Here is a 57671-nt window from a genome sequence, read left to right as displayed (position 1 = left end):
CTCTGTTGGTCAGGCCCTCCGTGACCAGCATCGCCACCTCGTGTTCGCGGCGGGTCAGCGAGCCGACGAGGTCCGTGGGGTGCGGCTGGTGTTCGGGCGGTTCGATCAGGGCCAGCGCCAGTGCGACCGCCTCGTCCGGGGTGCAGCGGCCGCCCTGTTGCCAGGCCGTGTCGAAGGCGCTGGGGCCCATCCGTTCGCTGACCTGGCCGAGGAGCGCACCGCTGACCGCCCCCGGCTGGCCCACCAGGGTGTCGCCGACCCGGCGGCGGAGCGCGTCCGCCGCGCCGAGCAGGCGTGCCGCCCGCTCCCAGACCGCCGCTGTGCGCCCGTACTTGTGGGTGAGGATCTCGGCCAGCACCGTCAAGCCCCGTGCCACTTCCGGCAGATCGCCCCGGTCGTGCAGCAACAGCAGTGCCCGGCAGGCCAGTTGTTCGGCCCGGTTGTAGTCGCCCTGGGCGCCCGTGAGGCCCGCGAGGGTGAGTTTGGCGCGGGCCGCCGAGCGGGCGTCCTCGGCCCGCTCGAAGAGCCGTACCGCCTCTGTCGCGTGCCGCGCCGCCGACGCCGTGTCGCCCCGGTCCCTGCGCACCTCCGCCAGGCGGGCCAGGACCGCCCCCCGGGACCACTGGCCGCCGCCCCGCGGGTCGAGGTCGGCGAGCGCCAGGGTCAACAGGTTCTCGGCGGCGGGCAGATTCCGTTCGATCTGGGCGAGCCTGGCCAGGTGCTGGCGTACGGTCGTGATCCCGGGGATGTCGGCCAGTTCGGTGTACACCGCCAGGCACTCGTCCAGCCAGGGCTTGGCCGCGGCCGGGTCGTCCGTCAGGAGCAGTGCCTCGCCGAGTGCTTCCAGCGCGGCGAGCCGTACGCGACAGCGCTCGATGCCGAGGTCCACCGCGCCGGACAGCCAGTACGTGGCGCTCTCGACCTCGCCGCGCAGCAGCCAGTACGGCTGGGAAGCGGCGGCCAGTGTCGCCACCGCCTCGCCGTTGCCCGCCTCCGACAAGAACTCCAGTGCCGCCAGCACCTCTTGGTGCCAGTGGTCGAACTGCTCCAGCGCCACGGTCTGCCCAGGCCCCTCCAACTGCCTTCGGATGCTGTGCAGTTGGCGCATGAAGAAGACCGCGTGGTCCGCCCGGACCGGTCCCAGAGCGCCCCGCCGCCTGAGGTGTTCCAGGGCCTGCGCCCTGGACCCGCGGAGCATCCAGAACCGGATGCTGCCGTCCCGCTGCTCCTCGGTCAGCAGCGCGCTGTGGTCGACCATCTCCTCCAGCGCCTGGCGGGTGACTTCCAGCGGGAGTTCGAAGACCCCGGCGGCCTCGGCGACACCGAAGCTCTCGGTGAACACCCCCAGCCGTACAAGGAGTTCGACGGAGGCCGGCGGAAGCCCCAGGGTGTCCACCCCGGCCGCCGGGCCGCCATCCGCCGCTTCGGCGCCGGGGCCGGCTCCCGCGCCCGGGTCCGTCAGCGTGCCGGGCGACCGGCTCAGTTCGTCCAGCAGGGCACGCGGCGAACTCACCTTCAGCCGCGCCGCGGCCAGTTCGATCGACAGCGGCAGCCCGTCGAGCATCTGACAGAGCCTGGCGACGGTCTCACGGTTCTCCTGCGTGAGCCGGAACCCGGGCCGTACCGCCTTCGTACGGTCCACCAGGAGCCGTACGGAGTCGACCTGCCCGAGGCGGCCCAGATCGGCCGTGTCGTGCGCCGTCGGTACCGCCAGCGGGACGAGCGGGACCCGGTGCTCCCCGTACATCCCGAGCACCTGCGTGCCGACGGTCAGCAGACAGAGCCGCCGGGCCGCCGCCGCGACCGCCTCCCACAGCGCGCAGATACCGCGCGGCGGGCGGTTGCCGCAGTCGAGTACGAGCAGGAAGTCCCGCCCGCGGAGGTACTCGCGCAGCAGATCGAGCGGTGAGTTCACGCCATCGGCGTCACCGCCGTCACCGCCGCCGTCACCGCCGTTCCCGGCCGCGCCGGTGTCCGCGCCGGCGTCCGCGTCGGCGTTGGCGTACACGTCGTCCGAGGCGGTACCGGCGAGGGCCGGCCCCGGCGTCAGACCGAGCGCCTCCGCGACCGCGCGGGCGAGCCCGCCGTCGGGGTCGTCCGCAGCCAGCTGGAGGGTGTCCAGCTCCACGTAACGCCCGCCGTCGGCGAAGTCTCCGGAGATCTCGTCGAAAAGCGCGTCGGCCAGCCGGCTCTTGCCCACGCCGACCGGGCCGGTGAGCGTGAGTATCTGCCCGTTCGGCGCGGTGGCGCGGGCCTTCAGGTCGGCCAGCTCCGCGTCCCTGCCGACCCGTGAGGTGAGCGCGTAGCGCGCCCGCTGGTGAGTGGTGGCCTGGGGCGTGGGCTGGCCCGTCGGCTGGTTCGTCGGCCGGGTGGTGGTGGGTTGGGCGACGGGGCTCGCGGGAACTCTGCCCGGCCGCGTGGTCTCGACGATACGGATCTTTCCTTCTGTTCCTTCGTTGCTCTGGGCGCGCATTCCAGCCCCCGTGGCTCATCTTGTTCGCACGACTGACTCGTTATTTCTCTCCCCCGGAAATCTCACAGGGCCCGTCCAACGGCCGGTCAAGGAGCGTTCAGCGGGCGCTCATTGACGGGTCATCGGACGGATGCCCGACCGTCCCCACACCCGCTCCGAGCACGCGAAAGGCCGCCCGGCCCGCCGAATGATCGGCGAGTGGGCGGCCCTGTGGCGGATGGCGCCTATGTGCGGGCGTGATCGTGTACGTGCGTGGCCGAGCGCAGCCGCCGCGAAAGGATCCGCTCCGCGGCCAACTCCCCCGCCTGCACGGCGGCTTCGCTCGTCGGGCGCTGGAAGACCCAGTCCCCCGCGAACTCGACCGCCCGCGTGGGCCGGTCCAGGAAGGCGCCCTGAAGACGCAGGGCGTCCGGGGTCGCCTCGGGGGCGGCGTACGGGAAGCGGTGCACGTACGCCCTGCTCAGCGCCGTACGCAGCTCGGGCACGTACCTCGTGGCCCGCCCCAGCAGCGCCTCCACGACCTCCTCGTCCGGCCGGTCCATCAACTCGTCGGTGGCGCGGGCCGCCGACAACATGCTGACCAGTCCCTTTCCACGCGGCGCCCGGTTGGCGGCCTTGAAGTGCTCGAAGGTCAGACCGGCCAGGTAACCGTCCTCCTTCTCCGGGATGAGCAGCGCGTAGACCTTCTTCGTTCCGCGCGACTGACGGACCGCCAGGGGACGGTCGACCAGACAGGTCACACGGATCATCCGGGAGTACGACGTGGCGTGCAGGAAGGGGAGTTCGCCCGCGGGCGCCGACGGGTAGAGCTTTCCGGCCACCGGCGCGGGCACCGCGAGTACGGCCTCACGGGCCGTCACCACCGCGCCGTCGGTGAAGACGAGCCGTACGCCGCCGTCGTGGATCTCGGTGACCTCCCGGACCGCTCGGCCGGTGTGCACGGTCAGCCCTTCCGCGACCTTCCTGGCGAGGGAGTCCATCCCGTCCCGGTACGTACGCCAGCCGTGCAGCCCGCGGGTGGCGACCATGGTGGCGACCAGCGGCGCGACGCACGACCGCCGGGTGTCCCAGGCCCAGCCGGTGCTCGCCGCCGGCTGGAGCAGATAGTCGTGCAGGTCCGGGTGTCTGCCGTCGGCGAACTCGGCGACCGTACGCAGCCCCAGCGGGCTCTCTCCCGGCCGCCGGGTGCTGACCTTGCCGAGCGAGGGCAGCAGTCCGCCCAGCATCCCGGTCATGGCCACCCGGCCGCCGGGCGACAGTCCGGCGCCGGTGAGGGTGCCCACCCAGTGCCCGCTGCCCGCGTGCGCCTTGCCGTCGCGCCAGACACCGGCGAGGCTGCCGACCTTGAGCACCCCGCCGTCCCGGTCGAGACCGACGTCCTTGATCAGCCGCCAGGTGGCCGGGTAGCCGTGCGAGGCGAGGGTCTCGGTGCCGCTCTCCACCAGCCAGCCGTCCTCCTTGTGCGCGCGCATCCGGCCGCCGACGTCGCTGTCGGCCTCGAACACCTCGGGCGCGCGGCCGGCTTCCTTCAGCCGGTACGCGGCGGTGAGACCGGCGATCCCGCCACCGATGACGGCCACATCGACGTGCGTGCTCGTCTCTCTCATGCTGGTGCACTCCTCTCTCGACGCTCTGGCTCTGGTCCGGACACGGGGGGCTCCTGTTCGCCGGGGCGGGGGCGCGCTGGGCGGGGGCGCGCTGGGCGGGGGCGCGTTCGGCCTGGGGCCCTCGGCCCGGGGGCACGGGGGCCCTGGCAGGCGCGAAGCCCGGACGCCGTCGGCCCGACAACGCTCCGAGCCGGGACGCCCTGCGCGGGGGCGCGTTCGGCCTGCCGCTCCCCCGGCCTGGCACCCCTAGGTCCAGCGGCCCGTGCCGTACGTCTCCTCTCCCAGCAGCCGCTCGCGCAGTTCGACCCGGCGCACCTTGCCCGTACTCGTACGCGGGATCTCCGCCAGCGGCAGCACGCGCGGCGCCCCGAGCGCCGGCAGGTCCGCGGTCGCGCGCGCCCACTCCGCCTCGTCCAGCGAGCCGTCCCGGGTGCAGACCACCGGCAGCGGGAGCTGCCCCGGGATACCGATCACGGCGGCCTCCAGCAGCTGCGGCAGCCGGTCGGCCAGTACGTCCTCCAGCTCGATGCAGCTCATTCCGGGGATCACGTCCACCTCACGGTCCAGCAGCCGGAAGGCGCCCGCGGCGGTGCGTACGCCGTAGTCGCCGGTGTTCCACCACTTGCCGCGCGCCTTGTCCTGCCAGCGCCGCTGCTCGCCGAGGTAGCCGATGCAGCGCCCGTCGGTGCGGGTGAGCAGTACGCCCGGCTTGCCGTTGGGGACCGGCTTCATCGTCGCCGGGTCCACCACCTTCATCCCGGTGAAGCCGGGGATCGGGCGGCCCACGTCCCGCGTCGTGGGGTGCCGGTCGCCCTTGGCGGCGAGCGCCCTGCGGGTGAGCAGCCGGAAGGTCATGGGACCGGTCTCGGACTGGCCCCAGCCCTGGAGCCAGGCCGGGAAGCGCCGCTCGCTGGCGTGCAGGAAGCGGCGGACGGTGGGCGGGTGGATGGCGTCGAAGGTGCTCACGTAGAGCCGTACCCTCCCGTACAACTCCGGCCGCCTTCCGGCCAGTTCCTGCCAGCCGATGTACGTGGCGGGCAGCGCCTCCAGGTAGGTCGGCCGCCGCCCCGCGAACATCCGCTCCGCGGTGGCCGGACGCGCGTCGGCGAGCACCAACGCGTCCTTGGGCTCCAGCCTCAGCGTGCCGGTGCTCCAGGTGATCATCCGCATGTGGTTGAAGGGGGTGGCGGTGGCCACCGTGTCGGAGCGCTTCATGGCCACGATCGGGAAGCGCAGCGACTCGGTGCGGCCGAGGTGGCCGAGCACGGTGTCGACGGAGTGCACGACGAGCTTCGGGACGCCGGTGGTGCCGGAGGTGTGGGTGGCGACCATCGGTTCGTAGCCGGCCGTACGGTACGCGCCCGGGGTGCGCGCCCCGCGCAGGTCGTCCAGCGCGACGGTGCCGGGGGGCGCGGCGGGTGAGGTGCCGGGCGGCGCGGCGCCGACGGTCACCGTGCGCGGGACGAGGGACTTCAGGTCCACCCCCTGCTCGGCCGCGCGGCCGAGGATGTCGGCGGTGGTGACCAGCAACTGCGCGTCGGCGCGCTTGAGTACGGTGCCCAGCGTCTGCGCCGGGAGGCTGCCCGCGATCAGCACGGGCAGGCCGCCGAAGCGGGCGGTCGCGCAGGCGAGGATCAGATAGTCCCAGTGGTTGTCCTTGGCGATGGCGACCCGGTCGCCGGCCCGTGCCCCCGCCGCGTACAGCAGGCCGGAGGTCTCCTGCACCAGCTCGGCGAGACCCGCCACACTGAAGTCGGTGCCGGCGCCGGGGGCGATGTCGAAGGGACGGCTGAGATGGAAGGCGGTACTGCGGCCCGCGAGCGCGTGTTCGTCGAAGAGCAGGCCGAGTCCGGTCGGTTTGTTCCTGTTTCCCATGTCTGTGTGTCCTGTCCGGAGTTCGGGCCGCCGGCTCGGGCGCCGCGGCCGTCGCCCCTCAGCTCGCGAAGTGGATGAGGTTGGCCAGGACGATCCCGGCGACGCCCGTCCGGAACGCCACCACTCCTCGCCTGCGTGCCAGCAGTGCGTCGCCGTTGCGGCTGAAGGAGATGAACTGGCGCAGCCGCAGCGCCATTTCGGGCAGCAGGGCGGCGAAGAACCACCACGGTGCCCAGCCGACGGCCGACGCTCCGACGGTCAGCAGCAGATCGACGGCGGAGAGCGCGCCGATGAAGAGCAGATTGCCGCGCGCGGACGCGTGCACCGCGACGGTGCTGCGGCCGACGGCCGCGTCGCCGCTGATGTCCTTGGTGTTGGAGTAGCAGGAGACAAGGATCTGCCAGAGCCCGAACAGCACGGCCTGTACGAGGACGAGGGCGGGCAGCTGCCCGGTCACGAAGCCGTACGGCGCGACGACGATGACCAACGGGCAGCCCATGATGAGGACTTCACCGAGACCGCGGTAGCTGAGCTTGAGCCCCCAGGAGTACTGGAACCCGGCGAACAGCACCAGCCCGGTGACGACCAGCGCCCACAACGGCCGCTCGGGGGCGGCGACGGCGGACGCGGTCCAGAGGACGGCGCCCCAGACCAGACTCAGATACCCGAACCGGGTGGCCTGCGGGACGGTGAGCGCCCCCGTGAGGAGGGGTTTGCGCGCGAGGGGCCGAAGGGGGGTGCCCCCGGCGCCGAGGTAGTTGGCGCGGTCGCTGCCGTCCTTGATCCCGTTGACGTCGTCGAGGGCCATGACGGCGGAGATGACCCCGATCTCGCCCAGGAGGAAGAGGAGCAGCGTGGTGAACGTGTCGGGAGCGAACCGCGCCCCGCCGGCGAGGGCGGTCCAGAGGACGAGCATGCTGAGGTAGTAGTCGAGTACGAACTCAAACTTGGCCAGCCGCGCATAGGCGACGAGCCGAGCCCGGGCTCCGGGGGCTGGGGGCGCCGCGCCGGCGCGGGACGTGGCCGTACCGCCCCCGGCCGCCGCCGTCCGAGCCTCTGCCGCACCGGAGGCGTACGCCGCGCCGGAGGTCGTACCGGTTCCGGGGGCCGACTCCGCGCTCCTGCGGGACGCGACCGCACCGGCAGCACCAAGGCGCGCAGCGCCCTCGGCGCCCACCCCACCGGTCCCGCCCCCAGCCGCACCGAAGGCCGTATCCGTACCGGCGGCAGACGCCGCACCGAGCGCCGTGCCTGCGCCGGAGCCGTCGCGGGCGTCACCACCGGCAGCGCCAGGACGCGCAGCGCCCATGGCCGTACCGGCGCCGGGGGCCGCCGCGCCCGCGCGGGACGTGGCCGTACCGGAAGCCGTAACCTCCCCCGAGGCCGACGCCCCGCCGCCCGGCCGCAGGGCCCCACGCCCCGCGTCCACGGGAGTGAACGCATCCATCGCTTCTACCCCTCCCTCTCCCGCTCCCTCCGTCGTCCTCCTCAGCCCGCCGCCGCACTCGTCGGCGCAGTCGTCGGCGCCGCACTCGTCGGCGTCAACTTCCCTGCCGTCGTCAGCTTCTCCGCCGCCCGGATGCCCGAGAGCATCGCCGCCTCCGAGATCGGCGCCGTGAAGTAGTCGCCCGCGAACACCACCGGCGCGTGCTGGAGGCCGATGACGCGCGCCGACATGCGGTAGCGGCCCGGTGCCGGCAGGGGCATCGCGTGGGGGCGGACCGCGATCTCGAACGGTTCCGCGTCCGCCGGGAAGTCCGGCCACAACTTCGTGACCAGCCGTGTCGTCTCCGCGTACTGCTCCTCGGGCGACATCGCGAGCAGCCGCCGCGTCTCCGCGCGGCCCGGGTAGACGAACGCCAGGTGCTTGTCCACCGAACGCCCCTGCGCGTCCTTGACCTTGCGCGGGAAGGTGATGATCGTCTTCACCGGCGGATCGTCCGCGCCCGCCGCCACGATGTGCGCCTCGGACGGCATGCTGCTGAAGTCGACCAGGTACGAGACCGACAGCGCCGGCTCGTACACCTGGGTCTCCAGGAACTCCCGGGTGTCGCGCCCCACGATGTCGTTCGGCAGCGCCGCCGTCAGCTTGGCGGCGACCGGCGCGGTCGTCGCCACCACGACGTCGTCGAAGATCTCCGCGTGGCTCTCGCCGTCCGCCGACCGCGCCGTGATGTGCACGCGCCCGCCCGTCACCTGAAGGTCGGTGACCTCGTGTTCGAGCCGGATGTCGGCACCCTCGGCGTTGCGCTCCGCGATGACCTCCATGCCGTTGCGGAACACATAGAACTTCGCTCCGGCGACCTGCGCCTGCATCGCCCGTACGTGCGCGGCGGACACGTCCTCGCAGCGCCAGAGCCAGAACGACTCGATCTCCGGCCGCAGCAGATTGTCGAAGCCGCGCTGCGACAGGCTCTTGCGGGCGTACTCCGCCGCGGTCGTGCCGTCGTCGAACGGCGCGAGCTTGACCGGGTCGAAGATGTCGAGCTGCTTGCGCAGACGCGTCTCCTTCAGCGTGCCGGTCAGGAAGCCGATCCGGTCCCGGAGGCCGACGTGCTTGTACGTGAGGAGGCTGCGCAGCGAGTCGGAGAGGAGCTCGGCGGGCTGTCCGTTGTCCACGACGATGACGTTGTTGGACATCTCCACGAGCTGGTCCTCCAGCCCGTACTCGTGAATCCGCTCGAACATCAGCTTGTAGAAGCTGGTGAACCAGAGGTTGATGCCGACGGAGGGCTCGATCTCCGAACGGTGCCACGAACGGGCCCGGCCACCGAGCCCGGCGGCCGCCTCGAAGATGACAACCTCGCGCCCCGCCTTGATCAACTCTTTGGCGGCGGCGCAGCCTGCCATACCTCCGCCGATGACAGCGGTCCTCTCACGCTGGCTCATTCGCTTTCCCTCCAGGGATTGTCTCGGATCGACCTCGACGGTTGTCGCCTGTTGTCGCCGCAATTTAGGAGGGTGAAGCGGCAGTTAGATATAGCAGTCATGCGGGAAATGACCCGCACACACCTGTCATTGTGCGCAGTCGCGCGTTGCGGGACCGTAGTCGGGGAGCATGCCGCCCAACGCCCGTCAGCGACCCGTGAGGCCACCCCTCAGCGACCCCTCAGCCACCCTTCCGCAACCCGTCACCGAACCGGCCGTGCCCCACCCCCGGCCACCCAACCGGCCCCGACGCGCGCAGAGTTGCCACTGACGGCGATGGGCTCGCACGCTCCTCCCTCGCTCGTGTGAACGGGATCGACGCGCCGGCCCCCGAAACGGCGTTCCCCCTCGAAAGGTTGCCGAATGTTCGCCTCACTGGCCAGATTCACCACGCAGCGCAGCAAGCTGGTCCTCTATCTCTCCGGCGTGCTCCTGGTGCTTGCCGGGGCGCTGGGCGGTGGTGTGATCTCGACTCTCTCCGCCGGTGGATTCACCGACAGTTCCACCGAATCCGCGAAGACGGCCGAGGTCCTGGACACCCGTTTCGCTTCGGGCGCCCCGAATCTGACCCTGCTGGTCTCGGACAGCCGCGGCGTAGACGATCCGGCGGTCGGCGCGGCTGGTGAACGGCTGACCGAACGCATCGGCGAAGAGGACGGGGTCGAACAGGCCCTGTCCTACTGGACGTTGGGGAAGGCCCCGGCCCTGCGCGGCGAGGGCGGCGACAGCGCGCTGGTCCTCGTACGGATCACCGGCGACGAGGACCAGGTACAGAAGACGCTGGAACGGATCCAGCCGGAGTACGACGGCACGGTCGAGGGCCTGGACACCCGTGTGGGCGGCGCCGCGGTCGCCAACAAGGAGATCACGGACACCACGCAGGACGACCTGCTCCTGATCGAGATGGTCACCTTCCCCGTCCTGCTGGTCGTGATGCTGTTCGTCTTCCGCGGTGTCGTGGCAGCGCTGGTGCCGCTGATGGTCGCCGGACTGACCATCGTGTCCGTCCTGCTGACGCTCCGTGTCCTCACGCTGTTCACCGACGTCTCCGTGCTGGCGACCAACGTCGCGACCGGACTCGGGCTCGGCCTGGCCATCGACTACGGCCTCATCCTCCTCAAGCGGTACCGCGAGGAACTGCACGGCGGGGCCGGCACGGACGAGGCGATCGCGACCGCGCTGCGCACGGCCGGCCGTACCGTCCTGTTCTCTGCGGTGACGGTGGCGCTCGCGCTCGCCGGTCTGCTGGTCTTCCCGTTCTACTTCCTGCGGTCGTTCGCGTACGCGGGCATTCCGACAGCCCTGCTGGCGGCGATCGTCTCCGTCACCTTCCTGCCCGCGCTGCTGAAGGCGCTGGGCCCGCGGATCGACAAGGGCCGCATCCGTGTTCTCGGGCGCGGCAAGGAGGAGAAGCCGCCGAAGCCGGAGTCCGAGCGCTTCTGGTACCGCCTCGCGACGACCGTCATGCGCTTCCCGGTGCCGGTCGCGGTCGCCGTGATCGGGCTGCTGCTCTTCCTCGGCTCGCCGTTCCTGTCCCTGCACATGAGCCTCGCCGACGACCGCGTCCTGCCGGCCGACACCCAGTCGCGGCAGATCAGCGACATCCTGCGGGAGGACTTCAGCGCGCAGGAGTCGCAGGCGCTGAGCGTGGTGCTGAGCGACACCCCGCCGACCGGGGAGCGTTCGGTGGAGTCGTACGTACAACAGCTGTCCACGCTCGGCAACGTGGCGCGGGTGGACAGCGAGGCCGGCTCCTTCGCGGCCGGTGAGCGGGTCGCCCCGCCGGGGCCGGGCTCGGACCGGTTCAGCGCGGACAACAGCACGTATCTCTCGGTGATCCCGAAGAGCGAGTCGCTGAGCGAGGAGGGCGAACAGCTCGTCAAGGACATCCGCGCGACGGAGGCACCGTACGACGTCCAGGTCGGCGGTCCCGCGGCGGAACTGGTGGACTCGCTGGACTCCATGTACGACGAGCTGCCGACGGCCCTCGCGATCATCGGTGTCACGACGTTCATCCTGCTCTTCCTCTTCACCGGCTCGCTGGTGCTGCCGCTGAAGGCGCTCGTCCTCAACTGCCTCAGCCTCAGCGCCACGTTCGGTGTGCTTGTCTGGGGGTTCCAGGACGGCCATCTGGAGGGCATCGTCGGGGACTTCGTGGTCACCGACACGATCACCTGGACCGTGCCGGTCCTGCTGTTCTGCATCGCGTTCGGCATGTCGATGGACTACGAGGTCTTCCTGCTCTCCCGGATCAAGGAGGAGTGGGACCGCTCGGGGGACAACCAACTCGCGGTGGCCCGGGGCCTGGAGCGCACCGGCGCGATGGTGACGGCCGCGGCGGGGCTGATCGCCATCGTGTGGCTGGGCTTCGTCCTGTCGGGGATCTCGTATCTGAAGGCCATCGGCCTGGGCCTGGCCGTCGCGGTCCTGATGGACGCGACGCTGGTACGGGGCGCCCTGGTCCCGGCCTTCATGCGCCTGGCGGGCCGCGCGAACTGGTGGGCACCAGGACCGCTGGCCCGCTTCCACCGCAGGTTCGGCCTGCGCGAGGCACCGGATGACGCGCAGGCTAAGGCCCCGGAGGGGGAGGCAACGCGGGAGAGCGTGCACTGAGGCCCGAGTCCCCCGGTGCCGGGACATCCGCCCCGGCACCGGGGGCCTACAGAACAAAGCTGTACAGCGCGACCAGGACACAGATGACAAGCATCCCGACGGCGTTGAGGAACAGATTCCGCCCGAAGTCCCGAGCCCGGACGTGCATGGAGATGGCCACGACGAAGTAGCCCACCAACGCCCACACGGTGACGGCCCCGAGCACGGGCACCCAGATCCCGGCGACCAGCCCGCCTGCGGCGGCGAACTTGACGGGCGGAGCGACCCACCACCACCGCCGCGGAAATCCCACGTCCTGGAAGCACTCCCGCACGAAACGCACGGGCCCGACACAGAGAACCCCGTCCCCGAACTGGATCACGGCCAGCACGACGACGGGCCACACGGGCTCAGGAATGCTCCTCACACCGCCCCAACGCCCAGCCCCCCTCCCAGGTTCTGCGGCCCCCCACGCCACCCCCTGATCGAGCGACCCACCCCGCCGAACCCCCGCGCCCCGAAGACCCCCCACCCGCTACACTGTCCCCGGCGACCAGGCCCTCCAGGGCCCACACCGCCACCAACCTGCCGGGACGCGAACGACCGCCCCGACAGATCCCCGCCTCCGTAGCTCAGGGGATAGAGCACCGCTCTCCTAAAGCGGGTGTCGCAGGTTCGAATCCTGCCGGGGGCACCAGCCAAAAGACCCCCAGCCGATCATGGCTGGGGGTCTTTGACATCCAGGTCTGACATCAACGCTAGCGGTCACTGACGGCCGGGACGCCTCTTGAGCAGCCGGTCCATGTGACTGATCGCCTCGCGCTGCGTGTCCTGGACGACGTGGGTATAGACGTCCATGGTGATGCTGATCTGACTGTGCCCAAGGATCTCCATCACGACGCGAGGAGCGACCCCGGCCGCAGTAAGCAGGGTGGCGCAGCCGTGGCGGGCGTCATGCAGCCGGACGACACGGATGCCGGCAGATCCAGCGACTCGGGTGAACGAGCGGTACACGTTGCGCGGCTCGACCGGCCGCCCGTTCCGGGTGGTGAAGACGTACCCGCCGTCGTCCCATGATTCCCCCGCGCGCAGCTTGGCGGCGGCCTGGCGCATCCGGTGCCAGCGAAGCGGCGCAATGCACATCGCAGGAAGCGGCACGGCTCGACGGCGGCGGCCCTTGGTGTCGAACGCGGTGCGGATCAGATGGATCACGGGCACTCCGGAGGAGAGCCGCAGCGTCTTCACTTCCAGAGGGGAGGGCATCCGGGCCCTGATCTCTTCTTCGAAGTGGTCGAGCTTGTGGCCCAGTTCTTCGAGTCGGGCGTAGATCCCGCCGGGGCCGGGGTTGGGCTGGGCGATGGGGGTGTTACGGGCCAGGTCGAGCGGCAGGTAGGAGACGGCGAACTCGACGGGTCGGCCGTCCAGCAGGTACCGGCGACGCCTGGCCAGGACGCGACGCGGGGCGCCGAGCCGAGCGGAGATGTCCGGGGTCGGGCGCTCCTCCTTGACCTCCAGGTTGTCCACCTCCGGGCGGCTGCCGGCGGCGTCGGCCTCTACGATGAAGGCTGACTTCCCCTGTTCGCGGTGGCGTCGGGCGAATCGGTCGGATGCCAGTCGGCGTACCGGAGGGCGGGGCCGGACGAAGACGCCCTTGCCGTGCTCGGACGAGACCAGGCCCTCGCTCTGGAGCATGGAGAGCGCGTTGCGCACGGTCATGCGGGACACGCCGAAGTGCTCGACCAGCTCCGATTCCGAGGGCAGCTTGGAGCTCTCGGCGAAGCGTCCCTTGTCGATGGCTTCCCGCAGTTGATCGGCGATCTGCCGGAAGACGGCTCGGTCACTGGTCGGGTCCAGCGAGCCGAGCAGGCCGGGAGTAAGAGCGGCCACGTGTACTCCTTTGGATATCTAGACAAGAGGCTGAGTCCAGTTGCTACGGTGAGAGCCTAGTCAGCCAACTGGACGAGGACTGCCGAACGTGACCACAGCCGAACGGCCCCACTCCGTGAGCGTCGCCGGGGTGATCGTGGACGACCACGGTCGCGCCCTGCTGATCAAGCGACGCGACAACGGGCACTGGGAACCGCCGGGCGGCGTGGTCGAGGCCGGCGAGACTCTCCCCGACGCCCTCCAGCGGGAAGTCCTGGAGGAAACCGGCATCAAGATCGCCCTTCCGGCGACACTGACCGGCGTCTACAAGAACATGACGGGCCTGATCGTCTCGCTCGTCTTCCGCTGCCAGGCCATCGAGGGCCAACCCACCACGGGCGACGAAACCAAAGCACTGCGCTGGGTCACTCGCGACGAAGCGGCGGAGCTGGCCGACGAGGCATACGCGATCCGCGTACTGGACGCCCTGGATGCGGCGTCCCCCGCCGCTGTACGTGCCCACGACGGCGTGAAACTCATCTAGCACTGAACAACGATCCATGGCCGCCCACCAGCATAAAGGAACTTGTATGCACGAGTATACGAGCAAAGTGCGAGTCTGGGGACTGACTTGCCCAGGTTTCCGCGAAGAGGTCGGCCGGGCGCGGAGATGGACCCGCGACATCCTTGCCGGGCACCCAAGGGCAGATGACGTGACGCTCATCGTGAGCGAGCTGGGCAGCAACGCGCTTCTCTACACGGCCAGCGGCGAGGAGAACGGCGCGTTCCAAGTCGTGCTCGCGCTCTCGGACCACGCGATCGCGGTGTCCGTTACCGATGCCGGGGGCAGCGTCACGGTCCCCGAGGTGGAGCACGCGGAGAAGGAAGCACTGCGCGGCCGGGGACTCGACATCGTCAGCTCGCTGGCCCACAACGTCAGCATCCACGGCACCGGCAAGGGCTTCACCGTCACCGCGGAACTCATCTCCCACCATCCCGGCAGCCGGCCATGGCGATGACCGGGGCTTATGAGACCGGCTACTGGTGCGAGGCCACCGCACACACGACGGCCGACCGCCCCGTTCTCCACCTCGGAGGCCGTCTGACGAGCAGTCCACGGCTCGCTGTCCGATGGCTTCGGAACAGAGTCCGCGACGTCACGGACCAACTCGACCGGCACTATGCCGCCCCTGGACGGCACTGGCTCTTGGACGAGCCCGAACAAGAGCAGGCTCGATCAGCCCTGGCTCAGGGCGAGGCGTACGTCCTCAGGCTCTACGACGACACGACGTGCTACATGCTCTCCGCCCGCCCCACGGGACAGACGCGATGAACCGCCCGACGTCCGTGCTCCTGCGTGGCTACCAGTGCGAATGCCACACGAGCCGCCTCGCGAACAGCGATGCCACCACGCTGCTGGGCTCCGTCGACGTGGAAACCGCGCCCCAGGCCGTCCGCTGGATCAGAGTCGCCGTGCGTACCCTCTCGCCGACCCTCAACTCCGAGGCGTTCGAGGAAGCATGGCAATGGCTGTCGGAGGACCACCACGACGCACTCCAGTCCCTCGTCCAGGGCGAGCCGGTCACTCTCACGCTCCAGCAAGGCGCCACGACCATCCAATGGACCGCCCGCCCGGTCCAGTTCCTCAAACTCACCACCCGCCACGGCATCAACCTCCCAGCCTGCACACAGGAGTACGGTCCCGCCCGGCAGCGCGAGTAACAACTTTCTCTACGTTTTCAAGGCACCCGGCTGCGCTCCGCTCCGCCGGGCGCGCTTCCGGGCTCTGGCTGCGCCCGCGCTCCTGCCTTCGGCCCGCTCGGCACTGCCGCCGCCGACGCGCGCCCACATGTGGGCAGGGCCGTGGGCATGAGTCGATCACCGCATTGCGCGGCGCACGGGCAAGGCGATGCCTCCGGCGGGGGATCGGCCGACCCCGGGATGGAGGGGGCGCCGTTCCCGGCTGCGGGCTGGTAGTGGCGTGCGCGAGGGCTCCCATCCCGTCCGCCGTCGACCCAGGCAGAGCCGAGCAGACGCGGCCCATGGCGTCCAGGTCGTTCGTACAGTGGCGCGCTCCACCTGGACGCCATGAACCACGCCCGCTCCACGGTGTGTGGGTCGACGGCGGACGGGATGGGAGCTGAGTAAGTGGTGGGTTGAGGAGGGATCAAACCGACATGGCTGATCCCGGACCGCGCAAGAGTCGTCTAGGTGCCGATAGTTCCAAGCTAGTGGCGCCAAGGGGAGGTTGGCGTGTCCAATAGGGGGGCCGAACTGCCGTGGTCAAGGCAGTGCGATATGGGGAGGCGTACTGGTGGTGGACGGTGGACGGGTCGCGGCGTACGGATTCCAGTACCAATACCTGCGAACCTTGGAGCATCTCATTGGGCTAGTGGGACAGGCCGAATATGCGGGAGTTCGGGTAGAAGGAGGGCCGCGCAGTGAAACCGCGACAGACAAGATTGACTTTGACGTAGTCGATCACAGTGGGGCCGTCCGCCTTGTGACACAAGTCAAGAGCCGGGTGGCTGGAGGGAGTCTGGGCGGTACGGCTGCACTTGGAATCCTCCTGGATATGATCAAAGGTGCACCAGATCCTCCGGCATATTCTCTCCTAACTAATGGGAGGCCAGACCAAAAGAGCAGCACGCTAAATCGAGTCCTAGTTTCAGCGGCTGACACGCAAGAGCTTCGGGAGCAACTAGACGAACTGTGTCGTGAGGCTCCCCAACGCAGGAGTCAAATAGCCGCACTAGGCGACGAAGAGTTAGCTCGGTTGCGACGGTGCAGAGTTGAGTACGATACTCGAGATGATGAAGAGATTCGGGAGGAGTTACGGAACACGTTGCGCAATATCCGCAACAGTGCTCGGCTCGGCCTCGGAGAAAAGTCTGCTGGTTTACTCGTCGGATATTTACTATCAGAGGTATTTGGTCGTGCGGCCGACCTTTCTGGGGAAAGGGCCAATTTTTCGGTCGCAGAATTGCGTAGGTTGGCGCTTGTAGATGGAGAGACGCTAGCTCGCACGGTCGGTTCTCTCGATTGGGGAGTTGTCGTGGGCGCGATTCCGAGAATTCCTGATGTTCCCCGTCCCCAGGTTGTTAATCAAATCATGGAAGCCTTCCCGCGAACGCCTGATCGCGGGACGCGTTTTGTTAACCTCGCTGGTCCTTCTGGTATCGGGAAGTCGAGTGCGGCAGCACTCTACATTTCGGCCTGCGCCGATCAATACGACGTAATCGCGTGGATCAACTGCGAAACCGCCAGCTCCCTGTATTCAGACTTTCAGCGAGCCCTTCAGGCGCTTGTTCCGTCGAGCGGGCAGGGCGGGAAATTCTCTTCGCCCGAAGACCTGCAGCATGAGATTCAGCTAACACTTGGTCGCTTCCCCGGGCGCTGGCTTATCGTCCTGGACAACGCTCTCTCCCTACGAGAGGTTGAGCCATGGGTACCCAAAACTAGTCGTGGCGATATAATCCTGACAACCATTAACTCGGCGGCCCCCGCCGGTAGCGCCCACGTTGTTACTGTCTCGACCATGGAACGGGAGCAGTCGATTGAGCTCCTTCGCCGGCGGTTGCAACTCACGGAGGGCGAATCCGTCCTATGGAGACCGGCCACGCAGCGGATGGCGGAAGAACTCGGCGACTGGCCTTTGGCTCTTGAGTTGGGAGCTGGCTACCTAGTTGGCTGTGGCTACGGAATCGAAAATTCAGACGTCTATATCGATGCCCTGAGGACTCGCGCAATTTCCGATCACGATTCAATACCGGCCGGGTACCCCCAAACCTTGGCCGCTGCGCTTAATATGTGCATCGATAAGCTCGAACAGCGCATCAAAGGTGGAACCGATAAGACTCCAGACATTTCGGCAGTGGCCACCCACCTCCTGATCATGTCGGCTTTCCTTGGATCACACCAGATACCGGCGCACCTGCTACTCGCTACGGCACTTTCGAATACCGAAGAAGAAGAGCATCTGGGCCCTCTAATAGTTTCGCCTGACATTGTCCGGCTTGGGGAAGTTCTCCGTGAGCTGTTTCAATTCTCGCTCGTCAAGAATGACCTACCGCTCCCTGCCCCTCAAGAAGATAAATTTACCGAGGCAACTCGAACGATTTCCGTTAATTCAGTCACTCAGGAAATTATTCGAATGCGAGTTGCGGGGCATCCGGATCTTCCGAGTTCCATTGATCGGTTGGTGGGACACGTTGAAAGATGGCTTCGCACATCGTCAGAATTCGGAATGGCTGAACGGGTGCAGACGATTCAGTCCCATGCAGAGCTGCTTCTAACCCACGCCGAAGCGGCGCATGTCCGCAGTGAGCGCGTAGCGCTGCTGTGCGGAAACCTTGCTGGGCCCTACCAGTTACTAGGCGACGCCTGCCGAGCGGAGCGGTTGTTGAAGCGCGAGCTAGAAATTCTACATGAAGTGGCTCCTGACAATGAGACGCTAATCTCGCAGACGCGCTTTATGCTTGCGCATATGTATCTATACTCGAATTGCGATTCAGAGCGCCCACACATTCCCGGGCTGGAGACAACCTACGATGAAGCAGTTAAGCATCTCGAGTATGTCTTATACGTCTCCCGGGGTTGGGTCGAAACTTATCCGAAAGCTGCGATAAAGTTTGCTGCGGATATTCGAGCGATCCTTCGCAGGGGGACTATAAAGCTGAATGGCTTGACTGAACTTAATTCTTTGGCGGAAGCCTTTTCTGATCTGGAGTCGAGACTGCCCGAATCAAACTATTCGCGAGATCTCGGTCTTATAGTAAAGGCTGAGGAGCGAATAAGGGAGGGACGTTTCGGAGTGGCAGAATCGCACTGTCGAGAAGTTTTGCGAAATAATCCCGTGGGTTGGCCAAACGCTGAAGCTCGACGTCTCCTTACAGAATCTTTGGCGCGGCAGGGAAAGTGGGCTGAAGCGAGGAAAGAAGTAAATTTCTGGAAGACTGACCCGGCTGCGCCTAGTCTCTTCCGTGAGTCCATCCTTGATCTGATTCGCAACGTTGGTCAGGCTTGCGCTGAAGCGATTGTTGCGGGCGATTCTCGGGCGCTGCCAATAATGTATGAGTTGGTTAGCTGGCCGGACCTCGACTCATTTTTACACCTGGGCTCCCCTGGAGATCAAAGGGTGATCGAGCTGCTCCGTCAAATTTGCGATGACATTTCGTCGCAGCAATAGACTCGCCGGGCAAACGCGAGATCTCGGATGCGAACTACTGAATTGTTTAGTTCGCGCCGGAGGCTCCCGTTAGTGGTGCCCCCGAGGAGTACCTGACTCCCACGGGATTGGCATTCTTGTGATGGGTAGTCGGGAGAGTGTAAGGATAAGGTCCTCTCGATGGAATTCGAGTCCAGTCACCAGAAGGATCCGCGTATGCTTATCGAGCGCCTCAATAAGCTCCTCCGGGAGGCCCGCCACAGCCGGGATCGCCCAAGCTTCCTTTGGGAGGACCTGGTCGAGGTCAGCTTCTTTCACAGGTCGCTGTACGTGCACAGAAATTGGTTTAAAAAATTTGAGTGGGCCTCTTGAGGAGCGCTCAGCCCGCCTAATGATGCGATCCCCCGAAAGTTCGATGGCACGCAACACTGCCAGTTCTGCGACAGCGGTGAACAAGATCAAACGGTCATCGCGTTGCACAGCTTGTCTCCGGTTATCTTGACGTATCTTTCGCGAGGCTAGAGGTTGTAGTCGCGAGCCCGATCTGTACAGTCATATTGCCCCCACAAAAGGGCTCCCTGCCCGCGATCAACCTTAATCGTTCCGTGCTTTAGTACATATGACGAGGACTCGCCACCCTTCGCCTTCTGCGCCAAAAGCGTGAGGACTCTGCCCATTGCGTTCATATCGAGGCCGAAGCGACGACGTTCCTCGATCAGGCTTTGATCCAGATACCGACCGTAAAGACGTTCAACACCCGGCTGCCGGTCCAATGTAGCTCTCGCCAGCCGGAGTTGCTCCAATGTGACTTCGCCGATCTCCTGCCGGTCATGACAACCGGAACGATGAGGGCGTTCACGACACAAGACGCCCATGTTCCACGGGTCATGGAACAGCAGCGCAGCACGCTGCATGTCGTTATCACCCTTGAGCCAAAGAGGATGTGTCTCGACTACGCGTCGGATAGTGGGCCAGTCCAACAAATGGGCAATCTCCAGTTTCCGTACGGTCTTATGGCAGATCATGCACTCGGGACTCAAGGCGTGAATCAGCCTCTCCGTGTCCGGCGGGAGTGGAGGCCGCTTTGCCTTCGCCGCCTCCCATGCGATCCGGCGCCGCTCCTGCCGCGTACGCCATGCCGCACGCGGCCCCAGACGCAGAATCACAGTCACGCCTGGGTAGCGCGCTTCCAGAGCCTTCACAAGTTGCTGCCCACTGACGAACGCGGGCTCGGCCAGATCCGGGAGATCGTCTCCAAAAGGCAGCTGGTCGTCCCACCAGCCGCTGACTCTTCGATGTGCATGACCCGCATCCAGGAGCCTGAGATTCGACTCAGCACCGGCCTGCTGCTCCTCGTTCGTGACGGCGTATAGGAACAGCCGATCACCTCGCTGCCGAGGCAGCTTCACACTTAGTTCCACGGCAGACCATGGTGACACTCCCCACTGACATCGGCCCAGCTGCTTGGTCGTCAAAGCATCACAGCTCTTGAGGATGGCGGACAGAACGACCATGATGCTGGCCGAGTACGAGGCGGCCCCAACAGCCGGCTGGGCCTATAACCGAAGTCCGAAGGAACTTCCGCGTTCTGAGGGCTTGCGACGAGCGATGTGCTCGGTTCGTACGCGCCCCCTGCCGGACGAGCACCCTACGGTCTGACATCACCAGCTGACATCAACGTCATCGGACGACGGTGGACGCTGGCGATCGGAACCCGGACCACGGGCCGCCCGGTGAGTACGAACCCGGGCCATCCGTACGGCCGAGGGTTGAACTCCTAAAGCGGGTGTCGCAGGTTCGAATCCTGCCGGGGGCACCACGCATTAGCGCCTTGAACTGGGGTTTCGCCCCAGGAGGGCGCCTCAGCCGGCCCCGGACCCCTCGTTCGGGGTCGTTTGCGTCCGAGCGGTTCGGTTCGAGTTCAGGGGGACCACGCCGCGAGGAGTTCCGCCGGACCGTAGGCGGCGTCGAGTCCCGAGCAGTCGGTTCCACTGCGCGAGAGCGCGATCACGGGCACGGGGGCGGGCGTGAGCGCGGCGCGGTGGTGGTGGAGCGCTGCGAGATCGTGGCGGTCGAACGGGGAGTTCTCCAGCCACTTCACCGAGCCGACGAACAACAGCTCCTTGGCGATCGGCGCGCGGTCCGCTCCCACGACGTCGATCTCCACATCGTTGGTACGGGTCCAGTAACCCCCGATGGCGGGAGCGGCGGGGAGGCTCTCGTCGGGCAGCAGCCGCGCCAGCGCCTCTCGCACCAGAGGTTCAACGGCCCTGCCACGCCAGCTGGTCCAGTTTTCGCGGATGCGCTGCAGCGTCAGGTCACCCCGGCCCCGCTCGATCTCCTGCATCGCCGGGCCCAGGAGCTTCAGCCAGAAGCGGAGGTAGGGATCCGCGACCCGGTAGCGGCGATCCTTCGAAGGCCGCGTGGATACGGGAAGCTCCGCCGCGATCACCCGCTTGTCCGTGAGGATCGCCAGCGACCGCTGGAGCGGGGTCGCTCCGATCCCGCCGGCGGCGCGGGCGATATTGGAGAACGTCCGCTCACCGCTGCCGATCGCCGACAGGACGGTGCGTGCCTGGACCTGCTGGGGGAACTCCGCGGCGAGCGAGCGTTCCGCCGACACCAGCAGGGCCGAGACCGGATCACTGAGTGCCGTCTCCAGGAACTCCCACATCCCGGCGCCGTGCGTCCACTCCGCGCAGATAAGAGGCAGTCCACCGGTGATCAAGGCCGCGTCGAAGGCCGAGGCGGGGTCGAGGCCGAGCATCTCGCCGACCTCCGCCGGATTGAGCGGACCCAGCACCATCTCCCGTCCGCGCTGATGGAACGGACGTCCATAACCGTTCAGCGCCTCCATCATGGACAGGTCGGAGCCGATGAGGACCAGCAGAACCGGCTTCGTCTCCAGCACCCGGTCCCAGCCCCGCTGAAGCATGCCCTCGAAGGCGCCCTCCGCATCCATCAAATAGGGCACCTCGTCCATGACCACGACGCTCGCCCGGTCGTACGGCAGTGCCGCCGCCAGTACGTCGAAGGCCGCGTCCCAACTCGCCGGGCGGGCCGCGGACAGCAGATTCGCCAGCGGAAGGCTGGATGACCGCGCGTCCTGGCTGAGCCGCTCCAGGTCCGCCTCCGGCGACGCCCCTGTCGCGGCATAGAAAAGGAACGGCGCACCGGACCTCTCGGCGAACCGCTCGACCAACCGTGACTTGCCCACCCGACGGCGCCCACGAAGCATCACGCACCGCCCGGGCCGTTCCCCGCCGATCCCGGCCGCCACCTTGCCCAGCTCGCGGTCCAGCGTCTCGAGCTCGTGCCGCCTGCCTACGAAATCTGCCATGTCGCCGCCTTCTGGAGCACCAGCTAACATTGAAGATACTAACCCATTAGTTAGCAACATTGCCGTAGGTGGCAGCTCGGTCACTGTTCGGCCGGGGTCTGGGAGCGGGCCTTGCGGGCCTCGCAGGCGGCGCGGGCGGCGCGGCGGAAGACCGTGAGCCCGGCCGGGCCCGTCTCGATCCCGGCGGTGCCGGCGGTGCCTGCGCCGAGTGGGCGCATCGCGGCGTTGATCGCAGTCAGCACTCCCGGCATCGCCAGAGCCCTGGAGCGACGCCGCGGAAGGCCGCCACCGCGCTGACGTTCACGCCGAACCGCGCGACCACGGGACCGTCGTCGCCCGGCTCGTGCCCCAGTTCGTGAGGAGGCGGAGGTTCTCCCACGCGGGGGACGGGCGTTGGGCGTGGTGGATCGTGAGGGTCTGGTCCGAGCCGTCCGGGAGTTGGAGCGTTTCGAACGAGAGCGTCAGCGTGCCCACCAGGGGGTGCTGGAGGGTGGTCGTGCCGTGGTGGTGTTCGCTGATGTCGTGGTGGGACCAGAGGCGGCGGAAGTCGGCGCTCCCGGAGGCGAGTTCGTCCACCAGTGACCGCAGCCGCGGGTCGTCCGGGCGGCAGCCGGAGTGCAGGCGCAGCGTGCTCACCGTGGCGGCCGCCCGGGTCTCCCAGTCCGTGAACAGGCGGCGGAAGCCGGGGCGCAGGAACAGCAGCCGGGCCCAGTTCCTCTCCCGCGGGGGCAGTTGGTCCCAGTCGCCGAAGAGGGCCGTCGCCGTACGGTTCCAGGCCAGGAGGTCCGAGCGCCAGCCCGTGACGTAGGCCGGTACGCCGTCCAGTGACGTCAGCATCTCGCGCAGCGCCGGGCGCACCCGCTCCCGGTCCGGTGGCGGTGACGTGTTCCGGTTCGTACGGGGGCACTTGACCAGCCTGGTGAGGTGTTCGTGCTCCGCCTCCGTCAGCCGCAGCGCGCGGGAGAGCGCGCCCAGGACCTCCGCCGACACGTTGTGGCCCCTGCCCTGTTCGAGGCGGGTGAGGTACGCGACCGACACCCCCGCGAGCTGCGCCAGCTCCTCGCGTCGCAGGCCCGGCACCCTGCGGTGGCGGCCGTACGCCGGCAGGCCCACGTCCCCCGGGCCCAGCCGTGCGCGGCGGGTGCGCAGGAACGCGCCGATCTCGGCCCGGGGGTCGAAGACCCGGCCCTCGCCGACGTATGTCCTCGGAGCGGTCATGGTCCCGACGGTACGCCCACGGGGTGAGCCGTGACTGTCCCTGCCGGTAGCAGGAACAGCGGAGACCTGGCTGGTCCCCGCCCCGGCCGTGAGGCTCGCCGCATCCGACGCGAGTCATCCACTGTCAGGGGCACATCTCATGTCAGACAACCCGGCCACGACCGAACACCGACGCTGGTCCGCGCGGCTGTGGGTCTCGTTGATGATCTTCAGCGGGGTGATCCTGCTCGACGGTCTCGACATCTCGATGATCGTCGTGGCCGTCCCGGAGATCCAGAGGGAGCTCGGGATGAGCACGGCCGACGCGCAGTGGCTGGTGGGCGCCTACGTCCTGGCGTTCGGCAGCTTCCTGCTGCTGGGCGGGCGGGTGGCGGATCTGTTCGGGCGGCGGCGGGTGCTGGTGGTGGCGATGGGCGCGTTCGCCGTCGTGTCCCTGTTCGGCGCGCTCGTCGACGACGGCGTCCTGCTGATCGTCTCGCGCTTCGTCAAGGGCATGGCGGCGGGCTTCGCCGCGCCGGCCGCCATGTCGCTGCTCACCACGACCTTCCCCGAAGGCCCGCGGCGCAACAGGGCGTTCGGGATCTTCAACGTCTTCGAGGCGTCGGGGTACTCCTCCGGGCTGCTCGTCGGCGGGCTGCTCGCCGGGCTCAACTGGCGGTCGATCTTCGTCCTGCCGATCCCGCTCTCCGTACTCCTGCTCATCGGCGCGCTCCGCTTCCTGCCGCCGGACCCGCCCCGTACGGAGCGTCCGCGTCTCGACATCGGCGGCGCCGTGACCCTGCTCGCCGGCATGCTCCTCCTCGTCTTCACCGTGGTCTCCACGGCGGAGGCCGGCTGGTCGTCGTGGCGGACGGCCGGGGGTTTCGCCCTGTCTGTCCTTCTGCTGGCCGGGTTCCTCATGATCGAGCGGACCGTGCGCGAACCGCTTATCCGGCTGGGGATCTTCCGTAACCGGAATCTGGTGACGGCCAACATCAGCATCGCGCTGCTGTACGGCGGCGCCATGGGGTTCCAGTTCGTCATGGCCCTGTACTTGCAGGATCTGGTGGGCTGGCGGCCGTGGCAGATGGCGCTCGTGCTGCTTCCGGCCGGGCTCATGGTGATCGTCATCGGGCCCGGACTCGGCGCGCTGATGGGCAGATTCGGTGTACGGAAGGTGCTGATGGTGGGGATCGTCGCCTTCCTGCCCTGCTATTTGCTGATGCTGCGCATCGGTCCGGAGCCGGATCTGTGGACGGTCCTGCTGCCCGCTTCCCTGCTCTGGGGCGTGGGTTTCGCGCTGAGCATCGCAACGCTGATGGTCGCGGGGACCAGCGGGGTGCCCGACGAGGAGCAGGGCCTGGCCGCGGGGATGCTCAACAGTTCGCTCCAGGTCGGCGGCGCGTTCGGTCTGGCCGTCGTCACGGCGGCGATCATGCCGGGCACGGAACTGTCCATGCTCCGGCCGGGCCTGGTGGTCGTCTTCGCCTTCGGGGTGCTGACACTTCTGGCCCAGTTCACGCGGAAGCGGGCCTGAAGCGGAATCCTGAGGCCGCGGCGGGCCGAGGCGCTCTCGGAGCCCCTGGTTCCCAACAGCGCTATTAGTGAGGGGTGTTGACTAACCGTCGATGCTCTGCCCAGGGTTCTGCTGGACAGCGGCGCGGACTCGGAGTGATCATGTGTCTGCTGTGACGCCAGATTTGGCATTCGAGACCGTGAGGATGAGTCAGCTGGATGGCATTTCCGCTTCGACTATCTGACCGCACCGCTCCGGTTGCCCGAGGGGGGCTCAGCCAGTGACCCCTGACGAGAACGCGTACGACGAGTACCAGGTCGAGAGAACAGCCGGCGTAGCAGCCGGGGAGGCAGCCGAGGCAGGGGCTGCCGGGACAGCGGTCGCACGACCGGTCGCGCAGCAGGCCGGGCAGCCGGTCGACCGACCCGCCGACCCGTCTCCCGACCGACCCGCCGACCGGTCCCCCGACCGACCCGCCGAGCGAGCCCCCGGCCACACCGAGCAGCGCCCGCCGACCCTCCTGCGGGTGCTGCTCGAACGGCTCAACTGGGCCAAGTTCGCCGTCTTCGACGTGCAGTTCAGCCTCGCCGCCCGGCGCGCCGCCAAGGAGTACGGCAACAGCCGCGTCGGCAACGTCTCCGTCTCCCGCATCACCTTCAAGCGATGGCTGGCCGGGACGCAGTCCCCCCAGGGCGACGCGGCCACCGTGCTGGCGTACATGCTCGGCGTCGAGGTGGACCTGCTGCTCCAGCGGGTGCCCAGCCGCGAGGTGGTCCCCGCCCGACTGCCGCACGGGTCGTCGCTCGCCACCGCCCGCTCGATGGACGCCCTGTGGTCCAGCTCCTCGCTCTCCCCCTCGGAGGCGGCGGCCGGCACCGGAGGGCTCTGGTATCTGGACGGTCTGCGGATCTTCGACGGTACGGCGGTACCCGCCCAGATGTACGAAGCGACGTCGCAGGACGACGTGGTGTCGATCGCGGTCGAGGAGAATCCGCATCTACGCGCGTTCGTTCAGCCCGCGCGTCGGGCCCTGCTGATCGCCTCCCTCGGAGGGAGCGGCGGCGAGGGGCTGTTCGTGCTCGATTCCGCCCGCGCGCGCTACCAGCTGGACGCCGATCCACGCGGCACGCTGCCGATACCGAAGCCGTACCGGCTGGACGACCTGACCTTCGGCATCCTGTGGGCGATGCTCAATCTGGAGGACAGCCTCCTCGCGGACGATCACATTCTCGACAGTGAACGACAGGAGCTGGAGAGCCATTTAGCGATGCCCCGCTCGGCCGTGGCGCGTTCGGCCGTGCCCGAGCTGTCCCGGGTGGGAGCCGCCTGGCTTGGCTCGTACTTCTGCGCGCTGCACATCGAGCGCCATCTCGGCGACGTGACCGAACCGCCCTTCTTCTGGACGCGTGAGCAGACGGGCGAGGAGGGCGCGGCGTGGCTGTTCTTCCGGCACAAGCATGAGCACCTCGCCCGTGCGATGTCCCGGCGCACAGACACGTCCGAACGGCCCGGGCACGCTTTCTGCATTCCGGAGAAGTCCGTCAAGGAAAGCGAGCCGTACGAGCGAATCCTGCTGTTTCTCGCCGTCGCCCTGATGGAGATGCACGGACTGGCCGTGTGGGTCTGCACCGAGGAGGAGTACTCACAGATCGACGAGTTCGTCCTGGCACCCGACGATCGGGTAATAGTGGCCAACTGGCTGCGCTCGGACGGGATTTGGCGTGTTGGCATTACGGATCAGCGATCCCAGGTCCGTACGTACACCCAGGCGATCGACCATGCCCGTGCACACAGCGTGATCGAGGGGCCCACCTCCGGGCACCGACTGCGGGCCCTGGCAGACTATTTGTCGGTCGACTGGCCCTGGCTGCTGCGGCGTTGCCAGGAGTTGGGCGCGTACGGGAGTTCCGGCATGCTCCGGCCGCGCAGCCGGCTGCTGAGCATGGACCAGCTGGACGAGGTCCTGCGTTTCGTGGGCGAACTCGACCCCAGATAGGCGGCGGATGCGGCCGGTCGCGGGCACGCGACCGGCCGCGACGCGGCTCACGCCGGGTCCGGGCCCCGGTTCACGCCCGCCCGGCTCAACCCCCGGTTCGGGGCCGACCGGCGACCGGGCCCGCACCCGGCCCTCGCCCGGTCCGCCACCGCCCGCGCACCACCGTCCCCGCACCACCGCACCAATGACCCGCGTCACATCCGGCCCTCCGCGAATCAAGCGCCACTGACCGGTCCGCCCGGCGGGAATCACCAATTCTCCGCGTTGTGGAGGTCAAGCATGGTTGAAGTGCCTTGCCGTTGGGCAGAGTTGAGTAGAGGATTGCGATGCGCGGTTTGAGAGGTTCTTCCTCAAGTCCACCTCAAGTCCCGCACAATTGCGGCCCCCTACTGATCGACGCGACCCGCGATATCGATCGTTTGGCGGTCGCATCGTCGTCGTGCCCTGCCGACGGCGCCTTTCCGTTCGAGCCAATAGCCGCTTTTGCGTGCTTCACATTGTGAAGCCCGTGGGATGAAGCGACCGCCGAACGATCCCTTCCGCCCGTGGCGGCGAACGCGCTTTCACATCAAGCTTGTTATGGCTCTTAATGACGCTGGCATGTGCCTGTCCCGTCCAACTGCCCGTCTGTGAAGGCTCCTTATCCCCATGGTCCGCTCCCTCAGGCTCGCATCGCCGGCCCGGATGTACCGGCCGGCTGACGCGGCAGCTCCCGAGGACCGCGGACGGGACAGTGAGCCAAGGGGCGTCTTCGAAGTCCCGCCCGGCCGGCGACGTCCGGCACACGCGCCCGGAGCCCCAAGCCGGCGCGGAAGCGCGGCCCCTCCACCTTCATCCGCCGGTCCCCGTCGTACCGAGGACATTTATGCCTGAACTCTCCCCGCACGCCGCCCCCGCCGACCGCCGTAGCGGTCGGCGGCGCGGACGTTCCGCTCGGAACACCGGGAACACCGGGAACGCCGCCCAGGCCCCGGCCAAGGCCAATCGCAATCTGGCCACCGAGAAGGGCCTCCGTTCGCGGATCCGCCTTCTCGTCGTGACGCCGGTGGCCACGGTGTCGGTGCTGGCCGCCGGCTCCTGGTCCACCTGGTACTTCGTCGGGAACACCGTGGCGACCTGGTCCGCTGTCGGCGCCGCCGCCGTCATCGGCGTGGGCTCGATGGTCGCCGCCACCCGTAAGGCGGCGGCCGTCTCCACCGCCGTTCACGAGCAGCGGGTCACCAACGCCACCTCCGCCCGCCAGTGGGTCGAGCGCTTCGAGGCCGTCACGGCCGAGGGGCAGAAGAACATCGCCCAGCTGCTGGAGCAGATCACGCGTGGCGAGCGGCCCCTCCTGCCCGAGCCGATGCCCCACGTCGTCAGCCAGGGCAACCCGTTCGCCGATCTCGAACAGGCTCTGCGTCTCGCGCAGCACCAGGCGCTGGCCGCCGTCGCCGAGGCAGGCGCGCGCCAGCAGGTGGACGTGTTCGTCAACATCGCCCAGCGGCTGCACGCCCTGGTCAACCGCGCGCTGGCCCGGCTGGACGATCTGGAGAGCGAGGTCGAGGACCCGGACCTGCTCGGCGGTCTCTTCGGCGTCGACCACCTGGTCACCCAGTTCCGCCGCCAGGTGGAGAGCCTGGCCGTGATGGGCGGTGCGGTCCCCCGCCGTATCAACAAGCCCGTCCCGCTGCCGACCGTGCTGCGCCAGGGTGTCGCCGAGATCGAGCAGTACGCCCGTGTACGTGTGATCCAGCCGCCCGAGGGCACGCTGCCCGGCTACGCCGCGGCCGAGGTCATCCACCTGCTGGCCGAACTCGTCGAGAACGCCGCCCGGTTCTCCGCCCCGGAGACCCAGGTGACGCTGCGCGCCGAGCGCGTCCCGGCCGGTCTCGCGATCGAGATCGACGACCGCGGGCTGCCGATGGCACCCGAGAAGCTGGAGCGGATGAACCGGCTGCTCACCAGGCCGGACCAGTTCGACATCCGCGAGCAGCTGGAGGATGGCCGGATCGGGCTGTTCGTGGTCGCCCAGATCGCGCGCAGGCACGACATCGAGGTCGCGCTGCGCCGCAACATCTACGGCGGCACCCAGGCCGTCGTCGTACTGCCGAGCGCGCTGCTCGACGCGGCTCCCCCGCCGCCCGTGCAGCGTCAGCCGGAGCAGGAGCAGCACCGGCCGGGGACCGCCGAGCACGCGCAGCGCATGGAGCCGTCGCACGAGCCGTCGTCCGGCGCGGCCTGGTCGCACCCGCAGTCCCCCGCACAGCCGACGTCACCGCAGACGCCCGCGCACACCCCCCAGCAGGCGCCGCACGACTCGCCGTACCAGGCCCCCCAGCCGTCGTACGCCTCGAACGACCACCGCAGCCCGCTGCCCGCCGAGGCGGGTGCCCGCAGCTCGCGCGGCGGTCGCGGCACGCACGGCGAGACGCCGAGTTCCGTGCGCCGCATCGGCTCCCCCTCGGCCCACGCGGCCGCGGCGGCCGCCGCGACGGCGACGGCCCCGGGCGGCCCCGGCTCCACCGGCGAAGTCCCGCTCCCCCAGCGGAAACCCGCCGCGTACAGCGCGAGCAACGGTCAGAGCAACGGCGTCCACGGAGGTGCCCACACCCCGGGCAGCCTCGGTGGCGCCCACGCGGAATCCCCGTACGGCACCGGAAACCACCAGGGCTCCGGACACACCGGCGGCGGCCGGCCCACCGCCACCGCCCACCCCAACTCCGGCCAATCCAGCGCCGGCCGCTCCACCACCGGCTCTGCCGACGTCACACCCCCCGAGGTCCCCCGATCCACCCAGGCCTCACCCCCCAGCGACGCCAGCACTCCCCCCGGCCGTCGGCCGACCTTGCCCCGGCGGAGCGAGACGTACCGCGGACCTGAGTTCCCGCGGCTCGCCGACGCCGACCGAGAGGTCGTCGCACCGAATCCGGATCTGATGGCTCGTTTCGCCTCAGGTATCAGGCTCGCCAGTTCGGAAGACGGCCCTCAGGGGCCCCCCGACCAGACGAGCTGACGCTGCCTTCGGCGGTCGCCCAACCACTTACGGAGTCACTCTCTTGCCAAACGAAGTTTTTTCGGCCCAGCAGCCCGATCTGGACTGGTTGATGGCTGATTTCATCAGGCGCGTCCCCGGTACCGAGGGCGCCGTCCTGGCTTCCAGTGACGGAGTGCGCAAGCACTCGTACGGTCTGAGCATCGACTCGGCGGACAAGCTGAGCGCGATCAGCACCGCGCTGTGCTCCCTGGCCGGCGGCGTCCGTGACATCAAGGGTCCCGCCGACGGCAGGGTCAGGCAGGTGGTGGTCGAACACGACAACGGGCTGCTCTTCGTGTCCATGGCCGGCCCCGGGGCGGTACTGGGTGTGCTCGCTTCCGACAGCGCAGACCTCGGCGCAGTCGGTTTCGAGATGGGGCAGCTGGTCAAGAGCGTGCCCGAACACCTGAGTACACCGCCGCGGCTCCGGCAGCCCTCCGACGACCGGGTGCACTGACATGGCGGCTTTAGACGGCACCCCCTGGGTCGACGACGACGAGCACGAGGTCCGTCCGTACGCCCTGACGGGTGGGCGAACGCGGCCCACGAACGAGATGAGTCTGTCGTCGCTCCTCAAGGCACGCGCCACGGCGCCGGAGGGCTACCTCAGCCCTGAGGCGGCCCACTGTCTCGCGCTCTGCCGCGGCGAGGCACGGTCGGTCGCTGAGGTCGCCGCCACTCTGGGCCAGCCGGTCCAGGTGGCCAAGATCCTGCTCTCCGACCTGCTGGACGCGGGGGCACTGATCATGGCGATGCCCACGAGAACGGCCGACCCGAAAGATCCGAATCTGCTGGAGGCAGTGCTTGAGGGGCTACGAACCTATGTCGTCTGACGATCCCATCGCCTTGAAAATCGTGGTCGGCGGCGGCTTCGGCGTCGGCAAGACCACCATGATCGGCTCGGTCAGCGAGATCAAGCCGCTGTCCACCGAGGAGACGCTGACCTCGGCGAGCAGCGGGACGGGCACCGACCGGCTGGAGGGCATCGAGAACAAGTCGACCACCACGGTCGCCCTGGACTTCGGCCGTATCACCCTCCAGAAGCAGAACATGGTGCTGCTGCTGTTCGGCACTCCGGGGCAGCAGCGGTTCTGGTTCACCTGGGACGATCTGTCGCTGGGTGCCATCGGGGCCGTCGTCCTGGCCGACACGCGCCGGCTGCTGGACTGTTTCGCCGCCGTCGAGTACTTCGAGAGCCGCGACGTGCCCTTCGTCGTCGCCGTCAACGAGTTCGACGCCGACGACGCCTACCGCTACAGCTCGGAAGAGGTCCGCGAGGCGCTCGAACTCAAGGCTGACGTACCGGTGTTGCTCTGCGACGCCCGCGACCCGGCGTCTGCCAAGCACGTACTGGTCTCACTCGTCTCGTACGCGCACGCGGTCTCGCTCCGCCGCGCGCGGGAGCGGGCCGTCCAGGCCCCGCCCGCCGCACCCCCCCTTCAGCACTCCAGCGATCTGGGAGCCACCTCATGACGTACGACACCGAAGCGGGACTGCATCTCCCCGCGCCCGACATGGAATTGGCGCAGCGGGAGGCCCGGCTGCGCGAGCTGGGTCTGGGTGACATGCCCGACGCTCAGTTCGACGCGTTCGCGACGCAGCTCGCGCAGGCGGCGGGCGCACCGTACGCGATGGTCAACTTCATCACCGGCCACCAGTTCTTCGCCGGTCTGCACACGCCGGGCGCGCCCGCGGGTCCCTCGGGCGAGGCGAACAACGCGCCCGAGGTGAGCCGGATCATGTCCCGTGACCACGGGTACTGCCCGGACGTCCTCAACCGCCGTAAGGCGCTGGTGCTTCCGGACGTGTACGCGTACCCGCGCTTCGCCTCGAACGAGGTGGTGGACCTGATCGGTATCCGGACCTACGCGGGCGCTCCCCTCATCGACGAGCGCACGGACACGGTGCTGGGCACGGTCTGCTTCGTGGGTACGGACCCGCGCGGCAAGGAGACGGGCCGCGACACGCTGCAGCTCATCAAGGAGAGCCGCGACGAGCTGATGCGCCTGATCTACCAGCGCACCGGTGGAGGCCCGCGCTAACGAGCGGGCCTCACGGCACTGCGACGTACGACTTCAGAACCGCGGGACGTACGGCCTCACAACTTCAGACGGCGACCGCCGCCCCCGCTCCGGCGTGGGCGGCCAGTCGTCGTGACCAGTCGCCCTTCGAGGTGCCCAGCGCCGTCTCGGCCAGCCGCTGGAGCTGGATGTCGGACGTGCCGGCCGGTGCGAAGATGTGGAACGCGTCGCGCGTGTAGCGCTCGATGGGCAGGTCGGCCGAGAGGCCGATGCCCGCGTGGATCTCCATGGCGGCACGGGCGGAGTCCATCGCCGACTCGACGTTGATCAGTTTGGCGTTCATCAACTCGGCGTCGCACGGGAGCCCTTGGTCCAGCAGATGCACGGCGTGGTACGCCGTCAGCCGGGCCGTCATGAGCGCCGACTGCATCTTCCCCAGCTTCTGCTTGATCGTGGGGAGTTCGGCGAGGGGCGCCCCGTAACGCTGGCGCGAGGTCGCGAACGCGATGGTCTCCTCCAGGACGGCCCGGTGGATGCCCAGCGCGACGGCGGTGAGGTTGGCCCGGCCGTAGAGGATGCTGGACGAGTACGCGACGGGCAGCCCGTCGCCCTCGTTGCCCAGCAGATTGGCCGCGGGGACCCGGCAGTTGTTGAAGATCAGCTCGCCGAAGGAGAATCCGTGCAGGCCCATGGCGGGCCGGTGCGGGGCCAGCGAGAAGCCGGGGCGGTCAGCCTCCACCAGGAAGGCGGAGAGGCCCTTGCTGCCCGGTCCGGTGCGCACCACGACACCGTGCAGATCGCCGACGTGCGAATTGCCGACGAACACCTTGGCGCCGTTGAGTATGTAGTCGTCGCCGTCGCGGTGGGCGGTGGCCTCCATACCCAGGACATGGCCGCCCGAGCCGGACTCCGTCACGGCGATGGTCGGCAGACAGGAGCCCGCCGCGATCTCCGGGAGCCAGGTCTTCTTCTGGGTCTCGTTGCCGAAGTGAATGATCTTCGCGACACCGAGCTGCGATGCCTGCACCATGGCACCCATGGCACCGCTGACCCGGGCCAGCTCCTCGATGATGATGGTCTTCGCGACATGGCCGGCTCCCATGCCGCCGTACATGGGATCGATGGTCGCGCCCAGCCAGCCCTGCCAGGCGATGAGCTGGGACAGCTCGTGCTGGACGGCCTTGGACGCTTCCATCTCCGGTATGCGCGGGCGGACCTCGGCCTCGGCGAACGCGCGGACCTGCGCGCGGAGACGTTCATGGAATTCCGTGGTGAAATAGCCACTCATGCGCCTGTACAGCCCTCTCGAATGAGACATCTGTCAACTGTCAACATGGTTAGAACTGATCGGGTGCTCTCAGATCGGTCAGCGGAACCGGAACTCGCCCTACCGGCGGCAGGCGCTCCTACACAGTGACGATTTCCCGCTCTCGTTGCAGCACCGCACAGGGGTCGTTTGTGGGTCGTTTGCTGCGATGACTACACCCCGTGTCCGCCTGACTCTGTGTCAATCCGGCCTTTCTCACGTTTTGGCCGATCCGGCGCGTGACCCCATCCGAACGGCAAACGATCCCCGCACGGTCCACGAACGATCACGTTCGACGGTATGAAACACGCCAAGAGACGTTTGCGGGCTATTCGGGCATGCCCCGGGCACTCTCCGGTCCCGTCCGGGCACCGTGAGACACCGCGGCGATCAGCTCGCTCCGGAGCCGGCGCCCCACTCCCGGACCGCCGCCGCCATCGCCGCGACCGCCCGGTCCGTACGCGCCGCGTCGCCCCGCACCGTGCGGTTCACCTCGATGTGCAGGAAGGGCACGCCCTCGTCGGCGGCGAGCCTGCCCTGCTTGTTGTTCCGGCCTTCGAGCGGGCACTTCTCCTCCCAGGCACGGCAGACCTGGAACCCGTCGGCGTCCAACGCGCCCGCGAGCGTGCGCGCCTGGGAGCGCGCCCGGTCGCCCGCGCCGGTGGAGATGACCAGATCCCGGCCCGGGACGGTGCTGTCGGCGTACCCGTGGACCTGGATGCCGGGGATGGACCGGTCCACCAGTTCGGCGGCGATCGCGTGGAAGACGGTGTCCCGGCGGTGGGCGACATCGGCCGCGTTGCCCTCGCCCGCCCGGCGGTGGGCACCCGCGATGACGAGGATCCCGCCGGGCGCGGAGCGCAGTACGCCCGCGCCGAGCCGGTCGGTGTACGCGTCGGCGACCGGGTGCGGGACCTGCACGCTGTAGCGCGGCGCGGTGTCCAGGTCGATGTAGACCCGTCCCCAGCCGCGCCGGGTCTCCTCCGTCCGGTCGGCGATCTCCGCGTATCTGCGGCCGGGGCCTTCCCCGTCGCGCGGCGTGTCGCGCACGATCCGTACGCCGAAGTCCACCTCGGCCAGCCTGCGCTCGCCCTTCTCGTGCTCGCCGTCGACGTACAGGCCCACGCCCTCGGCCAGCGCCTCGCGTTCGGCGCGGTCCGGGGGACGGAAGCGGGAGTCGGCGACGACCTCCATGGCGTACGCGGAGAGCCGGCGTTCCAGGCCGGACGAGGGGCCGTCGGCGGGGCCCGGGCCGGGGGACGGGGCGTCCGTGCGGGCGCTGTCGAGAGCCGGAACGACCACCGCGACCGCTGCCACCAGGAGTGCCAGAAGTACGGCGGTGCGCGGCAGGTTTGCCGGTACCGTTATCTTTTTGGTCGGAACGGGGCTCATTGTCGAGTGAAAATATCAGGGTGACACCACAAAGAAACACGTCCTTCCTACGCGGCCGCCTGCCCAGGAGCACCGTCGCACTGGCGTTCGCGCTCCTCGCGACGACGGCGGCCGGCTGCTCCGTCGTCGGCGGCGAGAGCGAGGCCGCGGGGCCGAAGGGCGACCCGGCCTTCACCGTCGCCGCGGCCGGCGACATCCTGATCCACCCGGCCCTGACCCAGCAGGCGTACCGGGACGCCGGTGTCACCGAAGTCCCCGAGCCGGTCGGCGAGAAGGTCGGCGCGGACGTCCCGGACCCCGATTTCCACAAGATCATGGCCGGGGTGAAGCCCGTCATCAGCAAGGCGGATCTGGCCATCTGCCACTTCGAGCCGGTGGTCGCCGGGCCGAAGGGCCCCTTCCGCGGCTTCCCCGACTTCCTGGTGCCGCCGCAGATCACCACCGCGATCAAGGACACCGGTTACGACACCTGCTCGACCGCCTCCAACCACACGCTGGACGACGGCCCGGGCGGCGTGAAGCGCACCCTTGACGCGCTCGACGCCGCCGGGGTGAAGCACACCGGTTCCGCGCGCAGCGCCGCCGAGGCGGCCAAGCCGCTGATCGTGGACGTCAAGGGCGTGCGCGTGGCGCAGCTTTCGTACGCCTTCGGCTTCAACGGCCGGGAGGTACCGGCGGACAAGCCCTGGCTCACCAACAAGAACTCGCTCGACGCGATCTCCGCCGCCGAGAAGGCCGCGCGCAAAGCAGGCGCCGAGGTCGTGATCCTGAGCATCCACTGGGGGCGGGAGCACCATCCCGACCCCCATTCCACCCAGCTCAAACTGGGCCGGCGGATCGCCAAGGAGACCGGGGTCGATCTGATCATCGGCCACCACGCGCATGTGGTGCAGCCGATGGAGAAGGTGGACGGCACCTGGATCGCGTACGGCCTGGGGAACCAGCTCGCCCGGCACGACGTGCCGTCGGGGCTGACCGAGGAAGGCGCCATCGGCTGGTTCGAGTTCCACAAGAAGTCCGGCGGCGGCTGGGACGTGGAGGCGCGCTACGCGCCGACCTTCGTCACGATCCCTCCCGAGGAGGAGGGCGAGGCCGACGCGGGCGCGGACGGCGCGGTCGTCGAGCAGTCCCCCGGCCCCGCGAAGGGCGCGGCGAAGGACCACCGGCTGCTGGACATCGCGGGGGCCCTGCGGGCGGACAAGGACCTGTCGGCCGAGGAACGGGCCCAGTACCGGCTCGCCTTCGAACGCACCCGGGGCACGATGCTCAACCGCGGCGCGGCGAAGGACGGTCTGCGGCCGTTGAACGAGCTGCCGGACTGAGCCACGGCCTGCCCGGCCGATCTTCGCGGGCCCGGAACGCCCGGCAGACCCGCGAAGATCCGGCGGACAGGCCCCAGCGTCCATCGAGAGTTGAACGAGCCCCCCTCGGTACGTAAGACGGCGGACACGCGCGTGGCCCAGCATCCGAACACGCGGAGAGCCGGGAAACCGAAGTTCTGGATCACGCCTGGGATCATGCCTGCGCGCGCGTTGACGGAATCTCCCGGTCCAAACGTCGCGTAGGTCACACCCGTCACTCTTCGTGCAACCATCCCCAAGACTTGCGAGTCGGACTCTTCCGGCTGGGGCTGTTTCCCGCGCGCCCGCACGCACGCACAGCACCCGCCGATCACGAACATCCGAAAGGGAACGCTCATGGCCGCTTCGCCCGCGAAGCGACGGCACAAGGTCCGCAGACGGGCCGACATGTCCCTACTGGGCGGCATTCGCCCGCCCATCGCGGTCCTGTCCGCGCTCCTGCTCTCCCTCGCGGGAATCACCGCCCTCGGCTTCGGCCGTGCGAGCGAGGACTCCGTCCCGAAGGCCGTCATGACCTCCCAGGCGCACTTCGCCGAGGACGGCGCCGTCGCGATGCGCGCCTCCATCGACGAGAGCGCCGCGGACCTGGCCAGGACCGCCGGACTGTTCAACGCGGGTGACCCCGCCCAGCCGGACGCCGTGGTCGACAAGATCGGCAGCGTCTACCAGAAGTGGGTCGGCACCGCCGTCGTGGAGATCTCCTCCGGCCGGATGCTCGCGGCCCGCGGCGAGAACGTGCCGGTCTCCGCGATCGACACCTCCAAGCTCTCCGAGAAGGGCGGGCTCAGCCCCCGTATGGTGCGCCTCGCCAACGGCGAGACCCGGCTGCTCTCCCTTCAGGTGCTGTCCTGGAAGGGACAGCCCCAGCAACTGCTCATCGCCTCCAGCAGCCTGCGCTTCCCCGGTATAAGCCTCGGCAAGTTCCGCTCCATCGCGGTGATCGACAGCACCGGGCGCATCCTCAGCAGCGACGGCATCCCGGAGAGCGAGCAGGTCCTCACCGAGGACCAGCGCACCGGCGTCGCCCGCTCCGAGAAGCAGCTCAAGGCGTTCGCCGAGGTCGCGGCCAAGCGGGCCAAGGAACACCCCCTGAAGGTGAATGAGCCGGGCGGGGGCGGCTACACCGGCGTCAGCGGCAGCCTGCGCGGCGATCTCTTCGAGGGCGACCGCGCCATCGCCGGTTACGCGGCCCTCACCGGCCCGGAGCCCGGCAAGGGCACCGTCGCCACCTCGCTCGGACTGACCGTCGTCGCCATGGTGGACGTCGCCGAGGACCCGACACGGGTGACCGACCCGCTGTTCGGGCTGCTCGCCGCCGGTGCGCTGCTGCTGATCGGCGCGCTGGCCGTGGGCGTCCTGCTCGGCACGGTCCAACGGCCGCTGCTGCGGCTCTTCCTGGAGAGCCGGCGGCTGACCCGCGGCGATCTGACCCGGCCGGTCCGCACGCCCCGCTTCGGCGAGGCCGCCCGGATCGGCGACGCGCTGGAGCGGCTGCGCCGCCAGCTGCTCGGGGAGCGCTCCGACGCGGACGAGGCGACGTCCGGCGGCCCCGCCGCACGGCCCCGCCGGGGCCGGTTCGGCGCCCGCGCCCTGCTCGCGGTCTGCGGCATCCTGCTGCTCGTCTGGTCCGCCCCGATGCTGCTCCTGCTCAACCGGGCCGACGCCACCGCCGTCGTACCGGAACAGGTCACCAACGACCAGCGTGAGCGCACCGACACCCTCTCCGACCGGGTGCGCCGCTCGCTCAACGAGGGTCACGCCGACCTGATGTCCGTCGCCGGTCTGCTCGGCGAGCGGACCTCGCCCGAGGACATGACGAAGGTCCTTGAGCGCACGCGCACCGACCACTCGCGCTACCGCTCGCTGTACGTACGCGACGCGGACGGCACCATCGTGGCGCGGTCCGGCGAGTCGCCCCGACTGCCCGACACGCCGAAGGACGAGGGCGAAGGCGCGGGCACGGGGGCCGGCGAGGACGCGGCGAAGGGCGCCGCGGACGACGGCAGGCCGTTCGCCGACCCGATCACCGTCCTGAACGACTCCGGCACCGAACCCGTCATCGCGAGCTACGCCGAGCTGCCGGGCCGTGACGGCCGTTCGGTCGTCGGCGAGTTCCGTATCGACTTCATCAACTCGCTCCTCAAGCGGCCGGGCCTCGGCTCGATCCGTGTCGTCGACGCCGAGCGGCGCGTACTCGGCGGCAACACGGGCTATCTGGCCTTCGAGGACCTGCCGTCGTCACGCCTTGACGAACTGGTCGCCGGCACCAGCCAGAAGACCGGCGTCAGCGCCCGCGCGGGCGCCGTCGTCTACCGCGACGGCGGCGGCGTGCAGGTGGCCGGCGCGGCCCCGTTCGTCGGCGGCGGCGCCGCCAAGTCGCTCAACTGGAGCGTGGTGAGCTGGCAGCCGGCCGCCGGGCTGGCGATCCCCGAGTACAGCCTCCAGAACCGCACCGTGCTGGCGGGCCTCCTCGGCATCACCGCCGCGGCCGCGTGTCTGGGCTGGCTGCACATCGTGGTCGTACGGCCGCTGCGCGAGGTCGCCGAGCAGGCCGAGTCGCTGGCGGGCGGCGACCGCCGCACCGTGCTCTACCCGCGCCACCACGACGAGGTCGGCGCCATCGCCCGCTCCCTGGAACTGCTGCGCCAGCAGGTGCTCGGACAACGCAAGCGGGACGGCGCGGGGGCGACGGCCCCCGCCGCCGCCCCCGCGCAGGCACCCGCCGGAAGGAACTGACCGACCGTGCTCTTCCTCTACACCGTGCTGCTGGTGTGCGGCGCGTTCCTGCTGGTCGCCGGCGTCGTCGAGCAGCGCCGCCACTTCACCAACCTCAACCGCATCCCCACCCGCGTGCTGGTCAACGGCATCCGCGGCAAGTCCTCCATCACCCGCCTCTGCGCGGGCGCGCTGCGCGGCGGCGACCTGGTCACGGTCGCCAAGACGACCGGCACGGCCGCCCGCTTCATCCACCCGGACGCCACCGAGGAACCGGTCTACCGGAAGTTCGGCATCGCCAACGTGGTGGAGCAGATCGGGATCGTACGGCGCGCGGCGGCGTACAACCCGGACGCGCTGGTCATCGAGTGCATGGCCGTCATGCCGGCCCTCCAGGAGATCAACCAGTCGAAGCTGATCCGCTCCACGATCGGCGTGCTGTGCAACGTCCGTGAGGACCATCTGGCCGAGATGGGGCCGACGCTCGACGACGTGGCGCGCTCGCTGTCGCGCTCGATGCCGGAGAACGGCATCTGTGTGACGGCGGAGAAGGAGCGCTTCGACATCCTCCAGGAGGAGGCCGACGCGCGGAACTGCCGGCTCATCTACGCGGACCCGGAGACGGTCAGCGACGAGGAGCTGCGCGGCTTCAGCTGGTTCACGTTCAAGGAGAACGTGTCGATCGCGCTGAAGGTCGCCGAGCTGATGGGCGTGGAGCGCGAGACGGCGCTCCAGGGCATGTACGACGCGCCGCCGGACCCCGGTGTCCTGTCGGTCGAGCGGTATCTCACGCCGGACGGGAAGCGGCTGCGGTTCGCGAACGTCTTCGCGGCGAACGACCCCGAGTCGACGCTGATGAACATCAACCAGCTGCTCGACCTGGGCGCGATCGCCCGCCCGCTGAACGTCGTCATCAACTGCCGTCCCGACCGCGTCGAGCGCAACGGCCAGATGGGCGAGATCGTCCCCGACCTCCAGCCGGACCAGGTGTTCGTCATCGGGCACCCGGCGAAGAGCGCGATCGACGCGATCCCGGCCGACTGGCGCTCGCGCGCGGTGGACCTGGGTGGTGACAAGCGCGACCCGGAGGACTTCATGCGCGAGCTGCTGGAGCGGCTCGGGCTGGACTCGTCGCTGGTCGCGATCGGCAACATCCACGGTCAGGGCGAGCTGCTGCTGGAGCACCTGGCGGAGCTGCCTGCGGACGAGACGCCGGACCCGGACCCGGTCCCCGGCCGGGAGCCGGCCCCGGCCCGCGCCGCGGCGTCCACTCCGGCGTCCGTTCCCAGTCCCGCGCCCGTTCCGCCGCCGGACCCGTCGGCGGACGCGGCAGGCTCGGACGCGGCAGGGGACCCCGCCGCGACGGCGGCGCTGCCGGTGGTCGTCCCCGTACAGACCCCCAGGCGGCCGGCCGAGCCGGGCACCGAGCTGGTGGCGCGGCTGACCGCGCGGCCGCCGGGTGCGCCGGCCTCCCCCGCCGAACCCGCCACACCCGCCGAACCCGCCAACCCCGCCGCCGGTACGACACCGGCCCCCACGCCCGCCCCCGCGACACCCCGAGCGACACCGCACGCCGCTCAGCACCCGCGCCACGAGGACACGTTGGCGCTCCAGCGCTACTCACCGCACATCGACCCGTTCCAGCCCTACACCGAGGCCTACGAACAGCGCTACCAGCGGCCGGCCCGGCCCCGCGGCCCCTTCGAGCCGGTACGGATGCCGACCGACGCGGCGGACGAACGTGAGCCCGACCCCCAGCAGCAGCCCCCGTACGGCCGGAGTCCGCAGCCGCCGCAGACCCCGCAGAATCCTGGAGAACCCCGTTGATCCCCGCAGTCCTCACGCCCGAGATCGCCGCCATAGGCATCGGCCTGGGCCTGATGTTCTCCCTGATCTGCTATCTGACGACCAATCTCTCCCCCGGCGGCATGATCACGCCGGGCTGGCTGGCGCTGACCCTCGTCGAGGACCTCCAGCGCGCCGCCATGGTCGTCGGTGTGACCGTGCTGACGTACGTGAGCACGCTCCTCGTCCAGCGCTTCGTGATCCTCTACGGAAAGCGGCTCTTCTCCGCCGTCGTCCTCATCGGTGTGCTCCTCCAGGCGACCGTGATGATCGTGCTGTCGCTGGAGTTCCCCCTGCTGTACGCGAACCAGACGCTCGGCTTCATCGTGCCGGGCCTCATCGCGTACCAGCTCGTCCGCCAGCCCAAGGGGGCGACCGTCCTCGCGACCGGCACGGTCACGCTCATGGCGTACGTCGTCCTCACCGCCGGCATCCTGCTCGGCGCCCTGCCCACCACATGAGCGGCCTGAGAGGGACACCCCCTCGAACCGCCCACGTGCCCGAGATTCCTGGACCCTCCGGAGCTGACCTCTCATGAGTGCCAAGGCCAACAAACGCGGCGCCCGCCGTTTCCTGCACGCGACCACCGTCATCGCGCTGCTCGCCGGCAGCGCGTATCTGACCGTCGAACTGCGCAAGGACGAACAGGCGAAGGCGCCCGCCGTCCAGGCGATCACGGACACCCCGGACCTGACGTCGGCCGGGGACGCGCGCAACGGCGAGCAGAAGTGGGAGCGGCTGAAGAACCCCGACCGCTCGGTGCTGCGTTCCGGCAAGGGGGCCGTGCTCGCGACCTTCACGGACGGCGCGCGCACCGCGACCCTGACCGGGCCGAGCCGTACGTTCTCCGAGCCGACGAGCACCCAGTCGCGGGTGGTGACCGAGAACTGGGTGCGGCTGATGCCCGAGCCGTGGAAGAAGGACGCCGAGAAGGAGCAGTGGTTCAAGGACTGGTTCGAGGAGTTCTACGGCAGCGAGGAGGACGACCTGTTCGCGTACGCCTTCCAGTACGTCGAGGGCGCCCCGGTCAAGGAGGACGGTGAGGGCACCCCGTACGCGGGTGACGCGGACTTCGGCCCGATCAACCCCGAGGGCAGCGTGGGCGCGGACTACCGGCTGGAGGAGTCGGACTTCTACGACTACCTGGGCATTCCGTACACCTTCCGCGACGGCACCACCATCCAGCCGGAGCAGAAGCGCTACCGCTCCATCGACTGCTCGGGCTTCATCCGGACGGTCTTCGGCTACCGGGGCCGGTTCCCGCTGATGGCCGACGACAAGACCGGTGACGGACTGCCGCGTACCGCGAACGGCATGGCGCGCTCGGGGACCGGCACGGACATCATCAAGCTGACGGGCAGCGCGCCGTTCGAGCGGCCGAAGTCGATCAGCGTTCTCCAGCCGGGCGACCTGGTCTTCTTCAAGCTCGACGCGCGGACCAAGGAGCGGCTCGACCACGTCGGCATCTACATGGGCGTCGACACCGACGGCCACCAGATGTTCGTCTCCAGCCGTGAAGAGGTCAACGGACCGACGATCGGCGACACGGGCGGCACGTCACGCCTGGACGGCAACGGCTACTACGCGAAGACGCTGCGCAGCGCGAAGCGGCTCTGACGCGACCGGACCGGGAGGAGCCGCGGTCGGCGGGCGCGGTCAGCCCTCGTCGCGCAGCTCCTCCGGGCAGGGTGTGCCCGGACGGAGCTGGTACGGCGCCGCGATCCGGTACGTCCCCGGGCGCGGGGCCAGCAGCTCGGTCCACTCGTCGCCGTCGGTGTTCTTCTCCGCGCGGAACAGACAGCCGTTGGGGTTGGTGAACGTCTTCGGACCGTCCTCGTCGGTCTTGGACGCCTCCGTCTCCTCCGGGCGGTCCAGGCTCTCGCCCTTCTCGTCCACGACGGCCAGCCAGCGCGAGTACGGGATACGGATCAGCACCCGCCCGGCGGACTTCACCTCTATGGTCAGCTCGTCGGCCGACGCCCGCAGCACGTCCGCCGGCGGGTCGGCCAGCGGCATCGGGTCCTGGACCTCGTAGAGCTGCCAGTTGGCGTCGCCCCACAGGTGGTTCAGATAGGGCAGGCCCCGCTGTACGAGCTCCGCCTCCTGGTCCGCGCCGTTGTCGGGCCGGCCCTTGGGCAGCACGACGTAGCGGACGGCCCAGCGGTCGAGCCAGGCGCGATACGTGTCGTCGGTGAGGCTGTCGTCGTAGAAGAGCGGGTTGCGCTCCATGTCGGCCTGCCGGTTCCAGCCGCGGGCCAGATTGACGTACGGCGCGAGCGCGGAGGCCTCGCGGTGGCTGCTGGCCGGGACGACCTCCACCCGGCCGCGCTCGGCGCCGACCTCCTGCAACTCGTTCACCAGCGGTGCCAGTTCGCGGGTCCAGGACGCGGTGGGCGCGGTGCGGATGATGTCGTCGACACCCTTGAAACCGATCCAGAAGTTGAGGGCGGCGAAGGCCAGCAGCAGCGCGTACCACTTGCGTGAGCGCGCCGCCGTGTACGGCAGCGCGGCGAGCAGCACCACCCCGCCGACAATCATCGCCAGCCGCGACACGTTGGAGCCGATCTGCGAGTCGATCGCCCAGGTCAGCAGTGTCCCGATGCCGTAGACGGCGGCGGCGGTGCGGACGGTGTGCCAGTCGCGCGGCACCAGGAAGAAGGTGGCGACGGAGAAGATGAACGGCAGCGACGCGGTCCCGAGCGACATCGGCTGTGTGCCGGAGAACGGGAAGAGCCAGGCGGAGAGGGCGACGACAGCGACCGGGGCGAGGCCGACCGCGTACGCCCCCGGCCGCCGCTTGTTGAGGAAGAGCGCGGCGGCGACCACTCCGAGGAAGAGCCCGGCCACCGGGCTCGCCGCCGTGGCGAGGCCCGCGAGGGGCGCGGCGACCACTGCCTTGGCCCAGCGCTTGTAGCGCCAGCGGTGGGGCCAGCAGAAGACGGCGGCGACGGCGCCGAGCGCGAACATCGTGCCGAGACCGAAGGTCACACGGCCGGAGAGCGCGTTGCAGAGGAAGGCGAAGACGCCCGCGAACGAGCAGGCGAGCGGATTCCGGACGGCCTTGACGCGGTGGAGGATCAGCGAGGTCAGGGCGGCCGAGACCGTCCCGACGATCATCATCGTCGTACGGACGCCGAGCAGCGACATCAGGTAGGGCGAGACGACGCTGTACGAGACGGGGTGCATCCCGCCGTACCAGGCGAGGTTGTACGCGGAGTCCGGGTGGCGGCCGACGAACTCGGCCCAGGCGTCCTGCGCGGCGATGTCACCGCCGCTGTTGGCGAAGAAGAAGAACCAGAGAAGGTGGACGATCCCGGCGACCGTGCCGGTGAGCAGGACGGGGTGGCGGAGCACACGGCTGCGCAGGTCCTTGGCGGGGGTGGGGGCGGCGGAGTCCGGCTGCCCCGCGGTTTCGCCGTCGGCTCTCTTCCCCGCCGCCCCTGGGGGCGTGGTGGAGTTGCCGTCGGCGCGCGTCGGCTCAGCGGTGGTCACTGCGACTCTCCCCGTCTCACCGTCAGCCCGGTGTGCCGGCCCCCCGGGGTCTGTCCGGCCCTGGAGGTGTAAGGACGCCGTCCCCGCGTCCTGAGTTGCCTGGCAGCCCTTTCTCGGACGCTAGCACGCGTCCGGGCGCGGGGAGGGCGCCGGTTCCGGCGCCCTCCCGTGCGGTCGTGGGCGGAATCTGCCGACCGGGTCAGCCCACCCGCGTCAGCTTGTCGGTGAACGACGGCTCGGAAACGTCGCTCTGAAGGGCGACGGCCACCTCGACCTGGCTCTTGCCCTCACCCACGGTGAGCGTGCCGACGTGCGTTCCGGCGGCGGCGGCGTGCGGCGGGGTCTTGCCGCCGTCGGTCAGTTCGAGCTTGACGGTGAGGCCGGACCAGCCGACGGCCTTCACGTCCTCGGTGGCCACGACGGGCGTCGTCCCGCCCATGCCGTTGTCGACCTCGCCGACGACAGCGCCCTTCTTCACTATCGTCGCGCCCTCCAGTTCGTCCTGCGTCGCGAGCATGACGTCCTTGCTCACCGCGTTGACGGTGTCGATGATGGGCGACTTGTGCTGGCCGAGAACCGCCCCCACGATCAGCTGGTCGGTGTCGCCGACCATCTGGTGCGCGGCGAAGAGGAGATTGCCGCCGGCCTTGGTGGTGGAGCCGGTCTTGATACCGAGGGCGCCGTCGTACGGGACGAGGGTGTTGTAGTTCCGCCAGCTCTTGCCCGACGGGTCCGTCCACTCGGGCAGCTTGGTGATGTCCATCAGCGCCTCGATCTCGACGAGCTTCTGGCCGAGCTTCACCTGGTCCTCGGCGGAGCTCACGGTCGTCGCGTCCAGGCCGGACGGGTCGGTGTACTTGGTGTTCTTCATGCCGAGGTCCGCGGCGGTGTCGTTCATCTTCTTGACGAACGCCTCCTCGGAGCCGTTCGCGTCCCAACGGGCGAGCAGGCGCGCGATGTTGTTCGCGGACGGAATCATGAGGGCGGCCAGCGCGTCGTGCTGGGTGAGGGTGTCGCCCTCCTTCACGGTGTTGAGGGTCGACTCACCCTGCGCGTCGAGCCCGCCGTCCTCCTCGGCCTTGGCGTCGACCTTGATGGACGGGCCCTTGGCACCCTTCTTCAGCGGGTGGTCCTGGAGGACGACGTAGGCGGTCATCGCCTTGGCGACGCTGCCGATGGGCACGGCCTTCTGCTCCCCGAACGAGTCGACCGTGCCGAGTCCGGTCGCCGCCATGAAGCCCTGGCCCTCGCCGGGCCACGGCAGCGCGGGCTTGTCGCCCTCGAAGGTGAACGTGGACTTCGCGGTCAGGTTCAACGAGGGCGCCGGGAGCGGGCGCACGGCCTGTACGACCGCAAAGATGATCAGTACGAGTACGAGCAGCGGCGTCCAGATCTTGACGCGCCGGACGACGGTACGGGTGGGGGTCTCGGGCGGCGCGGGCTTGTTGGTCAGCTCGGCGAGCAGATCGAGAGGCGGCAGCGGCGGCATGGGCTGCTGCCGCGTCCGCTCGGCCTCGGCGACGGCCTGCCCGGAGGGCGCCCCGACGGGCTGCGCGGGCGCCCGCACGTCGTCGGCCCGAAGGGGCACGAATTTGCTGGTGCGCTCGGCGGGGGGCTCGGCCGGGGGCTGCGGCGGGAGCTTGAGCATGGCGGTGGGCTGATCGACCGCGGGCCGCGTGACGGTCTTGAAGACGGCGGTCTTCCGATCAACACCGGGCCCGTCGTCACCGCCGCCGGCCCCGACGCCCGCGGAACCGGCCTCCGGCTCGGCGGGCGGGGCTGCGGGCTTGGCGGCACCGTGGGCCTGCTTCTCGGCGGCTTCGGCCTTGGCGGCCGCGGCTGCCGGGGCGCCGGACTTCGGCTCGGGAGACGCGGCTGCGGACTTGGCGGCCGTGGGGTAGGGCGCCGGCCCGGCGGGACCGCCGGTTCCCGGCTTGCTGTCGGCGGCGTCAGCCCCCGCTCCCAGCGTCGCCTCCGGAGCGTCGGACGCCGCGCCACGGCGCTTCTCAGCTTCCGGCCCGGAAGCGGCCGGAGCGGCGTCGGACTTCGAGCCACCCGCCGACACAGCGGCAGCGCCACCGGCCCTCGCGGCACCGCCGGTTCCCCGCTTGCCGTCGGCGGCGTCAGCCCCCGCTTCCAGCGTCGCCTCCGGCGCGTCGGACGCCGCGCCACGGCGCTTCTCGATGTCGGATTTCGACTCACCCGCCGGGACGGACGGCGTCTTCGGCGCGCTGGACGCATCCCCGGGCTTCGCGCCACCGCCGGTTCCCGGCTCGGCAGACGCCGAGTCACCCCGCTTCTCGGCTTCCGGCTCGGCAGTGACCGACGCGCCATCGGACTTCGACGCGGGCGCGGCGCCCCGCCGGGCTTCCGGTTTGTCGGCAGCGGTGTCAGGCGCCGGGACGGCGCGCTCTTCGGCATCAGGCCCGGAAGTGGCCGGGGCGGCCCCGGACTTCGCGCCGCCCGGGGATTCCGGTTCGGGCTCCACCGTCTTGGAAACACCGGGCCTCGGCGCGGCGGGCCCGGCGTCCGGGCCGGACTTTCGTTCGGCCGCGGCTCCCGGTTCGGCCTCCGGCGCCCGGAAAACGGCCGTCCTCCGGTCGGCGTCGGCTTCGGCCTCCTCCGGCGCGGCGGGCGTCTCGCCACCCCGCGTTTCCGGCTTCGCCTCCGCGACGTCGGCCTCCGGCTCGGACGGGCCCCGCGTCGAAGGTCCCTCAGGAGCCGTCACACGCGCCCCAGCGGCCTCAGGGGCCTCAGAGCGCCCCGACTCACCCCGGACCGTGAAAACGGCCGTCGCGCGGTCGCCAGCGGGCTCCGGCGTGTCCGCCGCGGAACCGTCCGTCCCCGGCGCCGCGTCCTTGGCCGTGTCGGCGCCGCCCTCCGCCTCCCCGGCAGTGGCATCCGACTCCCGGAAGACCGCGAACCTCGGGTCCTGTTCATGAGTCGCCTCCCCCGACGACTTCCGCTGCTCCGACTTGTCGGGGGACTCGCCCGCCACCGTGCCTCCTCATGCGTGTGCGGCGCGTCGCGTGCTCCGCCGCACTCTCCGAACCGATTATCAGTGTCCTGTGTGAAACCACAGCCCAAGCGCAAGACGAGAACGACATACATAACGGTTCCCGTACAAAGCGACCAGGCACTCTCGACAGACCAATGTGAGAGGGGTCACCCTGTCATTCATCCACGCGGGGAGGCATGGATGGGCAGGAGCCGCAGAACAATTCCGGAGGAGCTTCTGCTGCTCGCTCTGGACCCGGCCACGGGTACCACAGCGCAGCCGCAGTCGCTCGACCTCGGCCTGGCCGGAGCACAGCTAGTAGAGCTGGCTCTGGCAGGACGGATAGCCCCTGACGGGGATCGTATCGCCGTGGTGATGCCACGGCCGACCGGAGATCCGACTCTGGACTCCGCGCTGGAACTGCTGCGCAGACGTGGCAGTCCGGTTCGCGCAGTTCACTGGATCGGCGGGCCCCGATTGGGGCTCCGTCAGATTTACCTCTCGCATCTGGAGCGGTGCGGCATGGTTCATGCCGTCGCGGGCCAGATGTGCGGAGTTCTGCCGACGACTCGCTACCAGGCGACGGAGACGGCGATCAGCCGCGACATCAGGTCACGGCTGGACAGTGCGATCCGCACCGGCGTACCGCCGGACCCGCGGACCGCGGCGCTCGCCGCACTGGCCCACGCGGTCGGACTGGGCAAGCACCTGTACCCCGGTAACGAGGGGCGCTCGTCGCGCTCCCGGCTCCGGGATCTGATCAGACACGACCCCATGGGCGGTCTCGTGGCGCATGCCGTGATGGACGTCCAGAACGGTGTGGCCGCTCAGCCACGCCGTAACCCCGCACCGGGAGGCCGACCGCCGGCCGTACCGATGCAACCGCAGCGCGGCGGCATGGCCCGCGTCGCGGCGCACTGAGAGCACCGACAGAACACCGAGAGAGCACGGACACGCCAGCACGCGGGTATCCGAATCCGCCGCGCCGACGTCCCCAGAGACCCGGTTCGGGAGCCGCAAGAGACGCGCGGGGTCCAGCCGTACAACCGGCTGCCCCCGCGCGTCGCGCGCCCGGATACAGATCCGGCGGCGACGTGTCCACTTATCACGACCGCTTTCTTCTCTGTGCCTGTTTTCCAGCGCAGTTGACCCTATCGGTGGCAGTCTGCTGAGACGTAGACACACAGAGCTACGCAGTTACTCAGCAGGAGGTGCCGTTTCCGTGGCGTCCAGTGTCAATCCCACCGTCAGGCGACGCCGATTGGGCCAGGAGCTGCGCCGGCTCCGCGAGGTCAAAGGCATGACGGCCGAGGAGGTGGCGGAGCGCCTGCTGGTCTCCCAGTCGAAGATCAGCCGTCTTGAGAACGGTCGCCGTTCCATCAGCCAGCGCGATGTCCGCGACCTGTGCGGTGTGTACGAGGTCGAGGACAACCGCATTGTCGACTCGCTCATGCAAATGGCCAAGGACTCGCGCCAGCAGGGCTGGTGGCACGCCTTCGGCGATATCCCGTACAGCGTCTACATCGGCCTGGAGACGGACGCGGCCTCGCTGCGCGTGTACGAGCCCCAGGTCGTGCCCGGACTGCTCCAGACCCGGGGCTACGCGGAGGCGCTGATCACCGGCGCGCTCCCGGAGACCTCGCCGGCGGATGTCGAGAAGCGCGTCAGCGTACGGGTGCGCCGCCAGGAGCGGGTCAACGCGCCGGAGCAGCCCCTGCGTCTGTGGGCCGTGATCGACGAGTCGGCGCTGCGCCGCGTGGTCGGCGGCAGGCATCTGATGCGTGAGCAGCTGGAGTTCCTGGTCGAGCTGTCGCAGCTCCCCCATGTCACGGTGCAGGTTCTGCCGTTCGAGATGGGCGCCCATCCGGGCATCAGCGGGCATTACGCGATTCTTGAATTCCCCGACGCCACGGATTCGAGCGTGGTGTACATCGAGGGCGTCACGAGTGATCTTTATCTGGAGAAGGCGAACGACGTCCAGAAGTACAGCGTGATGTATGAACACCTTCGCGCGCAGGCGCTGAATGCGGACCAGACCCGCGAGTTCATCTCGGACATCGCCAAGGGATACGCCCGTTAAGGGCAGTTAAGCAAGGTCGGGGCGGCAGAATACACCCGGTGGACTCGCATCGGAAGAGTCCACCGGGATATCCCATCCGGTCGAGTGAACGTCCGCCCCACGCGTCCATCCAGGCTAGTAGCGTCGATCTTGCCAGCAAGAAGTTGGCGTATTGACACCACTTGCTGAATCGGAGCGAACCGAACATGGCAATTCTTCAGGGCGCCACGGACACCTGGACCAAGTCCTCGTACTCCGGCGGAAACGGCGCATGCGTTGAAGTCAAGTCTCCCGTCGTGCGGGCGATTGACGTACGGGACTCGAAGGCCCCCGAAGGTCCCTCGATCACCTTTGTCCCGGGATCGTGGACCACTTTCGTACAAGAGATGAACCGGGGCGCTTTCGACCTCGGCTGAGCCCTTCGCACCACCGCGTCACAGCACGGAATGAGCCCTCTCGACCTGTCCGCCGTCCTGGCCGAGGGGGCTCGGCCATGCCCTCACTTCACACGAACTCCCTCTCGGCCGCACGGGACCCGCATCCCGTGCGGTCGTTCCTGTTGTTGCCGTGACTCCTGCCGCATCTGACGAAGTGCCCGCCCATCGTGTGGTTCCCGTCACGTTCACGACAACGCCTAGCAAGGTCAAGAACCGGTAAAATCGTTCGGCTTTCTGATCCGTGTTCACATTTATGACCGCTGGAACCCTTGACCCGCTGCCGCGAGTAGCGGTTCAATCCCCGAAGTCCCCGCTCCCGCACGGGGGCGCCGCTGACCGGACGTACTGGCGGAGCGCACCAACGTTCACAAGGCGGACCCCTGGAGGGGGCACATGAACAGTCTCGACTGGACCGTGCTCATCGGATACTTCGGTGTGATGGTCGCGATCGGCGTCTGGTCCCACAAGCGCGTGGGCGACGTCCACGACTACTTCACCGCCGGCGGCAAGATGCCGTGGTGGCTTTCCGGCATCTCGCACCACATGTCCGGCTACAGCGCGGTGATGTTCACCGGTTACGCGGCCATCGCGTACACGTACGGCGTCACGTCGTACGTCACCTGGTCGTTCCCCATCGCCATCGGCATCGCGATCGGGGCCAAGCTCTTCGCTCCGCGGCTCAACCGGGTGCGCTCGCGGCTGCATGTCTCGTCGCCGCTCGAATACCTGAAGAACCGCTACAACCTGCCGACCCAGCAGGCGCTCGCCTGGTCCGGTGTGCTGCTGAAGATCGTGGACGTCGGCGCCAAGTGGGCCGCCATCGCCACCCTGCTCTCCGTCTTCACCGGTGTCTCGCTCAACATGGGCATCCTGATCACGGGCGCGGTCACCGCGGTCTACTGCACCGTCGGCGGTCTGTGGGCCGACGCCCTGACCGAATTGGGCCAGTTCATCATCCAGTTCGTCGCCGGTATCGCGATGCTCGTCGCCGTCCTGGCGGAGCTGGGCGGGTTCAGCAGCCTGTGGAACGTCTGGGACGAGCCCGAACTCCAGGGCCACACCGAGCCGCTCGCCGGGCCCTACATGATGGTCTTCCTGATCGCGTACCTCTTCATCAAGACCTTCGAGTACAACGGCGGCATGTGGAACCAGGCGCAGCGCTACATGGCGACCGACTCCGCCAAGTCCGCGACGCGCTCCGGCGCGCTGTCGGCCGTGCTGTGGCTGATCTGGCCGCTGGTGCTGTTCTTCCCGATGTGGGTCGCGCCGGTCCTCATCGACACGGACGTACCGGCCGACAGCTACGCGCTGATGGCCGAACAGCTCCTGCCGCACGGTCTGCTGGGCCTGGTCATCGTCGGCTTCTTCTCGCACACGATGGCCATGTGCTCCTCGGACGCGAACGCCATCGCGGCGGTCGTGACCCGCGACATCATGCCGGCGATGTCCCGCAAGGTACGGGAGTGGGACACCCGGGTCGGGCTGCTCGCAGCCCGCTGGACGACGCTGCTCTTCCTCGGTCTCTCGATGGCCATCGCGACGCAGGTCAACTCGCCCTTCTTCGGCGACATCATCACGGTCGTCATCAAGTGGGTCGCCGGACTCATGGGGCCGATCGCGATCCCGCTGATGCTGGGTCTGCTGCCGTGGTTCCGCAAGAGCGGGCCCACCGCCGCGCTGATCAGCTGGGCCGTCGGTCTGGTCACCTTCTGGCTGGTCAACTACCCGATCAGCTGGAACGTGGACGGCGGAGTGCCGCTCCAGTACCAGGTGTCGATCCCGCTCGCCGTCTCCCTCGTCCTCTACGTCCTGATCGGCTTCATCAAGCCGGAGGACACCCCGGAGCGGGACGCCGTGCTGGAGAAGATCAACAACGACGACGACGGTTCGGACGCGCTCGCGGCGGCGGTCCCGGTGCCCGCGCCGGCCGCGTCGGGCGACGCGAAGCTGCGGGGCCGTGAGGGCGCGGACGGCTGACGCGGTGCCTCTCGGCCAGGTGCCGGGCCCGGACTCGCGTCACCGGGCCCGGCGCCGGGGGGCCGGTTCGTCCTCAAAGGCCGGACGGGCTGCGACTTTCCAGCCCGTCCGGCGTCTGAGGACAAGCGCCAGCACCCGCCAGGGCGGGTCCGCGAAGTAGCGCCGTACCCGGCACCCCGGACCAGGCGGGACTTCACGGATACGCCCTAGCCCCGCGGATACCGCGTCAGCCAGCCCGACGCCGTGACCGCGGGGCTGTGCAGCGCCGGGCCCTGTGTCATCTCCATCGCGAAGTCGTCCGCGATCTCCAGGAGCGTCGGGCGGCCCTCCAACTCGGCCAGCCACGCGGGCGGCAGGGCCGTCTCCCCGTGCATCGCGCCGAGCAGGGCGCCGCAGAGCGCCCCGGTCGCCGAGGACGGCCCGTCGTGGTTGACGGCCAGCCGCAGGCCGTGGCGTACGTCCTCGCCGACCAGCGCGCAGTACACGGCCACCGCCAGCGAGTCCTCCGCCGCCCGGCCCTCCGCGAGCACCGCGACCCGGCCCGGGGTCGGGATCCCCTGCCGTACGGCTCCGAGCGCCTGCCCCAGCGCGTCGGTGACGGGCTGGTGGCCGGGCCGGTGCGTCAGCAGGGCCAGAGCCCGCTGCACGGCCGCGTCGACGCTCTCGCCGCGCGCGACGCCGTGCACGATCACGGCGAAGGCACCGGCCGACAGATACGCGGTGGGATGGCCGTGCGTCTGCGCCGCGCACTCCACGGCGAGCTGGCACACCAACTGCGGCTCCCAGCCGACCAGCAGCCCGAACGGCGCCGAGCGCACCAGCGCGCCCGCGTCGCGCGCGGTCGGGTTCTTGGGCTTCTCCAGCGTCCCCATCACTTCGTCGCCCAGCCCGGTGAGGCAGGAGACGGACGGGTCCCGGCGCGCGTACAGCCACTCCTCCTGCGCGAGCCAGCCGTTGTCCTTGCGGCGCTCGTCCGGTCCCCAGTCGCTCTGGGTGGCGGCCCAGCGCAGATACGCGCGGTGCACGTCCGTCGGCGGGTGCCAGGCTCCGGTGTCGCGCCGGACCTGGGCGCGGATGAGGCCGTCGACGGTGAAGAGGGTCAGCTGGGTGGCGGCGGCGACCGCGCCGCGCCGGCCGTAGGCGGGGGCGAAGTCGGTGACGCCATCGGCGCCGTGCGCGGTGCGGGTCTCGTCGAGGGTGAGCGTGTCGACCCCCGCTCCCAGCGCGTCGCCGATCGCTCCCCCGAGCAGGCAGCCACGGACGCGGCTGCGGAAGTCCTGCTGTTCCGCCCGGCCCCATATGGCGGTGGCTGGCCTGTTCACGCGTCCCTCCCTCCCGATCCGTGCAACGCGCTCTGGCGCAGCACTGTAATCGAACGGGAACGGACGGTTCTGCACGGGCGGCCGGTGGCCGGTCCGTCCCCGGCCACCGGCCCACCGTCACTCCGCGGGCAGCAGCGGCAGCAGCTCCGGCAGGTGCCCGTCGGACGCCGCCGCCGCCCGTACGCGCTCCTCGGGCACCTCGCCGTACAGCGTGGTCCGCGGCCTGGCCGGCCGGCCCGCGGCGTCGGCGATGGCGATCAGGTCCTTGACCGAGCGGTACGAGCCGTAACTGGAGCCCGCCATACGGGAGATGGTCTCCTCCATCAGCGTGCCGCCGAGGTCGTTCGCGCCGGAGCGCAGCATCTCGGCGGCGCCTTCCGTGCCGAGTTTCACCCAGCTCGTCTGGATGTTGGTGATGTACGGGTGGAGGAGGAGCCGGGCCATCGCCATGACCGCGCGGTTGTCGCGGGTGGTCGGGCCGGGGCGGGCGATGCCGGCCAGATAGACCGGCGCGTTGGTGTGGATGAAGGGCAGCGTGACGAATTCCGTGAAGCCCTCGCGCCCCGCCTCCAGCGCCTTGCGCTGCATACCGGCCAGGGTGCGGAAGTGCCCCAGCCAGTGGCGGGGCTGGTCCACATGGCCGTACATCATCGTGGAGCTGGAGCGGATGCCCAGCGAGTGCGCGGTCTCCACGACCTCGATCCATGTCGCCGTCGGAAGCTTGCCCTTGGTGAGGATCCAGCGCACCTCGTCGTCCAGGATCTCGGCGGCCGTGCCCGGGATCGAGTCGAGCCCGGCCTCCTTCGCGGCGGTGAGCCACTCGCGGATCGGCATCCCGGTGCGCGACGCGCCGTTGACGACCTCCATCGGCGAGAAGGCGTGCACGTGCATGCCCGGCACGCGCTCCTTGACGGCGCGCGCGATGTCGAAGTACGCCGTGCCGGGCAGATCCGGGTGGATGCCGCCCTGCATGCAGACCTCGACGGCGCCGACGTCCCACGCCTGCGCGGCGCGGTCGGCGACCTGGTCGAGGGAGAGGGTGTACGCGTCGGCGTCCGTACGGCGCTGGGCGAAGGCGCAGAAACGGCAGCCGGTGTAGCAGACGTTGGTGAAGTTGATGTTGCGCGTGACGATGTACGTGACGTCGTCGCCGACCACCTCGCGGCGCAGTTCGTCGGCGATCCGGGTCAGCGCGTCGAGCGCGGGTCCGTCGGCGTGCAGCAGCGCGAGCGCCTCGTCGTCGGTGAGCTTCGTCGGGTCGGCGGCGGCCTGCTTCAGCGCCTGTTTGACGTCGGTGTCGATGCGCTGGGGCACCATGCCGGGCGCGGCGGCCTCCCGCAACGCGTCCCAGTCGCCGTACACGTGGTCGAAGTCGTCGCGCCGGTCGCCGGTGCGGCCCTCGGTGTCGATGGTGCGGTGCAGATCGGTACGGCCGGTGGCGGTGAAACCCTCGTCGGGCTCCTGCCACGGCAGCCCGGCCGGCTTGACGCCTTCGCGGGCGAGCCCGGTCGCCGGGTCGGCGAGCGCCCGCACGTGCGGCATCACACGCGGGTCGAGCCAGGGCTCGCCGCGCTGAATGAACTCCGGGTAGATCGTGAGCCGTTCGCGCAGCTCGAACCCGGCGGCGGCGGTGCGCTCGGCGAGCTCGTCGATGTGCGGCCAGGGGCGCTCGGGGTTCACATGGTCGGGGGTGAGCGGTGAGACGCCGCCCCAGTCGTCGATGCCGGCGCCGATGAGGAGCGCGTACTCCTCGTCCACGAGGTTGGGCGGGGCCTGGATCCGGGCCGCCGGGCCGAGGAGATGCCGGGCGACGGCGATCGTCGCGGCCAGCTCCTCCAGCTCGGCGTCGGGCATGGCGCGCATCGCGGTGTCGGGCTTGGCACGGAAGTTCTGGACGATGACTTCCTGGATGCCGTGGTAGGCGCGGGCGGTGCGGCGCAGTTCGAAGAGGGAGTCGGCGCGTTCCTCGTAGTTCTCGCCGATGCCGATCAGGATGCCGGTGGTGAAGGGGACGTTGGACCGGCCCGCGTCTTCGAGCACCCGCAGCCGTACGGCGGGCTCCTTGTCCGGGGAGCCGTGGTGCGGGCCGCCGGGCTCGGACCAGAGGCGGGTGGCGGTCGTCTCCAGCATCATGCCCATGCTGGGAGCGACGGGCTTGAGCCGCTGGAAGTCGGTCCAGCCGAGTACGCCGGGGTTGAGGTGCGGCAGGAGGCCGGTCTCCTCCAGGACGCGGATGGCCATGGCCCGTACGTACGCGAGGGTGTCGTCGTAGCCCTCCGCCTCCAGCCACTCCTTCGCCTCGGGCCAGCGGTCCTCGGGCCGGTCGCCCAGCGTGAACAGCGCTTCCTTGCAGCCCATTTCGGCGCCCTCGCGGGCGATGGCCAGGACTTCGTCGGGCGACAGATACATGCCGTGGCCGGCGCGGCGGACCTTGCCGGGGACGGTGACGAACGTGCAGTAGTGGCACTTGTCGCGGCAGAGGCGGGTCAGCGGGATGAAGACCTTGCGGGAGTACGTGATGATCCCGGGCCGTCCGACGGCTTCGAGCCCGGCGTCGCGGACCCGCGCGGCGGAGGCGGCCAGGTCCTTCAGGTCGTCGCCGCGCGCCTGGAGCAGAACGGCGGCCTCGCCGACGTCGAGCGCGACACCGTCCCTGGCGCGTTTGAGCGCGCGGCGCATGGAGTTGGCGGTGGGAGCGGAAGGGGAGGGGGAGCCGGAGGGGTGGCCGGAGGGGGACGTGGCGCTCGTCGTCATATCTCCGAGCATACGAGCGGGGTCCGACGATTCCGGGGCGGAGATGAGTAGGTGAGCGGATGCCCACATTCGGTTCTCCGGGAATAACTTCGGTCATATGAATGACGCCAAGGGCTTCAAGGACCTGGACGGCTCGGCCGGCACCGGGGGCGGTGCCGTGAAGCGGGGCGTGGGGATCGGGTGCGGGCTGCTCGTGGCCGTACCGGTACTCGTCGTACTCGGCTTCCTCGTCACGTACGGGGTGCAGCGCGGTACGCCGGAGGAGTACGAGCGCGTCGGCCCGGAGGAGATGGCGGACCGGATCGGCGCCGTCTCGGACGACGCGTACGGGGTGCTGGACTTCCCGTACGCGGACCTGGAGTCCGGCATGGCGAGCGAGTCGCTCTGTTACCCCGGCGGTCTGGAGAGCGTCGCCGACGAACCGGTCGAGGGCGCGTACAGCCTCTCGGAGGTGTGGGAGGTCGACGGTGTGACGGAGGCCGAGGCCGCGCCCGCGCTGAAGCGGCTGCACCGGCATCTCGGGGAGGAGGGCTGGGACATCGAGTCGTACGAGAGGTTCGACGGGGCGTACCGGCCGGCCACGACGGCCGGACCGGCGGAGAGCCTGACGCTCCGTGCCTCGCGGGAGGGCCCGTCCGACGACGGTGGTGACACCAGGCTCCTCTTCGAGTGGCGGGACGGGGGGCGGTTCACCGGCTCGGTCGCGTCGCCCTGCGCGTACGACCCGTCGTAGGGGAACTGGCCCCACGGGAAACGGTCGTCCGGGAAAGCCCGGAGGGGCAGTCGCTGTGCGCGACTGCCCCTCGGCGGCTTTTCCTGTCGGTGATGTGCTGTCCGGTGCGTCATGTCAGGCGGCCAGTGCCACCGCCTCGACAGCCGGGGTGCGCAGGCCGCGGTAGGCCGTACCCACGCTGGTGACGATCGTCGCGACGGCGCCGATGCCCACGACGGCCAGCCAGATCCCGAGGCTCTGGTCCGGGACGGCGGTGTCGGTGCGGACGATGCTGAAGGAGACGATCCCGGCGATCGCCGACAGCGTCGCGAAGAAGACCCCGAAGACCGTCAGGATGAGCGATTCGAGACTGATCATGCCCAGGACCTGACCCGGCGTGGCGCCGGTGAGACGCTGCTGGCCGAACTCCCTGGTGCGGTAAGTGGTCGCCGCGTAGAGGCTGTTGACCAGCATGATGCAGGCGAAGATCACGATGATGCCCGCGATCACGAAGTTGAGTGTCTGCACGCTCATGTCCTCGCCGGACCGGGTGAGGCCGGCGGCGTCGGCCGCGTCGTTCTCGATGACCTGCATGTAGAAGATGGCCGTGGCGATGCTGATGAAGAGGATCAGCGGCATGAGCACGCTGGAGAGCTGCGCGGCGCGCTGGCGCATGTTGTGGATGGTCAGATAACCGCTGGCGCCGAAGACCAGGGTCAGCGGCTTGGCCAGGGCGCCGAGCAGGATCCGCAGCAGTGCGGGCGAGAGGATCGCGAAGCCCGCGGCGAGCAGGATGGCACCGTAGCCGGGGGCGGCCATCAGCGCGACGTCCGTCTTGTCCATGGCGAAGGTGGAGCCGACGGTGCCGGCACCCAGGAGCAGGGCGGCGACTCCGGCGAAGGTCTTCACCCGGCCGCGGGACTTGCGGCCGCCGGCCGCTTCCTTGGTCGCCCGGCGGACCGCGAGGAACGCGGCGCCGACGGAGGTCAGCAGGGTGACGGTCGCACCGAAGGTCAGGGCGATCGCGCCGAAGGCGTGGTCCACACCGGCGGCGACCTGGTCGGTGTCCTTGAAGACGTTGAGCAGCTGCTCGCCGCCGATCATCGCGGGCACGATCGCCAGCAGCGTTCCGGCGATCCCCACCACGGCGGCCTCGAAGACCACCATCCGCTTGATCTGCGCGGGGGTCGCCCCGCTCCGGCGCAGCAGCGAGATCTCCTCGCGGCGCTGGCGAACGTTGACGGTGAGCGTGGAGGCGATGGCGAAGAAGACGAGGAGGGCGCCGTAGCCGCCGACCACGTTCGCGGCGGTGGTGATGGACTCCTTGCTGAGACTGTCGATGCCCGGAGCCGCGGCCGTGTCGTGCATCGAGCTGAAGGTCATGATGACCGCCGCGCCCAGGAAGGTGGAGAGCAGGGTGGCGATGAAGCGCCCGGGGCGCCGGCGGATGGAGCTCATGGCGAGAGTGAACATGTCTCAGACCCCCGCGTAGGCGTTGGTGGCGAACCGGGCGGCCGAGCCGGTGCCCGGCTGGTTGACGGTGTCTCCGAGGTGCGCGAGGCGCTCGGCGACGGCGTCGACGGTCGGCCGGTCGATCTGCCCGGCCAGGCGGCCGTCGGCGAGGAAGATCACGGAGTCCGCGAAGGAGGCGGCGACCGGGTCGTGGGTGACCATGACGACGGTGCGGCCGTGGATGCGTACGGTCTC

Annotated in this window: 40 protein-coding genes, 1 tRNA gene and 1 pseudogene (1 of these 42 running past the window's edge); 23 read left to right on the top strand and 19 right to left on the bottom strand. The window is 69.4% G+C overall.

Annotated features, from left to right (window positions below; translation table 11 throughout):
• The 5 genes from IEY79_RS24840 to IEY79_RS24820 form a co-directional block, all read right to left on the bottom strand.
• Positions 1 to 2473, bottom strand: the 5' portion of a protein-coding gene (locus IEY79_RS24840; RefSeq protein ID WP_189109811.1) for an ATP-binding protein. It extends 170 nt beyond the left edge of the window; the window shows 2473 of its 2643 coding nt (coding positions 1–2473); the start codon lies at positions 2471 to 2473; its stop codon lies beyond the left edge, outside the window.
• Positions 2474 to 2697: 224 nt separating this feature from the next.
• The gene (locus tag IEY79_RS24835; RefSeq protein WP_189109810.1) at positions 2698 to 4080 is read right to left on the bottom strand and encodes a protoporphyrinogen/coproporphyrinogen oxidase; all 1383 of its coding nucleotides are present in this window, start codon (positions 4078 to 4080) and stop codon (positions 2698 to 2700) included.
• 246 nt (positions 4081 to 4326) lie between these two features.
• The gene (locus IEY79_RS24830; protein WP_189109809.1) at positions 4327 to 5955 is read right to left on the bottom strand and encodes a class I adenylate-forming enzyme family protein; all 1629 of its coding nucleotides are present in this window, start codon (positions 5953 to 5955) and stop codon (positions 4327 to 4329) included.
• 58 nt (positions 5956 to 6013) lie between these two features.
• Positions 6014 to 7402 carry a UbiA family prenyltransferase gene (locus IEY79_RS37490; RefSeq protein ID WP_229701098.1) on the bottom strand — a complete coding sequence of 463 codons (1389 nt, stop codon included), beginning with the start codon at positions 7400 to 7402 and terminating at the stop codon, positions 6014 to 6016.
• 41 nt (positions 7403 to 7443) lie between these two features.
• Positions 7444 to 8844: an FAD-dependent oxidoreductase gene (locus tag IEY79_RS24820; RefSeq protein ID WP_189109808.1), complete on the bottom strand. Its 1401-nt coding sequence runs from the start codon at positions 8842 to 8844 to the stop codon at positions 7444 to 7446.
• Positions 8845 to 9246: 402 nt separating this feature from the next.
• On the opposite strand from IEY79_RS24820, the gene IEY79_RS24815 reads away from it, so the two are divergent.
• On the top strand, positions 9247 to 11496 hold the full coding sequence (locus IEY79_RS24815; RefSeq protein ID WP_189109807.1) for an MMPL family transporter: 2250 nt from the start codon (positions 9247 to 9249) through the stop codon (positions 11494 to 11496).
• A gap of 46 nt (positions 11497 to 11542) precedes the next feature.
• Here the strand turns inward: IEY79_RS24815 and IEY79_RS24810 are convergent, their stop codons facing one another.
• Positions 11543 to 11881, bottom strand: coding sequence for a DoxX family protein (locus IEY79_RS24810; RefSeq protein WP_229701097.1), 339 nt, complete (start codon positions 11879 to 11881; stop codon positions 11543 to 11545).
• Positions 11882 to 12096: 215 nt separating this feature from the next.
• Here IEY79_RS24810 and IEY79_RS24805 point away from each other — a divergent pair.
• Positions 12097 to 12172, top strand: a tRNA-Arg gene (locus tag IEY79_RS24805).
• A gap of 68 nt (positions 12173 to 12240) precedes the next feature.
• On the opposite strand, the gene IEY79_RS24800 is transcribed toward IEY79_RS24805, so the two are convergent.
• Positions 12241 to 13362, bottom strand: a complete 1122-nt coding sequence (locus tag IEY79_RS24800) for a GntR family transcriptional regulator (RefSeq protein ID WP_189109806.1) — start codon at positions 13360 to 13362, stop codon at positions 12241 to 12243.
• Positions 13363 to 13477: 115 nt separating this feature from the next.
• Between IEY79_RS24800 and IEY79_RS24795 the strand changes: the two genes are divergently transcribed.
• The 4 genes from IEY79_RS24795 (at position 13478) to IEY79_RS24780 (ending at position 18529) form a co-directional block, all read left to right on the top strand.
• A complete protein-coding gene (locus IEY79_RS24795) occupies positions 13478 to 13885 on the top strand; it encodes an NUDIX hydrolase (RefSeq protein WP_189109919.1) in 408 nt (135 codons plus the stop codon).
• A gap of 46 nt (positions 13886 to 13931) precedes the next feature.
• Entirely contained in the window at positions 13932 to 14360 is a 429-nt protein-coding gene (locus IEY79_RS24790) for an ATP-binding protein (RefSeq protein WP_189109805.1), read from the top strand.
• 310 nt (positions 14361 to 14670) lie between these two features.
• Positions 14671 to 15063, top strand: a complete 393-nt coding sequence (locus tag IEY79_RS24785; protein ID WP_189109804.1) for a hypothetical protein — start codon at positions 14671 to 14673, stop codon at positions 15061 to 15063.
• A 1123-nt stretch (positions 15064 to 16186) separates the two neighbouring features.
• Positions 16187 to 18529 (top strand): NB-ARC domain-containing protein, encoded by a 2343-nt coding sequence (locus tag IEY79_RS24780; RefSeq protein WP_189109803.1) that lies wholly within the window; start codon positions 16187 to 16189, stop codon positions 18527 to 18529.
• A gap of 497 nt (positions 18530 to 19026) precedes the next feature.
• Here the strand turns inward: IEY79_RS24780 and IEY79_RS37485 are convergent, their stop codons facing one another.
• The 4 genes from IEY79_RS37485 to IEY79_RS24760 all read right to left on the bottom strand — a co-directional run bounded on the left by IEY79_RS37485 (position 19027) and on the right by IEY79_RS24760 (position 23066).
• On the bottom strand, positions 19027 to 19917 hold the full coding sequence (locus IEY79_RS37485) for a hypothetical protein (RefSeq protein ID WP_229701096.1): 891 nt from the start codon (positions 19915 to 19917) through the stop codon (positions 19027 to 19029).
• Positions 19918 to 20429: 512 nt separating this feature from the next.
• Positions 20430 to 21848 (bottom strand): ATP-binding protein, encoded by a 1419-nt coding sequence (locus IEY79_RS24770; RefSeq protein WP_189109802.1) that lies wholly within the window; start codon positions 21846 to 21848, stop codon positions 20430 to 20432.
• A gap of 80 nt (positions 21849 to 21928) precedes the next feature.
• Positions 21929 to 22090: a hypothetical protein gene (locus tag IEY79_RS37480; protein WP_229701095.1), complete on the bottom strand. Its 162-nt coding sequence runs from the start codon at positions 22088 to 22090 to the stop codon at positions 21929 to 21931.
• Between the two features lie 58 nt (positions 22091 to 22148).
• Entirely contained in the window at positions 22149 to 23066 is a 918-nt protein-coding gene (locus IEY79_RS24760) for a helix-turn-helix transcriptional regulator (RefSeq protein ID WP_189109801.1), read from the bottom strand.
• A 139-nt stretch (positions 23067 to 23205) separates the two neighbouring features.
• Between IEY79_RS24760 and IEY79_RS24755 the strand changes: the two genes are divergently transcribed.
• The 7 genes from IEY79_RS24755 (at position 23206) to IEY79_RS24725 (ending at position 31615) form a co-directional block, all read left to right on the top strand.
• The gene (locus IEY79_RS24755) at positions 23206 to 24582 is read left to right on the top strand and encodes an MFS transporter (protein WP_189109800.1); all 1377 of its coding nucleotides are present in this window, start codon (positions 23206 to 23208) and stop codon (positions 24580 to 24582) included.
• Positions 24583 to 24841: 259 nt separating this feature from the next.
• Entirely contained in the window at positions 24842 to 26557 is a 1716-nt protein-coding gene (locus IEY79_RS24750; protein ID WP_189109799.1) for a hypothetical protein, read from the top strand.
• Between the two features lie 865 nt (positions 26558 to 27422).
• Complete coding sequence (locus IEY79_RS24745) at positions 27423 to 29552, top strand: sensor histidine kinase (RefSeq protein WP_189109798.1); 2130 nt, start codon at positions 27423 to 27425, stop codon at positions 29550 to 29552.
• Between the two features lie 91 nt (positions 29553 to 29643).
• Entirely contained in the window at positions 29644 to 30030 is a 387-nt protein-coding gene (locus tag IEY79_RS24740) for a roadblock/LC7 domain-containing protein (RefSeq protein ID WP_189109797.1), read from the top strand.
• A 1-nt stretch (position 30031) separates the two neighbouring features.
• Positions 30032 to 30406 carry a DUF742 domain-containing protein gene (locus IEY79_RS24735; RefSeq protein ID WP_189109796.1) on the top strand — a complete coding sequence of 125 codons (375 nt, stop codon included), beginning with the start codon at positions 30032 to 30034 and terminating at the stop codon, positions 30404 to 30406.
• A complete protein-coding gene (locus IEY79_RS24730) occupies positions 30396 to 31046 on the top strand; it encodes a GTP-binding protein (RefSeq protein ID WP_189109795.1) in 651 nt (216 codons plus the stop codon). The genes IEY79_RS24735 and IEY79_RS24730 overlap by 11 nt, the downstream gene beginning before the upstream one ends.
• Complete coding sequence (locus IEY79_RS24725; protein ID WP_189109794.1) at positions 31043 to 31615, top strand: GAF domain-containing protein; 573 nt, start codon at positions 31043 to 31045, stop codon at positions 31613 to 31615. Before IEY79_RS24730 ends, IEY79_RS24725 begins: the two co-directional genes overlap by 4 nt.
• 64 nt (positions 31616 to 31679) lie before the next feature.
• Here the strand turns inward: IEY79_RS24725 and IEY79_RS24720 are convergent, their stop codons facing one another.
• Complete coding sequence (locus tag IEY79_RS24720; RefSeq protein ID WP_189109793.1) at positions 31680 to 32882, bottom strand: acyl-CoA dehydrogenase family protein; 1203 nt, start codon at positions 32880 to 32882, stop codon at positions 31680 to 31682.
• A gap of 408 nt (positions 32883 to 33290) precedes the next feature.
• Positions 33291 to 34292 carry a hypothetical protein gene (locus IEY79_RS24715; RefSeq protein ID WP_189109792.1) on the bottom strand — a complete coding sequence of 334 codons (1002 nt, stop codon included), beginning with the start codon at positions 34290 to 34292 and terminating at the stop codon, positions 33291 to 33293.
• Between the two features lie 20 nt (positions 34293 to 34312).
• On the opposite strand from IEY79_RS24715, the gene IEY79_RS24710 reads away from it, so the two are divergent.
• From IEY79_RS24710 to IEY79_RS24690, 5 genes are all read left to right on the top strand, one after another.
• A complete protein-coding gene (locus IEY79_RS24710) occupies positions 34313 to 35614 on the top strand; it encodes a CapA family protein (protein ID WP_229701094.1) in 1302 nt (433 codons plus the stop codon).
• Positions 35615 to 35989: 375 nt separating this feature from the next.
• Positions 35990 to 38389, top strand: coding sequence for a HAMP domain-containing protein (locus IEY79_RS24705; RefSeq protein ID WP_229701093.1), 2400 nt, complete (start codon positions 35990 to 35992; stop codon positions 38387 to 38389).
• Positions 38390 to 38395: 6 nt separating this feature from the next.
• Positions 38396 to 40195 (top strand): poly-gamma-glutamate synthase PgsB, encoded by a 1800-nt coding sequence (pgsB, locus tag IEY79_RS24700; RefSeq protein WP_229701092.1) that lies wholly within the window; start codon positions 38396 to 38398, stop codon positions 40193 to 40195.
• Positions 40192 to 40674, top strand: coding sequence for a poly-gamma-glutamate biosynthesis protein PgsC/CapC (locus IEY79_RS24695; RefSeq protein WP_189109791.1), 483 nt, complete (start codon positions 40192 to 40194; stop codon positions 40672 to 40674). Before pgsB ends, IEY79_RS24695 begins: the two co-directional genes overlap by 4 nt.
• Positions 40675 to 40747: 73 nt before the next feature.
• Complete coding sequence (locus IEY79_RS24690) at positions 40748 to 41830, top strand: C40 family peptidase (protein ID WP_189109790.1); 1083 nt, start codon at positions 40748 to 40750, stop codon at positions 41828 to 41830.
• Between the two features lie 39 nt (positions 41831 to 41869).
• Here IEY79_RS24690 and IEY79_RS24685 read toward each other — a convergent pair whose 3' ends face one another.
• Positions 41870 to 43705 carry a DUF8823 domain-containing protein gene (locus tag IEY79_RS24685; protein ID WP_189109789.1) on the bottom strand — a complete coding sequence of 612 codons (1836 nt, stop codon included), beginning with the start codon at positions 43703 to 43705 and terminating at the stop codon, positions 41870 to 41872.
• A gap of 199 nt (positions 43706 to 43904) precedes the next feature.
• Positions 43905 to 46703, bottom strand: a complete 2799-nt coding sequence (locus IEY79_RS24680; protein WP_189109788.1) for a hypothetical protein — start codon at positions 46701 to 46703, stop codon at positions 43905 to 43907.
• Between the two features lie 201 nt (positions 46704 to 46904).
• On the opposite strand from IEY79_RS24680, the gene IEY79_RS24675 reads away from it, so the two are divergent.
• The 4 genes from IEY79_RS24675 to IEY79_RS24660 all read left to right on the top strand — a co-directional run bounded on the left by IEY79_RS24675 (position 46905) and on the right by IEY79_RS24660 (position 51176).
• Positions 46905 to 47624, top strand: a complete 720-nt coding sequence (locus IEY79_RS24675; RefSeq protein WP_189109787.1) for a GOLPH3/VPS74 family protein — start codon at positions 46905 to 46907, stop codon at positions 47622 to 47624.
• A 301-nt stretch (positions 47625 to 47925) separates the two neighbouring features.
• Complete coding sequence (locus tag IEY79_RS24670) at positions 47926 to 48783, top strand: helix-turn-helix domain-containing protein (RefSeq protein ID WP_189109786.1); 858 nt, start codon at positions 47926 to 47928, stop codon at positions 48781 to 48783.
• 185 nt (positions 48784 to 48968) lie between these two features.
• A complete protein-coding gene (locus tag IEY79_RS24665) occupies positions 48969 to 49178 on the top strand; it encodes a DUF397 domain-containing protein (protein WP_189109785.1) in 210 nt (69 codons plus the stop codon).
• 414 nt (positions 49179 to 49592) lie between these two features.
• Complete coding sequence (locus IEY79_RS24660; RefSeq protein ID WP_189109784.1) at positions 49593 to 51176, top strand: sodium:solute symporter family protein; 1584 nt, start codon at positions 49593 to 49595, stop codon at positions 51174 to 51176.
• 206 nt (positions 51177 to 51382) lie between these two features.
• Here IEY79_RS24660 and IEY79_RS24655 read toward each other — a convergent pair whose 3' ends face one another.
• Together IEY79_RS24655 and IEY79_RS24650 are read right to left on the bottom strand one after the other, a co-directional pair.
• Positions 51383 to 52498 (bottom strand): ADP-ribosylglycohydrolase family protein, encoded by a 1116-nt coding sequence (locus IEY79_RS24655; RefSeq protein WP_189109783.1) that lies wholly within the window; start codon positions 52496 to 52498, stop codon positions 51383 to 51385.
• A gap of 117 nt (positions 52499 to 52615) precedes the next feature.
• Entirely contained in the window at positions 52616 to 55252 is a 2637-nt protein-coding gene (locus tag IEY79_RS24650) for a bifunctional FO biosynthesis protein CofGH (protein ID WP_189109782.1), read from the bottom strand.
• 97 nt (positions 55253 to 55349) lie between these two features.
• Between IEY79_RS24650 and IEY79_RS24645 the strand changes: the two genes are divergently transcribed.
• A complete protein-coding gene (locus IEY79_RS24645) occupies positions 55350 to 55985 on the top strand; it encodes a hypothetical protein (protein ID WP_189109781.1) in 636 nt (211 codons plus the stop codon).
• A 114-nt stretch (positions 55986 to 56099) separates the two neighbouring features.
• Here IEY79_RS24645 and IEY79_RS24640 read toward each other — a convergent pair whose 3' ends face one another.
• Together IEY79_RS24640 and IEY79_RS24635 are read right to left on the bottom strand one after the other, a co-directional pair.
• Complete coding sequence (locus IEY79_RS24640) at positions 56100 to 57437, bottom strand: FtsX-like permease family protein (protein WP_189109780.1); 1338 nt, start codon at positions 57435 to 57437, stop codon at positions 56100 to 56102.
• Positions 57438 to 57440: 3 nt separating this feature from the next.
• Positions 57441 to 57671: pseudogene (locus IEY79_RS24635) on the bottom strand (hypothetical protein); the annotation flags it as partial.

Source organism: Streptomyces camponoticapitis (assembly GCF_014646115.1).
Lineage (GTDB): Bacteria > Actinomycetota > Actinomycetes > Streptomycetales > Streptomycetaceae > Streptomyces > Streptomyces camponoticapitis.
The sequence above is the reverse complement of the archived record's forward strand: the minus strand, read 5'-3'. Positions and strand labels throughout refer to the sequence as shown.

Excerpts from the sequence above, each read along its gene's own strand:
- IEY79_RS24640 (WP_189109780.1), bottom strand. The coding sequence starts at position 57,437 with ATGTTCACTCTCGCCATGAGCTCCATCCGCCGGCGCCCCGGGCGCTTC.
- IEY79_RS24720 (WP_189109793.1), bottom strand. The coding sequence starts at position 32,882 with ATGAGTGGCTATTTCACCACGGAATTCCATGAACGTCTCCGCGCGCAG.
- IEY79_RS24820 (WP_189109808.1), bottom strand. The coding sequence starts at position 8,844 with ATGAGCCAGCGTGAGAGGACCGCTGTCATCGGCGGAGGTATGGCAGGC.
- IEY79_RS37490 (WP_229701098.1), bottom strand. The coding sequence starts at position 7,402 with ATGGATGCGTTCACTCCCGTGGACGCGGGGCGTGGGGCCCTGCGGCCG.
- IEY79_RS24785 (WP_189109804.1), top strand. The coding sequence starts at position 14,671 with ATGAACCGCCCGACGTCCGTGCTCCTGCGTGGCTACCAGTGCGAATGC.
- IEY79_RS24725 (WP_189109794.1), top strand. The coding sequence starts at position 31,043 with ATGACGTACGACACCGAAGCGGGACTGCATCTCCCCGCGCCCGACATG.
- IEY79_RS24815 (WP_189109807.1), top strand. The coding sequence starts at position 9,247 with ATGTTCGCCTCACTGGCCAGATTCACCACGCAGCGCAGCAAGCTGGTC.
- IEY79_RS24645 (WP_189109781.1), top strand. The coding sequence starts at position 55,350 with ATGAATGACGCCAAGGGCTTCAAGGACCTGGACGGCTCGGCCGGCACC.
- IEY79_RS24715 (WP_189109792.1), bottom strand. The coding sequence starts at position 34,292 with ATGAGCCCCGTTCCGACCAAAAAGATAACGGTACCGGCAAACCTGCCG.
- IEY79_RS24675 (WP_189109787.1), top strand. The coding sequence starts at position 46,905 with ATGGGCAGGAGCCGCAGAACAATTCCGGAGGAGCTTCTGCTGCTCGCT.
- IEY79_RS24770 (WP_189109802.1), bottom strand. The coding sequence starts at position 21,848 with ATGGCAGATTTCGTAGGCAGGCGGCACGAGCTCGAGACGCTGGACCGC.
- IEY79_RS24790 (WP_189109805.1), top strand. The coding sequence starts at position 13,932 with ATGCACGAGTATACGAGCAAAGTGCGAGTCTGGGGACTGACTTGCCCA.
- IEY79_RS24650 (WP_189109782.1), bottom strand. The coding sequence starts at position 55,252 with ATGACGACGAGCGCCACGTCCCCCTCCGGCCACCCCTCCGGCTCCCCC.
- IEY79_RS24835 (WP_189109810.1), bottom strand. The coding sequence starts at position 4,080 with ATGAGAGAGACGAGCACGCACGTCGATGTGGCCGTCATCGGTGGCGGG.
- IEY79_RS24740 (WP_189109797.1), top strand. The coding sequence starts at position 29,644 with ATGGCTGATTTCATCAGGCGCGTCCCCGGTACCGAGGGCGCCGTCCTG.
- IEY79_RS24760 (WP_189109801.1), bottom strand. The coding sequence starts at position 23,066 with ATGACCGCTCCGAGGACATACGTCGGCGAGGGCCGGGTCTTCGACCCC.
- IEY79_RS24705 (WP_229701093.1), top strand. The coding sequence starts at position 35,990 with ATGGCCGCTTCGCCCGCGAAGCGACGGCACAAGGTCCGCAGACGGGCC.
- IEY79_RS24745 (WP_189109798.1), top strand. The coding sequence starts at position 27,423 with ATGCCTGAACTCTCCCCGCACGCCGCCCCCGCCGACCGCCGTAGCGGT.
- IEY79_RS24735 (WP_189109796.1), top strand. The coding sequence starts at position 30,032 with ATGGCGGCTTTAGACGGCACCCCCTGGGTCGACGACGACGAGCACGAG.
- IEY79_RS24830 (WP_189109809.1), bottom strand. The coding sequence starts at position 5,955 with ATGGGAAACAGGAACAAACCGACCGGACTCGGCCTGCTCTTCGACGAA.
- IEY79_RS24690 (WP_189109790.1), top strand. The coding sequence starts at position 40,748 with ATGAGTGCCAAGGCCAACAAACGCGGCGCCCGCCGTTTCCTGCACGCG.
- IEY79_RS24665 (WP_189109785.1), top strand. The coding sequence starts at position 48,969 with ATGGCAATTCTTCAGGGCGCCACGGACACCTGGACCAAGTCCTCGTAC.
- IEY79_RS24660 (WP_189109784.1), top strand. The coding sequence starts at position 49,593 with ATGAACAGTCTCGACTGGACCGTGCTCATCGGATACTTCGGTGTGATG.
- IEY79_RS24730 (WP_189109795.1), top strand. The coding sequence starts at position 30,396 with ATGTCGTCTGACGATCCCATCGCCTTGAAAATCGTGGTCGGCGGCGGC.
- IEY79_RS24755 (WP_189109800.1), top strand. The coding sequence starts at position 23,206 with ATGTCAGACAACCCGGCCACGACCGAACACCGACGCTGGTCCGCGCGG.